The sequence below is a fragment of the Enterobacter asburiae genome (assembly GCF_007035645.1).
Classification (GTDB): domain Bacteria; phylum Pseudomonadota; class Gammaproteobacteria; order Enterobacterales; family Enterobacteriaceae; genus Enterobacter; species Enterobacter asburiae_B.
The window spans coordinates 1,149,214-1,206,628 of the sequence record NZ_AP019632.1 but is presented as its reverse complement, the minus strand read 5'-3'; the positions used below and the strand labels follow the sequence as shown (position 1 = coordinate 1,206,628).

Annotated in this window: 51 protein-coding genes and 1 pseudogene (2 of these 52 running past the window's edge); 24 read left to right on the top strand and 28 right to left on the bottom strand. The window is 57.2% G+C overall.

Translation table 11 applies throughout. The features are described 5' to 3' along the window. The 4 genes from cysK to crr form a co-directional block, all read left to right on the top strand. Positions 1-350 carry the end of a cysteine synthase A gene (cysK, locus tag FOY96_RS05710; RefSeq protein WP_014884739.1) on the top strand. Its footprint begins 622 nt before the window's first position, so only the last 350 of its 972 coding nucleotides appear in the window; the start codon falls outside the window, past its left edge; it ends in the stop codon at positions 348-350. Positions 351-667: 317 nt separating this feature from the next. Next, the gene (ptsH, locus tag FOY96_RS05700; protein ID WP_000487600.1) at positions 668-925 is read left to right on the top strand and encodes a phosphocarrier protein Hpr; all 258 of its coding nucleotides are present in this window, start codon (positions 668-670) and stop codon (positions 923-925) included. Positions 926-969: 44 nt separating this feature from the next. Beyond that, positions 970-2,697: a phosphoenolpyruvate-protein phosphotransferase PtsI gene (gene ptsI, locus FOY96_RS05695; protein ID WP_023332954.1), complete on the top strand. Its 1,728-nt coding sequence runs from the start codon at positions 970-972 to the stop codon at positions 2,695-2,697. Positions 2,698-2,737: 40 nt separating this feature from the next. Continuing rightward, a complete protein-coding gene (gene crr / locus FOY96_RS05690) occupies positions 2,738-3,247 on the top strand; it encodes a PTS glucose transporter subunit IIA (protein ID WP_003861316.1) in 510 nt (169 codons plus the stop codon). Positions 3,248-3,291: 44 nt separating this feature from the next. Here the strand turns inward: crr and pdxK are convergent, their stop codons facing one another. The 10 genes from pdxK to FOY96_RS05640 all read right to left on the bottom strand — a co-directional run bounded on the left by pdxK (position 3,292) and on the right by FOY96_RS05640 (position 11,629). Further along, positions 3,292-4,128 carry a pyridoxine/pyridoxal/pyridoxamine kinase gene (gene pdxK, locus FOY96_RS05685; RefSeq protein WP_143346631.1) on the bottom strand — a complete coding sequence of 279 codons (837 nt, stop codon included), beginning with the start codon at positions 4,126-4,128 and terminating at the stop codon, positions 3,292-3,294. Positions 4,129-4,133: 5 nt separating this feature from the next. Continuing rightward, the gene (cysM, locus tag FOY96_RS05680) at positions 4,134-5,045 is read right to left on the bottom strand and encodes a cysteine synthase CysM (protein ID WP_045355358.1); all 912 of its coding nucleotides are present in this window, start codon (positions 5,043-5,045) and stop codon (positions 4,134-4,136) included. 113 nt (positions 5,046-5,158) lie between these two features. Continuing rightward, positions 5,159-6,253 carry a sulfate/thiosulfate ABC transporter ATP-binding protein CysA gene (cysA, locus tag FOY96_RS05675; RefSeq protein WP_008501607.1) on the bottom strand — a complete coding sequence of 365 codons (1,095 nt, stop codon included), beginning with the start codon at positions 6,251-6,253 and terminating at the stop codon, positions 5,159-5,161. Then, on the bottom strand, positions 6,243-7,118 hold the full coding sequence (cysW, locus tag FOY96_RS05670; protein ID WP_023308733.1) for a sulfate/thiosulfate ABC transporter permease CysW: 876 nt from the start codon (positions 7,116-7,118) through the stop codon (positions 6,243-6,245). Before cysW ends, cysA begins: the two co-directional genes overlap by 11 nt. Next, a complete protein-coding gene (gene cysT, locus FOY96_RS05665) occupies positions 7,118-7,951 on the bottom strand; it encodes a sulfate/thiosulfate ABC transporter permease CysT (RefSeq protein WP_004123378.1) in 834 nt (277 codons plus the stop codon). Before cysT ends, cysW begins: the two co-directional genes overlap by 1 nt. Further along, the gene (locus FOY96_RS05660; protein WP_023344640.1) at positions 7,951-8,964 is read right to left on the bottom strand and encodes a sulfate ABC transporter substrate-binding protein; all 1,014 of its coding nucleotides are present in this window, start codon (positions 8,962-8,964) and stop codon (positions 7,951-7,953) included. The genes cysT and FOY96_RS05660 overlap by 1 nt, the downstream gene beginning before the upstream one ends. Before the next feature lie 172 nt (positions 8,965-9,136). After that, positions 9,137-10,036 carry a Dyp-type peroxidase gene (locus FOY96_RS05655; protein WP_143346630.1) on the bottom strand — a complete coding sequence of 300 codons (900 nt, stop codon included), beginning with the start codon at positions 10,034-10,036 and terminating at the stop codon, positions 9,137-9,139. Between the two features lie 92 nt (positions 10,037-10,128). After that, positions 10,129-10,704, bottom strand: a complete 576-nt coding sequence (locus FOY96_RS05650) for an RpoE-regulated lipoprotein (protein WP_143346629.1) — start codon at positions 10,702-10,704, stop codon at positions 10,129-10,131. 63 nt (positions 10,705-10,767) lie between these two features. Then, a complete protein-coding gene (locus FOY96_RS05645) occupies positions 10,768-11,217 on the bottom strand; it encodes a DUF2919 domain-containing protein (RefSeq protein ID WP_143346628.1) in 450 nt (149 codons plus the stop codon). Further along, on the bottom strand, positions 11,204-11,629 hold the full coding sequence (locus FOY96_RS05640) for a GNAT family acetyltransferase (protein ID WP_048974882.1): 426 nt from the start codon (positions 11,627-11,629) through the stop codon (positions 11,204-11,206). Before FOY96_RS05640 ends, FOY96_RS05645 begins: the two co-directional genes overlap by 14 nt. 212 nt (positions 11,630-11,841) lie before the next feature. Here FOY96_RS05640 and amiA point away from each other — a divergent pair, with 212 nt between their 5' ends. Both amiA and hemF read left to right on the top strand, forming a co-directional pair. After that, a complete protein-coding gene (gene amiA, locus FOY96_RS05630) occupies positions 11,842-12,717 on the top strand; it encodes an N-acetylmuramoyl-L-alanine amidase AmiA (RefSeq protein WP_023308739.1) in 876 nt (291 codons plus the stop codon). Then, positions 12,717-13,616 carry an oxygen-dependent coproporphyrinogen oxidase gene (gene hemF / locus FOY96_RS05625; RefSeq protein ID WP_039263704.1) on the top strand — a complete coding sequence of 300 codons (900 nt, stop codon included), beginning with the start codon at positions 12,717-12,719 and terminating at the stop codon, positions 13,614-13,616. The genes amiA and hemF overlap by 1 nt, the downstream gene beginning before the upstream one ends. Before the next feature lie 35 nt (positions 13,617-13,651). Here hemF and maeB read toward each other — a convergent pair. After that, positions 13,652-15,930, bottom strand: a pseudogene (gene maeB / locus FOY96_RS05620) (NADP-dependent oxaloacetate-decarboxylating malate dehydrogenase). A 289-nt stretch (positions 15,931-16,219) separates the two neighbouring features. Between maeB and tal the strand changes: the two are divergent. Both tal and tkt read left to right on the top strand, forming a co-directional pair. Further along, positions 16,220-17,170 (top strand): transaldolase, encoded by a 951-nt coding sequence (tal, locus tag FOY96_RS05615; protein WP_033146157.1) that lies wholly within the window; start codon positions 16,220-16,222, stop codon positions 17,168-17,170. Positions 17,171-17,189: 19 nt separating this feature from the next. Further along, a complete protein-coding gene (gene tkt / locus FOY96_RS05610; RefSeq protein WP_143346627.1) occupies positions 17,190-19,178 on the top strand; it encodes a transketolase in 1,989 nt (662 codons plus the stop codon). A gap of 97 nt (positions 19,179-19,275) precedes the next feature. On the opposite strand, the gene FOY96_RS05605 is transcribed toward tkt, so the two are convergent. From FOY96_RS05605 to aegA, 3 genes are all read right to left on the bottom strand, one after another. Next, positions 19,276-20,319, bottom strand: a complete 1,044-nt coding sequence (locus FOY96_RS05605; protein ID WP_143346626.1) for a DUF1176 domain-containing protein — start codon at positions 20,317-20,319, stop codon at positions 19,276-19,278. Between the two features lie 101 nt (positions 20,320-20,420). Further along, entirely contained in the window at positions 20,421-21,014 is a 594-nt protein-coding gene (gene nudK / locus FOY96_RS05600; protein WP_143346625.1) for a GDP-mannose pyrophosphatase NudK, read from the bottom strand. A gap of 66 nt (positions 21,015-21,080) precedes the next feature. Next, the gene (aegA, locus tag FOY96_RS05595) at positions 21,081-23,057 is read right to left on the bottom strand and encodes a formate-dependent uric acid utilization protein AegA (protein WP_143346624.1); all 1,977 of its coding nucleotides are present in this window, start codon (positions 23,055-23,057) and stop codon (positions 21,081-21,083) included. A gap of 152 nt (positions 23,058-23,209) precedes the next feature. Here aegA and narQ point away from each other — a divergent pair, with 152 nt between their 5' ends. Together narQ and acrD are read left to right on the top strand one after the other, a co-directional pair. Beyond that, entirely contained in the window at positions 23,210-24,904 is a 1,695-nt protein-coding gene (gene narQ, locus FOY96_RS05590) for a nitrate/nitrite two-component system sensor histidine kinase NarQ (RefSeq protein ID WP_063440637.1), read from the top strand. Between the two features lie 142 nt (positions 24,905-25,046). Beyond that, entirely contained in the window at positions 25,047-28,160 is a 3,114-nt protein-coding gene (gene acrD / locus FOY96_RS05585) for a multidrug efflux RND transporter permease AcrD (RefSeq protein WP_033146163.1), read from the top strand. Positions 28,161-28,269: 109 nt separating this feature from the next. Here acrD and ypfM read toward each other — a convergent pair whose 3' ends face one another. Beyond that, positions 28,270-28,329: a protein YpfM gene (gene ypfM, locus FOY96_RS05580; RefSeq protein WP_015572204.1), complete on the bottom strand. Its 60-nt coding sequence runs from the start codon at positions 28,327-28,329 to the stop codon at positions 28,270-28,272. A gap of 387 nt (positions 28,330-28,716) precedes the next feature. Here ypfM and FOY96_RS05575 point away from each other — a divergent pair, with 387 nt between their 5' ends. The 3 genes from FOY96_RS05575 to FOY96_RS05565 are packed head-to-tail and all read left to right on the top strand — an operon-like array spanning position 28,717 to position 30,427. Next, positions 28,717-29,067 carry an ArsC family reductase gene (locus FOY96_RS05575; RefSeq protein ID WP_033146164.1) on the top strand — a complete coding sequence of 117 codons (351 nt, stop codon included), beginning with the start codon at positions 28,717-28,719 and terminating at the stop codon, positions 29,065-29,067. Between the two features lie 10 nt (positions 29,068-29,077). Further along, positions 29,078-30,205: a succinyl-diaminopimelate desuccinylase gene (gene dapE / locus FOY96_RS05570; protein WP_039263709.1), complete on the top strand. Its 1,128-nt coding sequence runs from the start codon at positions 29,078-29,080 to the stop codon at positions 30,203-30,205. A gap of 24 nt (positions 30,206-30,229) precedes the next feature. Then, on the top strand, positions 30,230-30,427 hold the full coding sequence (locus FOY96_RS05565; protein WP_023308751.1) for a hypothetical protein: 198 nt from the start codon (positions 30,230-30,232) through the stop codon (positions 30,425-30,427). A 38-nt stretch (positions 30,428-30,465) separates the two neighbouring features. On the opposite strand, the gene ypfH is transcribed toward FOY96_RS05565, so the two are convergent. The 6 genes from ypfH to dapA form a co-directional block, all read right to left on the bottom strand. Then, the gene (gene ypfH, locus FOY96_RS05560; RefSeq protein WP_143346623.1) at positions 30,466-31,161 is read right to left on the bottom strand and encodes an esterase; all 696 of its coding nucleotides are present in this window, start codon (positions 31,159-31,161) and stop codon (positions 30,466-30,468) included. A gap of 73 nt (positions 31,162-31,234) precedes the next feature. Then, positions 31,235-33,181: a tRNA(Met) cytidine acetyltransferase TmcA gene (locus FOY96_RS05555; protein WP_143346622.1), complete on the bottom strand. Its 1,947-nt coding sequence runs from the start codon at positions 33,179-33,181 to the stop codon at positions 31,235-31,237. Continuing rightward, complete coding sequence (gene ypfJ / locus FOY96_RS05550) at positions 33,181-34,050, bottom strand: KPN_02809 family neutral zinc metallopeptidase (protein WP_033146168.1); 870 nt, start codon at positions 34,048-34,050, stop codon at positions 33,181-33,183. The genes FOY96_RS05555 and ypfJ overlap by 1 nt, the downstream gene beginning before the upstream one ends. Positions 34,051-34,170: 120 nt before the next feature. Further along, complete coding sequence (purC, locus tag FOY96_RS05545; RefSeq protein ID WP_032659350.1) at positions 34,171-34,884, bottom strand: phosphoribosylaminoimidazolesuccinocarboxamide synthase; 714 nt, start codon at positions 34,882-34,884, stop codon at positions 34,171-34,173. 109 nt (positions 34,885-34,993) lie between these two features. Continuing rightward, complete coding sequence (bamC, locus tag FOY96_RS05540; RefSeq protein ID WP_033146169.1) at positions 34,994-36,028, bottom strand: outer membrane protein assembly factor BamC; 1,035 nt, start codon at positions 36,026-36,028, stop codon at positions 34,994-34,996. Positions 36,029-36,044: 16 nt separating this feature from the next. Next, positions 36,045-36,923 (bottom strand): 4-hydroxy-tetrahydrodipicolinate synthase, encoded by an 879-nt coding sequence (gene dapA / locus FOY96_RS05535; RefSeq protein WP_033146170.1) that lies wholly within the window; start codon positions 36,921-36,923, stop codon positions 36,045-36,047. Positions 36,924-37,068: 145 nt separating this feature from the next. Between dapA and FOY96_RS05530 the strand changes: the two genes are divergently transcribed. Together FOY96_RS05530 and bcp are read left to right on the top strand one after the other, a co-directional pair. Next, positions 37,069-37,638: a glycine cleavage system transcriptional repressor gene (locus tag FOY96_RS05530; RefSeq protein WP_045888584.1), complete on the top strand. Its 570-nt coding sequence runs from the start codon at positions 37,069-37,071 to the stop codon at positions 37,636-37,638. After that, on the top strand, positions 37,638-38,108 hold the full coding sequence (bcp, locus tag FOY96_RS05525; RefSeq protein ID WP_032659360.1) for a thioredoxin-dependent thiol peroxidase: 471 nt from the start codon (positions 37,638-37,640) through the stop codon (positions 38,106-38,108). The genes FOY96_RS05530 and bcp overlap by 1 nt, the downstream gene beginning before the upstream one ends. 96 nt (positions 38,109-38,204) lie before the next feature. Here bcp and FOY96_RS05520 read toward each other — a convergent pair whose 3' ends face one another. After that, positions 38,205-39,269 (bottom strand): AI-2E family transporter, encoded by a 1,065-nt coding sequence (locus FOY96_RS05520; RefSeq protein WP_033146172.1) that lies wholly within the window; start codon positions 39,267-39,269, stop codon positions 38,205-38,207. Positions 39,270-39,490: 221 nt separating this feature from the next. Between FOY96_RS05520 and bepA the strand changes: the two genes are divergently transcribed. Together bepA and arsC are read left to right on the top strand one after the other, a co-directional pair. Next, entirely contained in the window at positions 39,491-40,954 is a 1,464-nt protein-coding gene (gene bepA, locus FOY96_RS05515; protein ID WP_143346621.1) for a beta-barrel assembly-enhancing protease, read from the top strand. 18 nt (positions 40,955-40,972) lie between these two features. Continuing rightward, positions 40,973-41,329: an arsenate reductase (glutaredoxin) gene (gene arsC / locus FOY96_RS05510; RefSeq protein ID WP_023308762.1), complete on the top strand. Its 357-nt coding sequence runs from the start codon at positions 40,973-40,975 to the stop codon at positions 41,327-41,329. Here arsC and FOY96_RS05505 read toward each other — a convergent pair. Then, positions 41,326-42,150, bottom strand: coding sequence for a helix-turn-helix domain-containing protein (locus FOY96_RS05505; protein WP_143346620.1), 825 nt, complete (start codon positions 42,148-42,150; stop codon positions 41,326-41,328). The two genes, arsC and FOY96_RS05505, sit on opposite strands and share 4 nt — an antisense overlap. A 146-nt stretch (positions 42,151-42,296) precedes the next feature. On the opposite strand from FOY96_RS05505, the gene celB reads away from it, so the two are divergent. The 3 genes from celB to FOY96_RS05490 are packed head-to-tail and all read left to right on the top strand — an operon-like array spanning position 42,297 to position 45,997. Next, a complete protein-coding gene (celB, locus tag FOY96_RS05500; RefSeq protein ID WP_143346619.1) occupies positions 42,297-43,616 on the top strand; it encodes a PTS cellobiose transporter subunit IIC in 1,320 nt (439 codons plus the stop codon). Positions 43,617-43,619: 3 nt separating this feature from the next. Then, positions 43,620-44,576: a glycosylasparaginase gene (locus FOY96_RS05495; RefSeq protein ID WP_039263716.1), complete on the top strand. Its 957-nt coding sequence runs from the start codon at positions 43,620-43,622 to the stop codon at positions 44,574-44,576. Next, positions 44,576-45,997, top strand: a complete 1,422-nt coding sequence (locus FOY96_RS05490) for a leucyl aminopeptidase family protein (protein ID WP_143347755.1) — start codon at positions 44,576-44,578, stop codon at positions 45,995-45,997. Before FOY96_RS05495 ends, FOY96_RS05490 begins: the two co-directional genes overlap by 1 nt. A gap of 89 nt (positions 45,998-46,086) precedes the next feature. Here the strand turns inward: FOY96_RS05490 and FOY96_RS05485 are convergent, their stop codons facing one another. From FOY96_RS05485 to FOY96_RS05470, 4 genes are all read right to left on the bottom strand, one after another. Beyond that, a complete protein-coding gene (locus tag FOY96_RS05485; RefSeq protein WP_211438414.1) occupies positions 46,087-46,788 on the bottom strand; it encodes a DnaA inactivator Hda in 702 nt (233 codons plus the stop codon). A gap of 96 nt (positions 46,789-46,884) precedes the next feature. Beyond that, positions 46,885-48,174, bottom strand: coding sequence for a uracil permease (gene uraA, locus FOY96_RS05480; protein ID WP_023308768.1), 1,290 nt, complete (start codon positions 48,172-48,174; stop codon positions 46,885-46,887). Positions 48,175-48,257: 83 nt separating this feature from the next. Then, positions 48,258-48,884, bottom strand: coding sequence for a uracil phosphoribosyltransferase (upp, locus tag FOY96_RS05475; protein ID WP_023308769.1), 627 nt, complete (start codon positions 48,882-48,884; stop codon positions 48,258-48,260). A 227-nt stretch (positions 48,885-49,111) separates the two neighbouring features. Next, positions 49,112-50,542 carry a 6-phospho-beta-glucosidase gene (locus tag FOY96_RS05470; protein WP_143346618.1) on the bottom strand — a complete coding sequence of 477 codons (1,431 nt, stop codon included), beginning with the start codon at positions 50,540-50,542 and terminating at the stop codon, positions 49,112-49,114. A gap of 266 nt (positions 50,543-50,808) precedes the next feature. Between FOY96_RS05470 and purM the strand changes: the two genes are divergently transcribed. From purM to ppx, 4 genes are all read left to right on the top strand, one after another. After that, a complete protein-coding gene (purM, locus tag FOY96_RS05465) occupies positions 50,809-51,846 on the top strand; it encodes a phosphoribosylformylglycinamidine cyclo-ligase (RefSeq protein WP_008501643.1) in 1,038 nt (345 codons plus the stop codon). Next, positions 51,843-52,484, top strand: coding sequence for a phosphoribosylglycinamide formyltransferase (purN, locus tag FOY96_RS05460; RefSeq protein ID WP_023308771.1), 642 nt, complete (start codon positions 51,843-51,845; stop codon positions 52,482-52,484). Before purM ends, purN begins: the two co-directional genes overlap by 4 nt. Before the next feature lie 207 nt (positions 52,485-52,691). Continuing rightward, on the top strand, positions 52,692-54,752 hold the full coding sequence (ppk1, locus tag FOY96_RS05455) for a polyphosphate kinase 1 (RefSeq protein WP_033146179.1): 2,061 nt from the start codon (positions 52,692-52,694) through the stop codon (positions 54,750-54,752). A gap of 3 nt (positions 54,753-54,755) precedes the next feature. Beyond that, entirely contained in the window at positions 54,756-56,294 is a 1,539-nt protein-coding gene (ppx, locus tag FOY96_RS05450) for an exopolyphosphatase (protein WP_023308773.1), read from the top strand. 4 nt (positions 56,295-56,298) lie between these two features. Here the strand turns inward: ppx and FOY96_RS05445 are convergent, their stop codons facing one another. Then, positions 56,299-57,415 carry the 3' end of an EAL domain-containing protein gene (locus FOY96_RS05445; protein ID WP_143346617.1) on the bottom strand. 1,124 nt of this gene lie beyond the right edge of the window, so the window shows 1,117 of its 2,241 coding nt (coding positions 1,125-2,241); its start codon lies off the right edge, out of view — the gene reads right to left on this strand; the stop codon is at positions 56,299-56,301.

Genomic DNA, 57,415 nt, shown 5'->3' with positions numbered 1-57,415 from the left:
CACCGGTTATCACCCAGGCACTGGCGGGTGAAGAGCTTAAGCCAGGCCCGCATAAAATTCAGGGTATTGGCGCAGGCTTCATTCCGGGCAACCTGGATCTGAAGCTGATCGATAAAGTGGTGACTATCACTAACGAAGAAGCCATTTCTACCGCGCGTCGCCTGATGGATGAAGAAGGCATTCTGGCGGGTATCTCTTCCGGTGCAGCCGTTGCGGCAGCGCTCAAGCTTCAGGAAGATGAAGCCTTTACCAACAAGAATATTGTGGTTATCCTTCCTTCTTCGGGCGAGCGTTACTTGAGCACCGCACTGTTTGCCGATCTGTTTACCGAAAAAGAGCTGCAACAGTAGTGCCAGCATGTTAATAACGCGTAAAAAAGCACCTTTTCAGGTGCTTTTTTGTGGCCTGCTTCAAACTTTTGCCCCTCCTGGCATTGCTTCACCCCGTTGGGTCTGGTATTTAAACCAGCAATTATTTTGATGCGTGAAATTAATCGGTGAATGAAATAGCCTTGCTGAATCGATTTTATGATTTGGTTCAAGTCTTGCTTTCGCTGCATAATGTTTAATGACGATCGAAACGTCAGCGCTAACAATACAGGCTAAAGTTCAGTCGCCAGGCTAGACTTTAGTTCCACAACACTAAACCTATAAGTTGGGGAAATACAATGTTCCAGCAAGAAGTTACCATTACCGCTCCGAACGGTCTGCACACCCGCCCTGCTGCTCAGTTTGTTAAAGAAGCAAAAGGCTTCACTTCTGAAATCACTGTGACTTCCAACGGCAAAAGCGCGAGCGCAAAAAGCCTGTTCAAACTGCAGACTCTGGGCCTGACTCAGGGCACCGTTGTCACCATCTCTGCAGAAGGTGAAGACGAGCAGAAAGCAGTTGAGCATCTGGTAAAACTGATGGCTGAGCTCGAGTAAGTTTCCGGGTTCTTTTAAATATCAGTCACAAGTAAGGTAGGGTTATGATTTCAGGCATTTTAGCATCCCCGGGTATCGCTTTCGGCAAAGCACTGCTGCTGAAAGAAGACGAGATCGTCATCGACCGGAAAAAAATTTCTGCCGACAAGGTTGATCAGGAAGTTGAACGTTTTCTGAGCGGTCGTGCCAAGGCATCTGCGCAACTGGAAGCAATCAAAACTAAAGCTGGCGAAACTTTCGGTGAAGAAAAAGAAGCCATCTTCGAAGGGCACATCATGCTGCTCGAAGATGAGGAGCTGGAGCAGGAAATCATAGCCCTGATTAAAGATAAAGGCATGACGGCCGACGCGGCTGCGCATGAAGTTATCGAAGGTCAGGCAACTGCCCTGGAAGAACTGGATGATGAATACCTGAAAGAGCGTGCGGCTGACGTACGTGACATCGGTAAGCGCCTGCTGCGCAACATCCTGGGTCTGGCCATCATCGATCTGAGCGCGATTCAGGATGAAGTTATCCTGGTTGCCGCTGACCTCACCCCGTCTGAAACCGCACAGCTGAACCTGAAAAAGGTCCTCGGTTTCATCACCGACGCGGGTGGCCGTACCTCACACACCTCTATCATGGCGCGCTCTCTGGAACTGCCTGCCATCGTGGGTACCGGTAGCGTCACCTCTCAGGTGAAAAACGGCGACTATCTGATTCTGGATGCCGTAAACAATCTGGTTTACGTCAACCCAACCAATGAAGAGATCGATAAACTGCGCGCGGTTCAGGAGCAGGTTGCGACTGAAAAAGCGGAACTCGCTAAGCTGAAAGACCTGCCAGCCATCACCCTGGACGGCCATCAGGTAGAAGTGTGCGCAAACATCGGTACCGTCCGCGACGTTGATGGCGCTGAGCGCAACGGTGCGGAAGGCGTAGGTCTCTATCGTACAGAATTCCTGTTCATGGACCGCGACGCGCTGCCAACGGAAGAAGAGCAGTTTGCTGCCTATAAAGCCGTGGCTGAAGCGTGTGGTTCTCAGGCGGTTATCGTCCGTACCATGGACATCGGCGGCGACAAAGAGCTGCCGTACATGAACTTCCCGAAAGAAGAGAACCCGTTCCTGGGCTGGCGTGCAATCCGTATCGCGATGGATCGTAAAGAGATCCTGCGTGACCAGGTTCGCGCGATCCTGCGTGCCTCTGCTTTCGGTAAACTGCGCATCATGTTCCCGATGATCATCTCTGTTGAAGAAGTGCGTGCACTGAAGAAAGAGATCGAAATCTACAAACAGGAACTGCGCGACGAAGGTAAAGCGTTTGACGAGTCAATCGAGATCGGCGTGATGGTGGAAACACCTGCGGCGGCGACCATTGCGCGTCATTTAGCCAAAGAAGTTGATTTCTTTAGTATCGGCACCAATGATTTAACGCAGTACACCCTGGCAGTTGACCGTGGTAATGATATGATTTCACATCTCTACCAGCCAATGTCACCGTCCGTACTGAACTTGATCAAGCAAGTTATTGATGCTTCTCATGCAGAAGGTAAATGGACTGGCATGTGTGGTGAGCTTGCAGGCGACGAACGTGCTACACTTCTGTTGCTGGGTATGGGTCTGGACGAATTCTCTATGAGCGCCATTTCCATCCCGCGCATTAAGAAGATTATCCGTAACACGAACTTCGAAGATGCGAAGGTGTTAGCAGAGCAGGCTCTTGCTCAACCGACAACGGACGAGTTAATGACGCTGGTTAACAAGTTCATTGAAGAAAAAACAATCTGCTAATCCACGAGATGCGGCCCAAATTACTGCTTAGGAGAAGATCATGGGTTTGTTCGATAAACTGAAATCTCTGGTTTCTGATGATAAGAAAGACTCCGGAACTATTGAGATTGTTGCTCCGCTCTCCGGCGAGATCGTCAACATCGAAGACGTGCCGGATGTAGTGTTTGCTGAGAAAATCGTTGGTGATGGCATTGCTATCAAACCAACTGGCAACAAAATGGTTGCTCCAGTTGACGGCACCATCGGTAAAATTTTTGAAACCAACCATGCGTTCTCTATCGAATCTGATAGCGGTATCGAACTGTTCGTTCACTTCGGTATCGACACCGTTGAACTGAAAGGCGAAGGCTTCAAACGTATCGCGGAAGAAGGCCAGCGTGTTAAAGTTGGCGACCCGGTAATTGAATTCGATCTGCCACTGCTGGAAGAAAAAGCCAAGTCTACCCTGACGCCGGTTGTTATCTCCAACATGGACGAAATCAAAGAACTGATCAAACTGTCTGGCAGCGTCACCGTGGGTGAAACTCCGGTTATCCGCATCAAGAAGTAATTCTTGCCGCACAGAAAAATGGCGCCTTCGGGCGCCATTTTTGTTTATGCCGGTAGGATAAGCTCGTCGTAGCCCTTCGACTGGGTATAGAGCATCACGTCAGTCACCCGATCGCCGGCCATGCGAATGGCATCGGCAACGGTTTTCCCCTCAACAATTCCGCTCACCAGCTCTGAACAGAACAGGTCGCCCGTCCCTTTCAGATCGGTTTCTACGCGCGGATGCGCGCTGACGGTCACGCCTTCATTCGTCACCAGCACCACGTGGATGTTTTCCGGTTCATCGGCCACCGGCGCGCTGGTGATAGCCACCCATTTCAGGCTATCGGAGAGCAGTCCTTGCGCCGCCGCGATGGCGCTTTCGGGCGTACGGCACGGTTTGCCGCTTAACACCTCCAGCTCATAGACGTTTGGTGTGATCCCCTGCGCCAGCGGCAGCAGGTGCTCCCGATACGCCTGCGGGATCTCGGGCTTGACGTACATACCGCTGTCGATATCGCCGATAACCGGGTCGACCAGCACCAGAAGGTCAGGATGCTGCGCTTTGACCGCCTTCAGCCATTGAGCCAGCAGGACGATCTGGCTGGCGCTGCCCATATAGCCGGTGGTGACCGCTTTAAGCTCGCGCAGGATCTCGCGCTCTTCCAGTGCCTTAAGATAGCCGCTGAACCACTCGTCGGGGATCACCCCACCATAAAACGTGTCGTAATGCGGCGTGTTGCTAAACAGTACCGTCGGCACGGCGGTGACGTTCAGCCTGTGGGTACGAATATTCGGTACCGCAATGCTGTTCCCCACGCTGCCGTAAACCACCTGCGACTGCACTGCGACAATGTCGGTTTGCTGCGCCCGGGTGTTATCCCGGAATAGAATCATCTCCATGACGCTTAAATCCCCGCCCCCTGCGAATAACTCTCTTCACCAAAGACGCCGGTAGACAGATAGCGATCGCCGCGATCGCAAATAATCGCCACTACTACCGCCCCCGGGTTTGCCTGCGCCACCCGAATCGCCCCCGCTACCGCGCCGCCCGAGCTGACGCCGCAGAAGATACCTTCGCGCACGGCCAGCTCACGCATGGTATTTTCCGCCTCGCGCTGGTGAAGATCCAGCACCTGATCCACCAGCTGCGCATTAAAGATGCCGGGCATATACTCCGCCGGCCAGCGGCGAATCCCCGGAATGCTGCTCCCCTCTTCCGGCTGGAGGCCAACGATGGTGACGGCTTTTTCCTGCTCGCGCAGAAAACGCGATACCCCGGTAATGGTGCCTGTGGTGCCCATGCTGGAGACAAAATGGGTGATACGCCCGTCGGTTTGCTGCCAGATTTCCGGGCCGGTGGTGGTGTAGTGCGCGTACGGGTTGTCCGGGTTGTTGAACTGATCCAGCAGTTTACCTTCACCGCGCCCGGCCATCTCCAGCGCTAAGTCGCGCGCGCCTTCCATTCCCTGCTCTTTGGTCACCAGAATCAGCTCGGCCCCGTAGGCACGCATCGCGGCGCGGCGCTCCTGGCTCATGTTGTCCGGCATCAGCAGCTTCATGCGGTAGCCTTTCAGCGCGGCAATCATCGCCAGGGCGATACCGGTGTTGCCGCTAGTGGCCTCAATCAGCACGTCGCCTGGCTTAATTTCTCCACGTTTTTCGGCCTGGACAATCATCGACAGCGCCGCGCGGTCTTTCACCGACCCCGCCGGGTTATTGCCTTCGAGTTTGACCCAGATTTCGCTGCCGTTGTCCGGACCCATACGCTGAAGCTTGACCAGAGGAGTGTTGCCGATGGTGTGTTCTAGTGTATTCATGATCGCTGTCCAATAAAAAGCCCGGTGGCGCTTCGCTTACCGGGCCTACAGACGTCATATTGTAGGCCGGGTAAGCGCAGCGCCACCCGGCAAAACTACGTAATCCTAACCTATCAGGCTGACTCCGCCAGAGCAATATCCTCGCGCGTCTCGATGCGCTCCTTCCCGTGATAAATACGGGCGTGCTGCAAACCAACAAACAGGCGCTCCCCCCGGTGCGGCGGCACGTCGTCGCGCATGACCACGGTCAGCGGCTCGGTATACCAGCCCAGCGGCTGTACCACCAATTGGGTGTAGTGACCTTTAGGGCTAGCTTCCAGCACCTGCACCGGCAGCGGTGAATCCAGGCTGGTTCGGCGGCTCACGTCCACTTCCCACGGACGCAGGAACAGATCGACCGGCCCCTGATGCGCGGAGGTATAGCCCAGCGGCCAGCGGTGCGCGCCAACGTGGAACTGTCCGCCGCGAATAGTGCCCTGCAGACGGTTTACCTCGCCCATAAACTCCAGCACGAAGCGGGTCGCCGGCTCACGCCAGAGCTGCTCCGGCTCGTCAACCTGCTCAATGTTGCCCTGGCTCATGACCACCACGCGATCCGCAACTTCCATCGCCTCTTCCTGATCGTGGGTCACGAAGACGCTGGTGAACTTCAGCTCTTCATGCAGCTGGCGCAGCCAGCGGCGCAGCTCTTTACGCACCTGCGCATCCAGCGCGCCGAAGGGTTCATCCAGCAGCAGAATTTGCGGCTCAACGGCCAGCGCGCGCGCCAGCGCCACGCGCTGTTTCTGCCCGCCGGACAGCTGGGCCGGGAAACGATCCGCCAGGTGAGCCAGCTGCACCATCTCCAGCAGTTTGGTCACTTTCGCCTTAATGGTTGCCGCATCCGGACGTTCGCGACGCGGCAGCACGGTCAGGCCAAACGCGATGTTGTCGAACACGGTCATGTGGCGGAACAGCGCGTAGTGCTGGAACACAAAGCCTACTTTACGATCGCGGGCGTGCAGACGGCTCACGTCGGTGCCGTGGAAGCGGATGTGCCCGCTGGTCTGATGCTCAAGCCCGGCGATAATACGCAGCAGCGTGGTTTTGCCCGAGCCGGACGGCCCCAGCAGCGCCACCATTTGTCCGGAAGGGATATCCAGCGAGATATCATTCAGCACCTGGGTGCGACCAAAAGACTTCTTAATATTGGCAATCTCAATGCTCATGATTTCCCTCCTGATGCTGACGTTTTTCCTGATTTTCTAAACGCCACTGCACCACACTCTTCAAAAACAGGGTCAAGATGGCCATCAGCGTCAGCAACGCTGCGGCAGTAAACGAGCCGATGGTGTTGTAGTCCTGCTGCAGCAGCTCAATCTGGAGCGGCAGCGACAGGGTTTCACCCCGGATGGAGCCGGAGACGACGGAAACGGCACCGAACTCACCAATCGCGCGGGCGTTGGTCAGCACCACGCCGTAAAGCAGCGCCCAGCGGATATTCGGCAGCGTCACGCGACGGAACATCTGCCAGCCGGACGCGCCCAGCAGCACCGCCGCTTCGTCTTCGTTGCTCCCCTGGCTTAACATCACCGGCACCAGCTCACGCACCACAAACGGACAGGTCACGAAGATGGTGACCAGCACCATGCCCGGCCAGGCGAACATGATCTGCAGGTTATGCTCGTCCAGCCAGCCGCCCAACGGGCCGTTGGAGCCGTAAAAGAGCAGGTACACCAGACCCGCCACCACCGGCGATACGGCGAAAGGAATGTCCAGCAGGGTCAGCAGCAGCTGACGTCCCGGGAAGTTAAAGCGGGTTACCAGCCAGGCCAGCAGGGTCCCGAACACGAGGTTCACCGGCACGGTGATCAGCGCAATCAGCACGGTCAGCCAGATGGCATGCAGCATATCCGGGTTCGCCAGGTTTTCCAGCGCGGGCATCAGCCCCTTGCTGAACGCCTGAACGAAGATATAAACCGTCGGCACGACGAGAATGAGGGCGGAAACCAGCACGCCCGCCCCAATCAGAAACCATTTACCCCAGTTGATGCGGGGTGCATCGTATCGCTTCAATTGCGTAACTTCCGCCATCAGTGACCTACCACACGTCGACCAAAGCGACTTTGCAGAGTGTTAATCGAGTACAGCAGCAGCAGCGAGGCCGCCAGGATCACCGAGGCAATCGCGCTCGCCGCCGGATAATCAAACTCCTGCAAACGGATGAAAATCATCAGCGAGGTGACTTCTGTTTTCCAGGCGATGTTCCCGGCGATAAAAATCACCGCGCCAAACTCACCGAGGCTGCGGGTAAACGACAGCGCAACGCCCGCCATCAGCGCAGGAGAGAGCTCCGGCAAAACCACCTTGCGGAAGCTCTGCCAGCGCGTGGCGCCGAGCGTTTCCGCCGCTTCTTCGTATTCCGGACCCAACTCTTCCAGCACCGGCTGCACGGTACGAACCACAAACGGGATGCTGGTAAAGGCCATCGCCACCGCGATACCGAGCCAGGTGTAGGTCACTTTGATGTCAAATTTCGCCAGCCACTCGCCGTACAGCCCGTTCACGGAGAAGAGCGACGCGAGGGTTAAGCCCGCCACCGCCGTCGGCAGCGCAAACGGCAGATCCATCAGGGCGTCAAGCAGCGTGCGACCCGGGAAGCGATAGCGGGTTAAGATCCACGCCATCAGCAGGCCAAACACGCCGTTAAAAATGGAGGCAACAAACGCCGACAGCAGCGTCACCTTGTAGGCCGCCACCACCTGCGGGTTGGTGACCACGTCCCAGTACTGCGCCCAGCTCATCTGAGCAAGCTGCATCACCAGCGCGCTGAGCGGCAACAGCAGGATCAGGCAGACGAACAGCAGGCTGGTCCCGAGGCTTAAGGTAAAGCCCGGCAGCACGCGTTTTGTCGAAACTGCAAACATTACTTATGCCCCGCCGCCAGCAGTTTGTCTAACTCACCGCCGCTGGCAAAATGCGTTTTCATCACATCAGGCCAGGAGCCGAAATGATCTTCCACGCGGAACAGCGCGGTCTGCGGGAATTTGTCTTTCAGTTTGTTCATCACGTCCGGGTTATTCACGCGATAGTAATAATCGGTAATGATGGTCTGCGCCTGCGGGCTGTACAGGTAGTTGAGGTAGGCTTTTGCCGCTTTCTCGGTACCGTTCGCCTGCACGTTTTTATCCACCCACGCCACCGGGAACTCGGCCAGGATGTTGGTTTTCGGGATAACGACCTCGAAGCCCTGCGCTTCGTACTGTTTGCGGATATTATTTACTTCCGATTCAAAGCTGATCAGAACATCGCCGAGACCGCGCTCCGCGAAGGTCGTTGTCGCCCCGCGGCCGCCGGTATCAAACACTTCGACGTTTTTCAGGAACTGGGTCATGAACTGCTCGGTTTTGGCTTTATCGTTACCGTCAGCCTTGTCCGCCGCGCCCCACGCGGCTAAATAGGTATAACGCGCGTTACCGGAAGTTTTTGGATTAGGGAAAATCAGCTTCACGTCGGAACGCACCAGGTCGCTCCAGTCGTGGATATTCTTCGGGTTGCCCTTACGCACCAGGAAGCCCATGGTGGAATAGAACGGGGAGCTGTTGTTCGGCAGTCGGCTCTGCCAGTCCGCTGGGATCAGCTTGCCTTTGTCGTGCAGGATCTGCACGTCAGTCACCTGGTTGTAAGTCACCACATCTGCTTTCAGGCCCTGCAAAATCGCCAGCGCCTGCTTGGACGATCCGGCGTGGGACTGTTTGATGGTCAGCTTGTCGCCGTTATTGTCTTTCGCCCACTGCTGTTCGAACGGTGGATTAAGGGCGGCAAACAGCTCGCGGGAGACGTCATACGAACTGTTCAACAGTTCAGTCGCCTGCGCCTGTGCCACCAGCAGTAAACCTGCCAGCGCCAGAGTTCCTTTTTTCAGTACAGTAACGGCCATTGCGCACCCTTATAAATGTGATGACTATCTTATAGTCATAATATTTATAACGGGGATGAAAGGAGTAACGGTTTTATATACCGTTTGGTGATTTAGAAGCAGAAAAGGGAATAAGGGTGAGGCCTGATGCCTTCACCCCAGCCCTCTCCCACAGGGAGAGGGAGAAAGGCCATTACAGCGCCAGCAGACACTCAACGGACGGCGCAAAGTAGTAGCCGCCGGTTACCGGTTTGGTGAAGCGCAGCATGGCGTCGCGCTTGCCGTCGGTATCGCCGAACATGCTCAGCAGCTGCTGCTCAATGTTATAGAGGCGCGCGCAGTAGGCGCAGAAGTAAAGGCCGAGCGTGCCGCTGGCGGTACCGTACGGCAGGCTCTGGCGAACAATCTTCAGCCCTTTGCCGTCTTCTTTCAGGTCAACGCGGGTCAGGTGAGAGGTAACGGGACGGTCGTCGCCGTCGATCTCTTCGTTGGCTTCTTTAGTACGACCAATCATCATTTCCTGGTCGTGCACGCTCATGCGGTTAAGCTGCTTGAGGTTGTGCTCCCAGCGCTGCACGAACACGTAGCTGCCGCCCGCGTCCACGCCGTCTTTGATTACCGCGACTTCACGACGCGTCTCTTCGCCCGCCGGGTTTTCGGTGCCGTCGACGAATCCGCTTAGATCGCGCTCTTCCACCCAGCGGAAGCCGTGAACCTCTTCCTGCACCTCAATGCTGTCGCCAAAGGCCGCTACTGCCGCCTGGGCAACGGAGAAGTTCACGTCGTGACGCAGGGAGAGAATGTGGATCAGCACGTCGTACTGGGTTGCCGGAGCCAGACCTTTGCCGTAAGGGATGAAGTCTTTCAGCTCTTCCGCCCCTTCGCCACCGCTCAGCTGACGCCAGACGTTATTGCCAAAGGCAACAACGGCGCCGAGGTGCGCTTCCGGGAATTTGGCCTGGAAGGTAGCCAGCTTATCAACAAACGCTTTACTGGCCGCACGCAGGGCATCCACGTCCCCTTTAACATTGGCTTCAATCCAAATCGCCGCGCGGCAATGTTCTGGCAAAATGCCACTCTGAACCTGAGACATCGCTCCTCCTGAAATAAAGATGCCACGTCAGCGTGGCATTGATGGCGGCTATTATACCCGGATTTCAGCGAGGCGGTTTGTTCAGGCGCAAATTACTGCTTCCAGAGTATTTTGCTCACTTTCCAGCTCCTGAGCGTGTCGTCAGACGGCATCAGACCTTCCGGGCCGCTCCAGGTTCCGGTGAAGACATAGCTGATGTGCTGGCTGCCTTCAGCCTTACATTCCACCGCGACCTTGTCGTCAGACGGCAGGCTGGTGCAGTTGCCAAAGGCCTGCTTATAAAGGTCGCTGAACGGCGTACCCACCTTCACACCGCTCGCCGTCGGAATATCTTCATCCATCACAGCGATACGGTTTACGGTGCCTTTGTCACCGTTAATCACCAGCGCCAGCTTGTCGCCTTTCAGCGCTTCGTAATAGCGAACAATATTGCCATTCTCCGTTTTCATGCCGCTGCGCAGGCGGTAATCGCTGCTGAGCGCATCCTGAATAGCGTCATGATCCAGCGACGTCGCGGCGGTAATTTTCCCCACGCCCTGCTCGGTCACTTCCGTTGATGAGCCAAACCAGTTCCACGGATACGCGGCTGACCAGTTAATGGAGGAGAGCGTCGAACAGCCGGTCAAGGCCAGCGGGAGAGCGCATAAAAGTAAACGCAGCGATTTCATTGAAACGTCCTTTCTTGTTAAATCAACGCTTGTTGGAGTGCGGCATCGGCAAAAAGTGCCGGATTAATCATCCTGATGCGCAAAACAGGCGCGAAGACGCGGGTTGGTCAGCAGCCACAGCAGGGCCACAATATCTGCAACCACCAGCGCAACGCCGGTGCCCGTCGGCGGTTCACCGTACCACCAGAGTACCGGCTGCCAGAAGAGCAGCGCAACCTGGGCGAGGATCAGCAGCCAGCGAAGCGCGCGCCAGAAACGTGGGATCGCATGCCGTCGTCCGCTGCACAAAAAAGCGACCACCGCCGGTACGCCCGGCAGTAAGCCGAGCCAGAAGGCGTCGTGATCGGGATAAAAGAGATTCAGCAGCGTGTCGCCCTGCCCGCGAGACGCGGCGGCCATCACAAACAGCACCCAGGTCCGGGCCTGGAGCAGCATAACGCACCAGAATAAAAAGGGCAGCCTGACGCGGCCCTGCGCGTCATAGTCTGCCGGATGGATCTCAGTACTCTTCATCTTCGATCAGACGCTTTCCTAAACTCAGCACGTCGGAATGCTCGTAGCCCAGACGCTCATACATGCCCAGCACCACGTCGTTATCTTCCCGTACCATGATCTGGATTTTCGGGCAGCCGCGGGCGATCAGCTTCTTCTCGAGCCGGTTCAGCAGCGCATTGGCAATGCCGCGGCCACGGTATTCCGGGTGGACGCCCAGATAATAGGCCGAGCCGCGGTGGCCGTCATAACCGCCCATGACCGTCCCCACAACCTCGCCATTGACTTCCGCGACCAGAAACAGACTGACGTCGTGATTCAACTTACGTTCGATATCCATTTCCGGATCGTTCCACGGACGCAGCAGATCGCAGCGCTCCCAAAGGGTGATCACCTCTTCGAAATCTTCCTGGCGAAAAACGCGTATCTCCATGGTATTAACCGCCTTTTCGGGTTTAAAAACAGTGATTATGGCGCGAAGCTCGCCTTTCGCCAATAACCGGGGAAAATCTCGCCAAAATTTGGCATAATGTCACTTTGTCACGTATTGAAATGAAAAGTAAAACAATTCTCAACATGGACTGTCGTAACGGGAAACACGATACGATATAACACCAGGACCCCATTTTTTAGTATTCAGGCCGCATGAGCACATTCAAACCATTAAAAGCACTCACATCGCGTCGTCAGGTTCTCAAAGCGGGGCTGGCGGCCTTAACGTTAACGGGCATCGCAAAGCAGGCTCAGGCGAAAGACGAGAGCACGCTCAAAACCAGTAACGGACACAGCAAACCGAAAACCAAAAAGCCGGGCGCGAAGCGTCTGGTAATGCTCGACCCGGGCCACGGCGGTATTGATACCGGCGCCATCGGCAAAAACGGGTCGAAAGAAAAACACGTCGTGCTGGCAATTGCAAAAAATGTGCGCGCAATTTTACGCAGCAACGGCATTGACGCCCGTCTGACGCGCTCTGGCGACACCTTTATTCCGCTGTATGACCGCGTTGAGATCGCCCACCAGCACGGTGCGGATCTGTTTATGTCGATTCACGCCGACGGCTTTACCAACCCTTCTGCGGCAGGCGCCTCGGTGTTTGCACTCTCTAACCGTGGTGCCAGTAGCGCCATGGCAAAATACCTCTCCGACCGCGAAAACCGGGCGGATGAAGTCGCCGGGAAAAAAGCCACCGACAAAGATCATCTGCTACAGCAGGTGCTGTTCGACCTCGTGCAGACGGATACGATTAAAAACAGCCTGACGCTCGGCTCGCATATTCTGAAGAAGATTAAGCCAGTGCATCGTCTGCACAGTAAAGGCACCGAGCAGGCGGCATTCGTGGTGCTGAAGTCGCCGTCCATCCCGTCCGTGCTGGTGGAAACGTCCTTTATTACCAACCCGGAAGAAGAGCGGCTCCTCGGCACCACGGCGTTTCGTCAGAAGATCGCCAACGCTATCGCCTCCGGCATTATCAGTTACTTCAACTGGTTCGATAACCAAAAAGCGCACTCCAGGAAACGTTGATGAAACCCGATGCTCAACTGGTCAAAACCTTCCTGCTGCAGCTGCAGGATGAGATCTGCCAGAAACTGGCTGCCGCAGACGGCGGTGAATTTCAGGAAGATAACTGGCAGCGCGAGGCCGGAGGCGGCGGGCGCAGCCGCGTGCTGCGAAACGGCGGCATCTTCGAACAGGCAGGCGTGAATTTTTCCCACGTTCACGGCGACGCCATGCCCGCATCTGCGACGGCGCATCGTCCTGAACTGGCGGGCCGCAGCTTCGAGGCGATGGGCGTCTCGCTGGTAGTGCACCCGCACAACCCGTTCGTGCCCACCAGCCACGCCAACGTGCGCTTTTTCATTGCGGAAAAACCAGGCGCCGACCCGGTCTGGTGGTTCGGCGGCGGTTTCGATTTAACGCCATACTACGGCTTCGAAGAAGATGCCGTGCACTGGCACACCACCGCGCGGGATCTTTGCCTACCGTTTGGCGAAGACGTCTACCCGAAATTTAAAAAGTGGTGCGATGACTACTTTTACCTGAAGCACCGCGACGAGCAGCGCGGCATCGGCGGGCTGTTCTTTGATGATCTCAACGCGCCTGATTTTGATACCGCGTTCAGCTTTATGCGCGCGGTAGGCGAAGGCTATACCGACGCCTATCTGCCGATTGTCGAGCGCCGTAAAAATACCGACTACGGCGTGCGCGAGCGCGAGTTCCAGCTTTACCGCCGCGGGCGCTACGTGGAGTTCAACCTGGTGTGGGATCGCGGGACGCTGTTCGGCCTGCAGACCGGCGGGCGCACGGAGTCGATTCTGATGTCGATGCCGCCGCTGGTACGCTGGGAGTACTGCTACGAGCCAAAAGAAGGCAGCCCGGAGGCTGCCTTGCGTGAGTTTATTCAGGTTCGGGACTGGGTGTAGCCCTTATGCCCTCTCCCTTTGGGAGAGGGTAAAAATTACAGCGGCTGCGTCTGCGCCTCAACCACCGCCAGCGCCACCATATTCACGATACGACGCACGGAGGCAATCGGCGTTAACACGTGCACCGGTTTCGCCACGCCCATCAGTACCGGCCCTACGGTCACCCCTTCAGAGCTGGAGACGCGCAGCAGGTTATAGCTGATACGCGCCGCTTCCACGTTCGGCATAATCAGAATGTTGGCCGATCCCTTCAGCGGGCTGTCCGGCATACGTTCGTTACGGATGCTTTCCACCAGCGCGGCATCGCCGTGCATTTCCCCGTCAATCATCAGCTCCGGCGCACGCTCGCGCACCAGCTCCAGCGTCTGACGCATTTTGCAGGCCGCCGCGGATTTAGACGAACCAAAGTTAGAGTGCGACAGCAGCGCCACCTTCGGCTCAATACCAAAGCGACGCACGGTCTCGGCGGCCATCACCGTGATTTCCGCTAGCTCGTCCGGGGTCGGATCGTCGTTAACGTAGGTGTCCGCAATAAAGGTGTTGCCGCTCGGCAGCAGCAGCGCGTTCATCGCCCCGGCGGTATGGACGCCGTCGCGATAGCCGAAGATCTCCTGCACCACGCTAAAGTGCTCGTGGTAATCGCCGATGGTGCCGCAGATCAGCGCGTCCGCCTCGCCGCGATGCACCATGATCGCGCCGATCACCGTCGTGTTGCTGATGACGGCCTTCTGCGCCTGTTCCTGGGTGATCCCCCGGCGCTTCATGATCGCGTAGTATTCGCTCCAGTACTCTTTGAAGCGCGGATCGGATTGTTGTTAACGATCTCGAAGTCGACGCCCGGCTTAATCTGCAGGCCCAGCTTCTGGATACGCATTTCAATCACGCTCGGACGACCAATCAGGATCGGCTTCGCCAGGCCTAAGGTGATCAGCTCCTGGGTGGCGTGCAGCACGCGCGCCTCTTCCCCTTCCGCCAGCACCACGCGCTTCGCGTCGGCGCGGGCCTGAGAGAAGATCGGCTTCATGAACAGGTTCGTTTTATAGACAAACTCGGTGAGCTTATCGACGTAAGCGTCGAAATCGTGAATCGGACGCGTCGCCACGCCGGAGTCCATCGCCGCTTTGGCCACCGCTGGGGCAATCTTAACAATCAGACGCGGGTCGAACGGTTTTGGAATGATGTAGTCCGGACCAAAGCTCAGATCCTGATCGCCGTACGCGGACGCAACCACTTCGCTCTGCTCGGCGTGGGCCAGCTCCGCGATGGCGTGAACGGCGGCAAGCTTCATCTCTTCGTTGATCGCCGTTGCGCCGACGTCCAGCGCGCCGCGGAAGATGAACGGGAAGCAGAGCACGTTGTTGACCTGGTTAGGGTAGTCCGAACGGCCGGTACAGATAATGGCGTCTTCACGCACCGCTTTCGCCAGCGGCGGCAGGATTTCCGGCTCAGGGTTCGCCAGGGCCAGGATCATTGGCGCACGCGCCATCTTCTTCACCATCTCCTGGGTCAACACTTTCGGACCGGAGCAGCCGAGGAAGATATCCGCGCCGTCAATCACGTCGTCCAGGGTGCGCTTACCGTCGTCGTCGACCGCGTACGCCGCTTTGGTTTCCGCCATGTTCGGCTCGCGGTCTTTATAGATAACGCCCTTGGAGTCGCAGACCACAATGTTGTGTTTCTGCATACCCAGCGCCACCAGCAGGTTCATACAGGCGATGGCCGCGGCGCCTGCGCCAGAGACCACCATGCGCACGTCGGAGAGATTTTTCTCTACCACGCGCAGGCCGTTCAGAATCGCGGCGGTGCTGATAATCGCGGTGCCGTGCTGGTCATCATGGAACACGGGAATGTTCATACGCTCGCGCAGCTTCTGCTCGATATAGAAACATTCCGGCGCTTTAATGTCTTCCAGGTTGATCCCGCCGAAGGTCGGCTCCAGCGCGGCCACCACGTTGATGAATTTGTCAGGATCGAGTTCATCCACCTCGATATCGAACACGTCGATACCGGCGAATTTCTTGAACAGCACCCCCTTCCCTTCCATCACCGGCTTACCGGCCAGCGCGCCGATGTTGCCCAGCCCCAGCACCGCCGTGCCGTTAGAGATCACGGCGACAAGGTTGCCGCGCGCGGTATATTTGTAGGCCGCCAGCGGGTCTTTTTCGATTTCCAGACACGGGGCTGCGACGCCCGGCGAATAGGCCAGCGCCAGATCGCGCTGGGTTGCCAGCGGCTTGGTTGGGGAGACCTGGATTTTGCCCGGGACAGGGAACTCGTGAAAATCGAGGGCACTCTGTTTCAACTGCTCATCCATCTTATTTTTCCTTTCACGTATCGGTCAAAAGGGTGACGTAAGCGATCCTGATGCACACCCTGGTGTGCCGCCTAGTATCGCCTCAGGCCGCCTCCTAAACTTTGAAGGCAGCCAAACTCTCACCATCACACATTAAAAATTGTTATCAATTTATAACAGCCATGTTACCCGTCTCAAAAGCAATGCCTCCCCCGTCTGCTATGCTTTTTTGTTAAGTCCATCATGATTTTTCCAGAAGTGTGAACTAACGCACTCATCTAACTCTTTTATTTCCAAGGAGTAATTATTTATGAACCAGCTAGACGGCATCAAAAAATTCACCACCGTGGTTGCAGACAGCGGCGATATCGAGTCAATTCGCCACTATCAGCCGGAGGACGCGACCACTAACCCTTCGCTACTGCTCAAAGCTGCAGGGCTTGCCCATTTTAGCCATCTGATTGATGACGCCATTGCCTACGGTAAACAGCGCGGGAAAACGCAGGAGCAGCAGGTCGCCGAAGCCAGCGACAAGCTGGCGGTTAATTTTGGTGCGGAAATTCTTAAAAGCATCCCGGGCCGCGTCTCGACCGAAGTCGACGCCCGCCTCTCGTTCGATAAAGAAAAGAGCATTAATAAGGCGCGTCGCCTGGTGGAACTGTACGAGGAGCAGGGGATCGATAAATCACGCATTCTGATCAAGCTGGCGTCCACCTGGGAAGGCATCCGAGCGGCTGAGGTGTTGGAAAAAGAGGGCATCCACTGCAACCTGACCCTACTGTTCTCGTTTGCCCAGGCGCGCGCCTGCGCTGAAGCGGGCGTGTTCCTCGTCTCGCCGTTTGTCGGGCGCATCTACGACTGGTATCAGGCGAAACAGCCGATGGATCCGTACGTGGTGGATGAGGATCCGGGCGTGAAATCGGTCCGTAATATCTACGACTACTACAAACAGCACCGCTACGAAACTATCGTGATGGGGGCCAGCTTCCGGCGTACCGAGCAGATCCTCGCCCTGGCAGGCTGCGACCGTCTGACCATCTCCCCTAACCTGCTCCAGGAGCTACAGGACAAAGAAGAAACGGTGATCCGCAAGCTGGTGCCGACCTCCACCGTTCTGCCAAAACCGAAAGCCATGACCGAAGCGGAATTCCGCTGGGAGCACAATCAGGACGCCATGGCCGTGGAAAAACTGGCGGACGGCATCCGCCAGTTCGCCGTCGACCAGCGCAAACTTGAAGATCTTCTCGCCGCCAAACTTTAACCTTGCCACGGAGTGAACTATGTCCCGTAAAGAGCTAGCCAATGCCATTCGCGCCCTCAGCATGGATGCCGTGCAAAAAGCCAATTCCGGCCACCCCGGCGCGCCGATGGGCATGGCTGATATTGCCGAAGTGCTGTGGAACGACTTTCTGAAGCACAACCCCAATGACCCGACCTGGTACGATCGCGACCGCTTTATTCTCTCCAACGGTCACGCCTCAATGCTGCTCTACAGCCTGCTGCACCTTTCCGGCTACGATCTGCCGCTTGAGGAGCTGAAAAACTTCCGCCAGCTGCACTCCAAAACGCCGGGGCACCCGGAAATTGGCTATACCCCGGGGGTGGAAACGACGACCGGACCACTCGGTCAGGGGCTGGCCAATGCGGTCGGGCTGGCGATTGCCGAACGCACGCTGGCGGCACAGTTTAACCAGCCGGACCACGAGATTGTCGACCACTACACCTACGTGTTTATGGGCGACGGCTGCCTGATGGAGGGGATTTCACATGAGGTCTGCTCCCTGGCGGGCACGCTGGGGCTCGGCAAACTGATTGGCTTCTACGATCACAACGGCATCTCCATCGACGGGGAGACCGAAGGCTGGTTTACCGACGACACGGCAAAACGCTTTGAAGCCTACCACTGGCACGTGGTGCACGAGATCGATGGCCATGACCCTGAAGCGGTGAAAAAAGCGATTCAGGAAGCGCAGAGCGTGAAGGATAAACCGTCCCTGATTATCTGCCGCACGGTGATCGGCTTCGGCTCGCCGAACAAGGCGGGCAAAGAAGAGGCGCACGGCGCGGCGCTGGGCGAGGAGGAAGTCGCGCTGACCCGGCAAAAGCTGGGGTGGAAACATCCACCGTTTGAGATCCCGAAAGAGATCTACAGAGCCTGGGATGCCCGTGAGACGGGTGAAAAGGCCCAGCAGGCCTGGAACGAGAAGTTTGCCGCCTACAAAAAAGCGCACCCGGATCTCGCCGCCGAGTTTTCCCGCCGCATGAGCGGTGGCCTGCCGGAGGACTGGGACGATAGAACCCAGGCGCTGATTGAAAACCTGCAGTCCAACCCGGCGAAAATCGCCACCCGCAAGGCGTCGCAAAATACCCTGAACGCAATCGGCCCTCTTCTGCCCGAACTGCTCGGCGGCTCGGCGGATCTGGCGCCCAGTAACCTGACTATCTGGTCGGGCTCAAAATCGCTGAAAGAGGACATTGCCGGGAACTACATCCACTACGGCGTGCGCGAGTTTGGGATGACCGCCATTGCCAACGGCATCGCCCATCACGGCGGGTTTGTTCCGTACACCGCCACCTTCCTGATGTTCGTCGAGTACGCCCGTAACGCGGCGCGCATGGCGGCCTTAATGAAGGCGCGGCAGATTATGGTTTACACCCATGACTCCATCGGACTCGGGGAAGACGGGCCTACGCACCAGGCGGTTGAACAGCTGGCAAGCCTGCGCCTGACGCCCAACTTCAGCACCTGGCGCCCGTGCGATCAGGTCGAAGCGGCGGTAGGCTGGAAGCTGGCGGTAGAACGCCACAATGGCCCAACGGCATTAATTCTGTCACGCCAGAACCTGGCGCAGATTGAGCGAACCCCGGAGCAGGTGAAAAACATCGCCCGCGGCGGCTACATCCTGAAGGACAGCGGCGGCAAGCCGGACGTGATCCTGATTGCGACCGGCTCCGAGGTGGAAATCACGGTGAAAGCGGCGGAGAAACTGACTGCCGAAGGACACGCGGTGCGCGTGGTGTCCCTGCCCTCAACGGACATTTTCGACGCCCAGGACGAGGCGTACCGGGAATCGGTCCTGCCGTCCAGCGTCGCGGCTCGCGTGGCGGTGGAAGCCGGTATTGCCGACTACTGGTACAAGTATGTCGGGCTCAAAGGGGCGATTGTCGGCATGCGAGGCTACGGCGAGTCCGCCCCTGCCGACAAGCTGTTCCCGTACTTCGGCTTTACCGTTGAGAACGTGGTGGAGAAGGCGCTGAGCGTGATCTAGTGGGGTCTGCGTTGCCGGGTGGCGGCTACGCCTTACCCGGCCTACTAAAACCGCCAAACCGTAGGCCGGGTAAGCAACAGCGCCACCCGGCATAAAACTACCGCGTGATCCACAGCGTGGGCCAGGCATCTGGCCCGTTCCAGTTGTCGCAGCTGGGCTCCTCGGCGTAGCGCACCAGGCGGAAGCGCTGGCCGTCAAAACGCCAGCGCGTCTGGATCCCGCAATCACCCAAACCGCGCCCCAGCGCGAGCGTTGTCAGCTCGCGCGTCTTTTCATCGAAGCTGGCGTTCATCAACTCCATTTCGCTCCCGTCGCCTGATGGCGTAAACGGCAGACGCAGCCTGACGCTGCGCGCGGTGAACGGTTTTTTACGCGATACCAGCCACGCCAGATCGACCGTGTTATAGGCCCCCGCCTCGCAGCTGACGATCAGCAGCGCTTTGTCATCGGTTAACGCGGTGACGCGCACTTCCCGACGGTTAGGATCCAGCGAGCACTGGCTTGCGTTCATCCGCCCGGTACCATAGTCCAGCAGGTCGTTCAGTTCGGCGTGGGAGAGCGGCGTCGGGGTCGGGTTGACGACCGCCACCTTTTTAAGGGCAGGAGCAGGCGGAACGCTTAACGGCGGATCGTCACCTTTCTTGATCCACGCGGTTTCACTGCCGACGCGCTTTTGCTGCGCATCAATGAACAGCAGCGCGGCCTTAAGCCCGGTCAGTGAAATAACCTGCTTACCGTCGCGCAGGGTCAGGGCCTTCCCTTCCTGGATGTTTTTCAGAAAGGCGGTGATGGTAGCCGCATCGTCCGTTTTAAGATGCCAGGGCGTGAGCTGCCAGCGCTGTTTGTCCAGCTTCAGGGGAACGTTATCCAGCAGCAGCCGGGGGGCAATCTCTGGCTCTTTTACCGAGGGCGTATCAAGGCCGCCGAGATCGATACGCAGCGTGGCGTCCGTTTTCGCCCCGGCGCTACGGGTGAGCGTCATGACCAGACCACGGTGTTCACCCGTGTTGCGTGCGAGGCAAAAATTCTGGTTATTGCAGGTTACCTGCCAGTCGGAGAAGGCTTGCTGGGCAGGTGCAGCCCGCACCTGCGGCGCGAGGAGCACACAAAACAGGTAAAACAAAAAGACGCTGTAGCGCATGAATGACACAATCCCGGAACGAAAACGCTTAACTGGGCAGTATCTTCGTGTTCCCGCCGGGGTTGCTCAATCGGATTTATCAGATATACCCGAAAAACAGGCTATATCCGTTCGAAAGTGGTGTTCATCAGCCCGGTTGTCTGTAAATACTGCAGTAATATCACCGCTTTACCATCCCTGATTTCGCCTGAACGCACCATCTCCACCGCCCAGGCAAAAGGAAGCTCCAGCACTTCGATATCTTCATCCTCCACGCCACCGCCCCGGTGAGTGCGCTGCGCGTCGCTGTATTCCGCAATGAAGAAATGCACAATTTCCGTTACGCCGCCCGGCGACATAAACAGCTCGAAGACCTTTTTGACCTCGCCCACTTCGAAGCCGGTCTCTTCCACGGCCTCTTTGCGGATACAAACTTCCGGCTCATCATCATCGAGCAGGCCCGCGCAGGTTTCAATCAGACGTCCGTCAGGGTTGCCATTAACCCATGTCGCCACCCTGAACTGACGGATCAGCACCACGCTCTGCTTTTCACGGTTATAGAGCAGAATGGTTGCCCCGTTGCCACGGTCGTAAACCTCGCGTTTGTGGCGGATCACCTCACCGTTGTTACGTGTAAGATCATAGGTGATGTTACGCAGGACAAAGTAGTTTTCAGAGAGAATTTTGTCTTTGATAACGTCAATTTTCAAGGTCATACGGGCTCCACAACACAATGAGTCGTCTTATACTACGCCGTGAATCCCGCTTTGTCGCCCGCCGGTTTAATGATGATTTGGCGCGTTAACCCCAAGCCAGTCGAGTATCCCCTGCGCCGCATGACGCCCTTCCGCCATTGCGGTCACCACCAGATCCGCGCCGCGTACCGCATCGCCCCCGGCGAAGATCTGTGGGTTAGTCGTCTGGTAACGGTAGCGGCTCTCGACGGAGGCAACGATCCGCCCCCGGTCATCCGTTTCGACACCCTGCGCCTGCAGCCACGGCATCGCGTGCGGGTTAAAACCAAACGCCATGATGACCGCATCTGCCGCCATCACGAACTCGCTGCCCGCCACGGGAACCGGTCGACGCCGTCCCTGCGCGTCCGGTTCACCGAGCTCGGTACGCAGCATTCGGATACCGTTGACCTTACCGTTCGGATCCAGCGTCAGCTCAACCGGCTGGACGTTAAATTCAAACGCCGCGCCCTCTTCTCGGGCGTTCTTCACCTCTTTCTTCGAGCCCGGCATATTGGCCTCATCCCGACGATAGGCGCAGGTCACCTTTGCCGCGCCGTGGCGTAACGCGGTGCGGACGCAGTCCATCGCGGTATCGCCCCCGCCAAGCACCACCACGTTTAAGCCATGGGTGTCGATAAACGGTTCGCTGGCCGTCGACTCCAGCCCCATAACGTGTCGAGTGTTGCCCATCAGGAAAGGCAGCGCGTCATAGACCCCAGGCGCGTCCTCGTGCGGGATACTCGCCTTCATCGAGCGGTAGGTTCCCACGCCAATAAACAGGGCGTCATACTCGTTCTTTAACTGCGACATCGACACGTCCTGGCCCACCTCGCAGTTCAGCTCGAAGCGGATCCCCATCGCGGTAAATATCTCTCTGCGCCGCGCGAGCAGCGATTTGTCCAGCTTGAATGCCGGGATGCCAAAGGTCAGCAATCCGCCAATTTCCGGATGCCGGTCATAGACCGTCACACTCGCGCCGCTGCGCGCCAGCACGTCGGCGCACGCCAGCCCGGCGGGCCCCGCGCCGACGATCGCAACACGTTTACCTGTCGGCGTGACGGCGGACATATCCGGCCGCCAGCCCATCACCAGCGCCCGATCGGAGATATAGCGCTCGATGTTACCGATGGTCACGGATCCCGCCTCTTCACGTATTGTGCAGGCACCTTCGCATAATCGGTCCTGCGGACAGACGCGGCCGGTAATTTCAGGTAAACAGTTGGTCTGATGTGAAAGCTCGACCGCGCCGGCGATATCCCCCGCGTTGATACGCTCGATCCACTGCGGGATGTGGTTATGCAGCGGGCAGGTCCATTCGCAAATGCTGTGCTCGCCGCATTTCAGGCAGCGCGACGCCTCGCGGGCGGCCTGCTCGTCCCGGAACGGCAGGTAAATTTCGTTAAAATGGCCCACGCGTTCTGCGGCAGCCAGCTTGTCGGGCTCGCCGCGTGGCGGGGTTGTTTGCATCTGATGCAGTTTGGTGCGCGAAGCGTCCTCTCTGACGGCTTCCGCATGCCAGGGCTGCGCTTCCAGGCAGGCCGTGCGCTGGCGGCGCGATTTCGCCAGAGTATCAAGGACAGCAGGCGTCGCCAGTGAGAGGACATCTGCCGGGCAATTTTCGATACAGGCCGGGCCGTGTGGCCGCGTCAGACAGAGATCGCATTTATTCGCCGAGGCCTTCACGCCGCCGCTGTCGAGCGGGGTGACGATAATCTCCATCGTGCCAAACGGGCAGGCCACCACGCAGGCCTTACAGCCGATGCATTTTTGTTGATTCACCTGTACGCTGTCATCGCATTTGCTGATGGCGCCGTTCGGACAGCTTTGCGCGCAGGGCGCATTTTCACAGTGATGGCAGGTGACGGGACTACTCTTCTCGCCGGCTCGCAGGACCGTAATGCGGGGATGAAAATGGCGCTCGCTCAGGACGTGCTGCTCATCGTTGTGCGCCATCACGCAGGCCACTTCGCAGGCACGACACCCGATGCACTGCTGGCTGTTAGCCATAATAAAACGATTCATAACCACACCTGTTTTTGGTTCAATAACCTTATTCTTTGTATGAATATGGTATTTACGCATCACGGCGCGATCGGGCAATGTTCAAATGCCCGGAATGCCGAATTATTTACAGTGAACCTGTAGCAGATCAATTTTATTCAGAGAGCCGTTCTGTGACCGTTAAACGACCCGTTTCCGGAAGCCTTGCCTGGGCCTTCTTTTCGATAATTGCCTTATCGGTGCTGACCAGTACCGTCGCGCTGCTGACGCTAGCCAGCAGCCAGCGTGACGCCGAAGCCATTAATATCGCGGGTTCGCTGCGCATGCAGAGCTATCGTCTGGGCTACGAGATGCAGCGCAACAGCCATGCCCTTGCCGCGCATCGCGACAGCTGGCAACGGACGCTGAGCGCGCCTGCCCTGCAGAAGCTGAACCGCTGGTACGTCCCGGACAATGTTAAAGCGCGCTACCAGCAGCTGCACGTAGCCTGGCTGGAGATGGATGCGCGCATCGCCCGCGGCGACAGCGCGTGGTATCAAACCCACATTGAGGATTTTGTCGGCCGCATTGATGCCTTTGTGCTCGCCCTCCAGCACTACACCGAACATAAAATCCAGACGGTGACCCTGCTCTCGCTGGCGGGCGCTCTCGGGATCCTGCTGCTGACGCTGTTTACGCTGCGACGCATCCGTCGCCAGGTGGTGTTGCCGCTTAACAATCTGGTGGCGGCCAGCGAACGGGTTGAGCGAGGGGAATTTGCAACCCCGGCGCCCGATACCGCCCTGCCGAACGAGCTGGGCCAACTCTCCCGCGCCTTCAACCACATGTCCGCCGAGCTGGCTACGCTCTACCGTTCGCTCGAAGCCTCGGTCGCGGAAAAGACTCGGCATCTGCATGAAGCCCACCAGCAGCTCGACATGCTGTTCAAATGCTCTCAGGCGCTGAATACCGGCCAGATAGACAGCCACTGCTTCCGGCATATCCTGCAGATTGTCCATGACTATACGCAGATGAATTATCTCGAACTGCGCACCAGCGACGACTGGCGGCTGTCTGAAGGGACGGAGTCACATGGCATTCCTCTGCAGCACCTGCCGGTACTGATGCAGGACACCCTTTACGGCGAGCTGCGCTGGCAAAGCGAGACGGACAGCGTTCCCCTTCCGCTGATGAGAAGCGTGGCGACCATGCTCGGGCGCGGGCTGTACTTTAACCAGGCGCAAAAACATTACCAGCAGCTGCTGCTGATGGAAGAGCGCGCCACCATTGCACGCGAGCTGCACGATTCGCTGGCGCAGGTGCTGTCGTATCTGCGCATTCAGCTTGCGCTACTCAAACGCGCCGTGCCCGAGGAAAATACCCCGGCGCAGACCATCATCACCGACTTCTCCCGCGAGCTGAACAATGCCTGGCAGCAGCTTCGCGAGCTGCTTACCACCTTCCGCCTGACGCTCAACCACGCGAACTTACCCGCGGCGCTGCAGGAGTCCCTCGACGTCCTGCAGAGCCAGACGCAGGCGAAGCTGCATCTCGACTGCCGCCTCTCCTCGCTGGCGCTGGACGCGCAAAAGCAGGTGCATTTGCTGCAGATCGTGCGTGAGGCCGTGCTGAACGCCATTAAGCACGCGCAGGCCAGCGAGATCACCGTCAGCTGCGTGACCGCCGTGGACGGTACGCACAGCGTCAGCATACGCGATAACGGCATCGGGATTGGCGAAGCCAGCGAGCCGCCGGGACACTACGGCCTGAACATTATGCGCGAACGCGCGCAACGGCTCGGCGGGATGCTGCACTTCTCGCAGCCGCAAAACGGCGGCACGCTGGTCAGCGTGACGTTCCCGGCGCCCACGCCGTTAACGGGTAAATAACGGTAAAGAGGGAAGCGCAGGGAAAAGCGCATGATAATTTACATTATCTCCTTTATTTCTCCACGTTTGACCTGGGCCTTACCGCTAAAGTTATGCGGGCAATAAACAATAATGACGTGCAGCAAAACGAGGTCACTCTTTCATGGCGAATTTTTTCATCGATCGCCCCATTTTTGCCTGGGTGCTTGCCATCCTGTTGTGTCTGACAGGTGTCCTGGCGATTACTTCACTGCCTGTTGAGCAATACCCCGATCTGGCACCGCCTAACGTGCGCGTAACAGCAAACTACCCCGGCGCTTCCGCACAAACGCTGGAAAACACCGTGACGCAGGTTATCGAGCAGAACATGACGGGTCTGGATAACCTGATGTACATGTCCTCGCAAAGTAGCGCCACGGGCCAGGCGACGGTTACCCTGAGCTTTAAGGCGGGCACCGACCCGGACGAAGCGGTGCAGCAGGTGCAAAACCAGCTGCAGTCGGCCATGCGCAAGCTGCCCCAGGCGGTGCAGAATCAGGGCGTGACCGTGCGTAAAACCGGTGATACCAACATTTTGACCATCGCGTTTGTCTCGACAGATGGCTCGATGGATAAACAGGACATTGCGGACTACGTCGCCAGTAATATTCAGGATCCCATCAGCCGTATCAACGGCGTCGGGGATATCGACGCCTATGGCTCACAATACTCTATGCGCATCTGGCTCGATCCCAACAAGCTGAACAGCGTCCAGATGACGGCAACCGACGTGACGAATGCCATCAAGGCCCAGAACGCCCAGATTGCGGTGGGGCAGCTGGGGGGAACGCCGTCCGTCGATAAGCAGGCCCTGAACGCCACCATTAATTCGCAATCCCTGCTGCAGACGCCGGACCAGTTCCGCAACATCACCCTGCGCGTGAATCAGGATGGGTCGGAAGTGCGTCTGGGCGATGTCGCCACGGTGGAAATGGGGGCGGAAAAATATGACTACCTGAGCCGCTTTAACGGCAATCAGGCCTCCGGTCTGGGGATAAAGCTTGCCTCCGGCGCAAACGAAATGGCCACGGCGAAACTGGTGCTGGACCGTCTGGACGAGCTTTCACAGTATTTCCCGCACGGGCTGGAGTACAAAGTCGCCTACGAAACCACCTCCTTCGTTAAAGCGTCGATCGAGGACGTGGTGAAGACCCTGCTGGAAGCCATCGCACTGGTATTCCTGGTGATGTACCTGTTCCTGCAAAACTTCCGCGCGACGCTGATCCCAACCATTGCCGTCCCCGTGGTGCTGCTGGGGACCTTTGCGGTGCTGTACGCGTTCGGGTACAGCATTAACACCCTGACGATGTTTGCAATGGTGCTGGCGATTGGCCTTCTGGTGGATGATGCCATCGTGGTGGTTGAAAACGTCGAACGCATCATGAGCGAAGAAGGACTCTCGCCGCGCCAGGCGACGCGCAAATCCATGGGGCAAATTCAGGGGGCGCTGGTCGGTATCGCGATGGTGCTGTCGGCCGTCTTTATCCCGATGGCCTTCTTTGGCGGCACCACCGGGGCGATTTACCGTCAGTTCTCAATAACCATCGTCTCGGCGATGGTGCTCTCCGTGCTGGTGGCGCTGATCCTCACCCCTGCGCTGTGCGCCACCATTCTGAAACCGCTGCACAAAGGGGAGCAGCACGGGCAAAAAGGGTTCTTCGGCTGGTTTAACCGGATGTTCAACCGCAATGCCGCGCGGTATGAATCTGCCGTCGGTGGCGTGCTCCATCGCAGCCTGCGCTGGATGATGATTTACGTTGTGCTGCTGGGCGGCATGGTCTGGCTGTTTATGCATCTCCCCACCTCGTTCCTGCCTATGGAAGACCGGGGCATGTTCACCACCTCGGTGCAGCTCCCGAGCGGCGCAACGCAGCAGCAGACGCTGAAAGTGGTCCAGAAAGTGGAGCAGTACTTCTTCACCAAAGAGAAAGATAACGTTGTGTCGGTCTTCTCCACCGTGGGCTCTGGCCCGGGCGGAAACGGGCAGAACGTCGCCCGCATGTTCGTCCGCCTGAAGGACTGGGACGAGCGCGATACCCGAACGGGAACGTCATTTGCCATTATTGAACGTGCGACCAAAGCTTTTGCGCATATTAAAGAGGCGCGCGTCTTCGCCAGCAGCCCGCCGGCGATAAGCGGTCTGGGCAGTTCCGCCGGGTTTGATATGGAGCTGCAGGATCACGCCGGTGCGGGCCACACGGCGCTGATGGCGGCACGCGATAAGCTGTTAGCGCTGGCGGGCAACGATCCTGGCCTGACCCGCGTCCGCCATAACGGTCTTGACGACAGCCCGCAGCTCCAGGTGGATATCGATCAGCGTAAGGCGCAGGCGCTGGGCGTCTCGATCAACGATATCAACGACACCCTGCAAACGGCGTGGGGCTCAAGCTATGTGAATGACTTTATGGATCGCGGCCGCGTGAAAAAAGTGTATGTCCAGTCCGCCGCGCCGTTCCGCATGCTGCCGGATGATATAAACCGCTGGTTTGTCAGGAATAACGCTGGCGGCATGGTGCCGTTCTCCGCGTTTGCCACCTCGCACTGGGAGAGCGGTTCGCCGCGTCTGGAGCGCTATAACGGCTACTCTGCGGTTGAAATCGTCGGGGAAGCTGCGCCGGGCGTCAGTACCGGTACCGCTATGGATACCATGGAAAAACTGGTCCAGCAGCTGCCCGCCGGTTTTGGTCTGGAGTGGACGGCCATGTCCTACCAGGAGCGTCTCTCCGGGGCACAAGCTCCCGCGCTTTACGCGCTCTCTCTGCTGGTGGTCTTCCTCTGCCTAGCCGCACTGTATGAAAGCTGGTCGGTACCGTTCTCGGTCATGCTGGTCGTGCCGCTTGGCGTCATCGGTGCGCTGCTGGCGACCTGGATGCGCGGCCTCGAGAACGATGTTTACTTCCAGGTGGGTCTGCTCACCGTGATTGGGCTATCGGCGAAAAACGCCATTCTGATCGTTGAATTTGCCAACGAGATGAATGCCAAAGGCCACGAGCTGATGGCCGCCACGCTGCACGCCTGCCGTCAGCGCTTACGCCCGATCCTGATGACGTCGCTGGCGTTTGTCTTTGGCGTACTGCCGATGGCAACCAGTACGGGTGCAGGCTCCAGCAGCCAGCATGCCGTCGGGACGGGAGTGATGGGCGGCATGATTTCGGCAACCATCCTGGCCATTTACTTCGTGCCGTTGTTCTTTGTGCTGGTGCGTCGTCGCTTCCCGCTAAAGGAACGGGCTGAGTAAGTGATTGAAATAAAAAAAGGCGGCTTTATCGGCCGCCTTTTTATTGTGTGATTAATTCACACTATGGTTATTTTACTTATTTTAGTGCTCTTGCAATTCTTACTGAATGTCATTTACGAAGCATGCCTTCGATAAAATCTTTCCAGTTCCCCAGTTCACGTTCAATCATAACACCCTCTCTTATTATTATGCGCATTCTACAAAAACGGACCATCATTGTGAAGACTATTTAACCAATTGCTGTGATTGTACCCCACGTCCTGCGGGGATTTATGATAAATATGAACGGAGAGGCCTCAATTTTTTGTGACGGCTAGCAATATTTTGAAATAACCCTCCGAACGGGTGAGTTTTATTTTACCCGCTGAGTTTATTCGAAATTCAAACTTTATGGACATCTATGCTTAAAGGGTGAAAGAATATTCAGCGTACAGATGTGAGTTGAATTAAGAAGACGCGTAAATCCAGACGATTCCTGAATGTGTTATATTCCACTTAAGGATATATCTTCGAATTTACTGAACATTTAATCATCATTAGGTCAAAAGGATTCACTATGGTTGTGATGTACGGCATTAAAAATTGCGACACCATAAAAAAAGCCCGTCGCTGGCTGGAAGCAAACGGCGTGGAGTACCGTTTCCACGATTACCGAGCCGACGGGCTTGATGCAGAATTTCTGCATAGCGCGATCGGCGAACTGGGGTGGGAAGCCCTGCTGAACACGCGCGGCACCACCTGGCGTAAGCTGGACGAATCTCTGCGCGCCAGCATCAACAACGCCGACAGCGCGGCAAAACTGATGCTCGACATGCCGGCAATTATCAAACGCCCATTGCTCTGCGCGCCAGGGCAGCCTATGCTGCTGGGTTTCAGTGAAACCCTTTATTCCGACTTTTTTCGTTGAGGTGTAGTTTATGTCATGCCCGGTCATTGAGCTGACTCAGCAGCTTATTCGCCGTCCTTCCCTTAGCCCGGACGACGCAGGTTGTCAGGCACTTATGATTGAGCGCCTGCGTGCCATCGGTTTTACCGTTGAACGCATGGATTTTGGCGATACCCAGAACTTCTGGGCGTGGCGCGGACAGGGCGAAACGCTGGCCTTTGCCGGGCATACTGACGTCGTTCCCGCCGGTGACGCGGATCGCTGGATTAACCCGCCGTTTGAGCCGACCATCCGCGACGGCATGCTGTTTGGTCGCGGCGCGGCAGACATGAAAGGCTCCCTGGCGGCGATGGTCGTGGCGGCAGAGCGCTTTGTGGCTCAGCATCCAAACCACAAAAACCGTCTGGCGTTTTTAATCACCTCCGACGAAGAAGCCAGCGCCCATAACGGTACCGTGAAGGTCGTTGAAGCGCTGATGGCGCGTAACGAGCGTCTCGACTACTGTCTGGTCGGTGAGCCGTCCAGTACCGAAGTGGTGGGTGATGTCGTCAAAAACGGGCGCCGCGGCTCGCTGACCTGTAACCTGACCATTCACGGCGTTCAGGGGCACGTGGCTTACCCGCATCTGGCCGATAACCCGGTCCATCGCGCTGCGCCGATGCTGAGCGAGCTGGTGGGCATCGAGTGGGATAAAGGCAACGAATTCTTCCCGCCGACCAGCATGCAGATTGCGAACGTCAAGGCCGGGACCGGCAGCAACAACGTGATCCCGGGCGATTACTTCGTCCAGTTCAACTTCCGCTTCAGCACCGAACTGACCGATGAGATGATCAAGGCGCGCGTTATCGCGCTGCTGGAAAAATATCACCTGCGCTACACCGTGGAGTGGTGGCTTTCCGGCCAGCCGTTCCTGACGCAGCGCGGTAAGCTGGTGGATGCGGTGGTGAACGCCATCGAGCACTATAATGAAATTAAGCCACAGCTGCTGACAACGGGTGGCACCTCAGACGGACGCTTTATCGCCCGTATGGGCGCCCAGGTTGTCGAACTGGGTCCAGTGAACGCAACCATTCATAAAATCAATGAGTGTGTCAATGCGGCAGATTTGCAACTGCTGGCCCGTATGTATCAACGTATTATGGAGCAACTCGTCGCCTGACGAACGCTCTGAGAGGAATAGCGAATGGATTGGCTTTCAAAGTACTGGTGGATTCTGGTGTTAGTTTTTCTGGTTGGCGTACTGCTTAACGTAATTAAAGATCTTAAGCGCGTTGACCATAAAAAATTTCTCGCCAATAAACCGGATCTTCCCCCGCACCGTGATTTTAACGACAAGTGGGACGATGACGACGACTGGCCGAACAAGGACCAGAAGAAGTAATCGTTAAGTTTCCCCTCTCCCCGGGAGAGGGGGAAACCTCACATAAACTCTACAATATCATCGTTATCCGGCTTACCGCCGCTGAGCGCTTCATCAAAGTAGTGCTTCGGTACGGTATAGCGCAAACGATCGAGCGCGAACTGCATGCTACGGTCGTCAATCGCGTGGCCCAGATCGTCCACGATATCCAGCGTCACGTCCCCACCTTCGCGAATCAGCGCTTCCTGGGCGGCAACCGCATGCGAGAGCTCAATCACCCGATCTTCACCACCGTGGATCAGATGGATCGTGGTTTGCGTGGTCGCGCTTGTCGGTAACGTCGCAAAGCGGCCGTTAAACGCGATGACGCGTGACGCCAGACCCGGCTGCGCTTTTACGCTTTCCAGCGACATGATTGACCCCTGCGAGAAGCCAATCAGCGCGGTCGCGTCAGCACCCACGCCGCTCTGCTGCTGCCAGTAGCGGACGATGTCGATAAAGCTGGGCATGATGGCGTCGATGCGAGCCTGACGATTCTCTTCCGTCACGCCCTGAACAGAGAACCACTGGCGTCCGTTCGGACCACATGGCTCTGCGCCACCGATGCTGACAATCAATGCTTCCGGAAAAACGGGCGCAAACCAGCTGCCAATCTGACCCATATTGACGGCATTATCGCCAACGCCATGAAACAGAAGCAGTAACTGTTTAGCCGGTTTGTCAGGGCTTTGAACAACAAAATGGTCGTGTTTCATGGTGGTCTCCTTAATAGATGACCTGGATTCTACGCCTCCGGACGTGAATGACCATGCCACTTTACTGAAGAAGTCATTGAAAAAATTGCCATTGCAAAATATCTTCTTTCAGCTGCTGGCAGCGCGGATAGTCAAGACTTTCAATCGCTTGCGCGGTTTCATTCCGCAACGTTGCCAGCAAGGCTTTTCGCCCGACGTCTTCCGTTTTTCCGTCCATTTTCCCGCGCAGGGCCGGAAGCGGCATGTCCACGGTTAACAACAGCCGCGTCAGTGCGGCAACCGAGGTTGAAAACGCCCGATGAGCAAAAGCAAACCCCGCCAGCTCCAGCCAGTCGTCATTATTAAGGGTAGCTTCCCAGCCGTCTTCCACGGGGATCTTTTCACCGTTCCAGGCCGATAGCACCCGCGCATCGCGCTTCAGACGCCGCTGCGCCTGCTCGCACAGCTGACGCCCGGCCTCGCTCTGCGGCAGCAAGGCCATCGCGGTGAAGCAGCCGCTGCTGGCTTCACGATGGCTGCCCATCCGCACCAGCTCAAACCCACATTGCTGCCAGAAACGCCACAGCTCATCGGTATAACCAAAGCTCACCGACAGATAGTCTTCGCCGCTGGCGCCGCGAACAAGCGCCTGGCCAATCCCTTCCCGCTGACGGTGAGGATGTACGGCAATGCGGGTCACCCGTCGTCCTCTGAGCGTCGCCGCCAGCGGAGAGCCGCCGTGCGCCGCAAGAGACTGCGCCACCAGGTTACCGCGCGGACGCCGGTATCCTGCCCACACGGCGCGGCTAAGCTCAGGGGAGAGCCCGCCCTCCTCCACCAGCCAGAGCGCCCCGGCGATAACCGGATTCGTTTCGGCAACGGCAAACTGCTGCCCGGGCGCGTCCATCATGCGGCGTAAATCGAGCGGCGAGGTACGATAATGCGCCGCGCAGAGAAGCTCGTATACGCCCGCTGCAAGCGCCGGGCGGCTTTCCCATGCCGTCGGCGTCAGGGACGTTAAACGCACCTCCCCTTCCGGACGACGGTCGATCAGCGTATCGTCAAACAGCAGCGCGCTGGCAACAACCCGCTCAAGCGGGCAGCCCGCCGCCCAGCGTACCGGTGTAGATAAGCTGTAGCGCTGCAGCCCGGCAAACCGACCGCAGAATTTAAGCAAGAATCCCCGGCCCGTCCCCTCATATCCCTGCACCGTGGTGGTCAACAGCACGCGAGGGAAACGGGCAACTAGCTTTTCAAGCAGAGGTCCGGGGATCGCAGCGGCTTCATCGACAATTAGCCAGTCAGCCTGGTATGAAGAGGCAAGCAGCGCGTCCGGGGCCATAAAATGAAAACGCTCTCCGGCAAAGCGGGCGATGATATCCGTCGCCCCCTTCGACGGTGCGGTAACCACGGCGCTGCCGGCAATGCGGTTCAGCAGCATTCCCGCCAGGGCTGATTTTCCTCGCCCGCGCGCGGCGGTGACGGCCACGATGCCCTCCGGCATCCCCAGCAGCACATCCAGGATCTCAGCCTGCTCGCGCTGCGGGGCGCCGCTGGCAGGCTGCCAGTCTGGCGCGTCGGGTAAAGGCGGAAGGGATAACCCGCAGCCCTGAAGCCAGACAATCGCGTCGGGATCGGCGGCAATCGTCCGGCAGAAATGGTGGACAAAATGCGGCGTGGCTATCGCTTCGGCGCTGTCGCTCCAGCGCAGTGAATCGCTGTCAGGCAACCCGGGCCACGCATCGAGCGGCGGAACCCGCAGCACCAGAAGGCTTCCGGCGCTCAGCGTTCCGCTCAGGGCGGCAAATGCGGCGACATCAAACCCGGCGCTGGCGTCAAAAACGGCGTGCCGGTACTCGCGTCCCAGCAGGCCGCCGATGGCTTTTGAAGGGTGTTCGTCAAGCCTTACCCAGTCTCCGGGCAAGGCGTCACGCAGGGTCAGCGCCTGGGTTAACGTCCACTGCGCCTCACCGCTGAGCACCACCAGCCGACGATGGCCTGTGCGCTCAAGCTCGCTTATCAGCTGTTCAAACTGCAACATTACATCGCTTTGCCGAAGGTATTACACTGCGCCGGATCGCCGCTGTCGAAGCCGCGTTTGAACCAGCTATAGCGCTGCTGTGAAGTACCGTGAGTGAAGCTGTCCGGCACGACGCGCCCCTGGCTTTGCTGCTGAAGACGGTCGTCACCGATAGCCTGAGCGGCATTTAACGCCTCTTCAAGATCGCCGGATTCCAGCACGCCCTGCTGCTGCATGCTGTGGCCCCAGACGCCCGCGAAGCAGTCCGCCTGCAGCTCCATTTTAACGGAAAGGCGGTTCACGTCAGCCTGAGACGCATTTTGCTGGAGCTGGCGCACTTTGGGCTCAATCCCCAGCAGCTTTTGCACGTGATGACCGACTTCATGCGCGATCACGTAGCCCTGGGCAAAATCACCGTCAGCGCCAAGCTTGCGTTTCATGTCATCGTAAAAAGAGAGATCGATATAGACGGTGCCGTCTGCCGGGCAGTAGAACGGCCCCATCACAGATTGCCCGGTACCGCATCCGGTGCGGGTTGCCCCCCGGTACATCACCAGTTTCGGCTGCTGGTAGGTACGCCCCATCTTCTCAAATAGCTGACCCCAGGTGTCTTCTGTTGTGGCGAGAATAACGGAGGTAAATTTGGCCGCTTCATCTTCATTCGGGCTGATGGAGCGCTGAGAATGCTCCTGCTGCTGCAGCGGCTGACCGGTCATCAACCCGGTGAGGTCAACGCCGTAATATCCCGCAACCAGCACGACAATCAGCAGGATTATCCCGCCCTTGCCGCTGGGTAACCGGAAGCCTGGTCCTCCCATTGAAGGACCGCCGCCGCCATCACTGCGTCTGTCTTCTACATTGTCACTTTCACGACGCCCTTGCCAGCGCATAACCACCTCGAACTATTCCATTTATAATAGCTATGATCGTAGGCGGTTAACGGCAAGATTACCATAGGAAACAAAGGTAAGACGCCAAAGGATGGGAACATCCTTTGGCAAGTGAGGGAGTTAGTCGAGCTTAACGCCTAAACGGTGAGCAACCGCTTCGTACGCTTCAATCAGGCCACCCAGGCTCTGACGGAAACGGTCTTTGTCCATTTTATCCAGGGTTTCTTTATCCCACAGGCGGCTACCGTCTGGTGAGAACTCATCGCCCAGCACCACTTCGCCTTTGAACAGACCAAACTCCAGCTTGAAGTCGACGAGGATCAGGCCCGCGTCATCAAACAGTTTTTTCAGCACGTCGTTGGCTTTGTAGGTCAGCTCTTTCATGCGCGCCAGGTTCTCCTGGTTCACCCAGCCGAAGGTTTCGCAGTAGGATTCGTTGACCATCGGGTCGTGCATGGCATCGTTTTTCAGGAACAGGTCGAACAGCGGTGGATTCAGTTCGATACCTTCTTCAATGCCCAGACGCTTCACCAGGGAGCCCGCCGCACGGTTACGAATAACGCACTCAACCGGAACCATATCCAGTTTTTTCACCAGACATTCCGTATCGGACAGCAACGCTTCCATCTGGGTCGGGATGCCCGCTTCGGCCAGTTTGGTCATAATGAAGTGGTTGAACTTGTTGTTCACCATGCCTTTACGATCGAACTGCTCAATGCGTGCGCCATCCCCTGCTGACGTATCATTGCGGAACTCGAGCACCAACAGATCCGGGTTTTCCGTGCTGTATACGGTCTTCGCTTTGCCACGATACAACTCAGCTTGCTTCTGCATCTTCATTACTCCTGGTGTGATGATTTGTGTTCAAAACTGGGGATATTATGCCACGCACACGTTTGCGTAGCACTAAAATAAAAAGGGCTGGATTCACCAGCCCTCGTATTTATTTGCTGAATGCTGCCTGGAAGACAGCGACCAGCGCATCGTTCTGCGACTGGGTCAGCGTATGACCTTTTGGATCGATAAACTGCAGACTGCTGCGGTTATCAAGGTCGCCTACCTGAATCTTGTAGTCACCGGAGGCAAGCTGAGGATCTTTCGCGCCCAGTTCCTGCCATGCGCTGTCGGAGAGCGGCTTATACGTTGCCGTCATGCTGCCGGTTGAACGCGTGCTGTCGGTCACTTTCATGCCCACTTTTTCCAGTGTCGCTGGCAGACGCTGCCAGGTCTGGTTAAACGGTGCACGCACCACCAGCATTGGCAGGCCGGTATCATCCGCACCGCTTTGCACATCGAAGGTCGCGCCGTTGCGGCTCTGCGCGGCGTTGGCGGCATCGGTAGCGGTCTTATCCAGACCCGCGGCAATCACGTTCAGCATTTCGGTGCTGTAACGCTGCAGGGACGCGGCATCCGCAACCGGTTTACCCGCCTGCTCCAGGTTCAACAGCTTAACGTTAACCGCCTGCTGGTAACCCTGTGGTTTAACGGAGACTTGATAACGACCGCGATACTGCTGGTCTTCATCCAGGCGGTTCCATTCGATCCAGTCGGTGGTTAACGTCTGGCTGGCGTCATCGCGTTTATCGATGGTGTAGTTCTTCGACTGAATGACGCTGACAACCTGCGGCCACAGCGTGCTACCGCGCGCGCTCTCAACCATCAGAGACGCCGTATCACCGGTGAACTGGGTACGCGCCCCGCTGACCAGCGCCAGAGGCTGTGCTGGCGGACGAATATCAAGCGCTTTACCGACCAGGCCGCTGCCGTTGGTCACGGGAATATTATAATCGCCGTTCTGAATCGGCAGGATCATACCAGCCGGTGCGTGAAGTTCAGCAAGCGGGGTCGCATCCAGATAGGATTCATCACCGCTCACCTGGCGCTTGTAGCGCGAATCTGAACTACAGGCAGCGAGCAGCATAACAAGCGAAACACTCGCAACCTTCGCCAGGCGCGACTTCTGTACTGAATAAGCCATCAAATCTCCCTAAACTCTACAGCAAACCGGCATGCTTCAGCGCCGCCCTGACGATGTCACGACCGTGGTCGGTAATCGGTGTCATTGGCAGACGCAGCGTATCGGTTGCTACAAGCCCCAACTCCTTACATGCCCATTTCACTGGGATCGGATTGGGTTCGACAAATAATTTATTGTGCAGCGGCATCAGACGCTGATTAATGACGCGCGCTTCATCAAAGTGACCGGCTGCGGCCAGTTTGCACATTTCAGCCATATCGCGCGCCGCAACGTTTGACGTTACGGAGATCACGCCATGACCACCGAGCTGCATAAAGTCCAGCGCGGTCGCATCATCACCACTCAACAGGATAAAGTCGTCTGAAACCAGCTCTTTGATCTGATGAACGCGGCTTAAGTTCCCTGTCGCCTCTTTAATACCGATAATATTTTTTACTTCCGAGAGACGACCAACGGTTTCCGGCAGCATATCGCAACCGGTACGGGACGGCACATTATACAGAATTTGTGGCAAGTCAGTATGTTCAGCGATGGCTTTGAAGTGCTGGAACAAACCTTCCTGAGTAGGACGGTTGTAATAAGGGGTCACCGTCAGACAGCCCACGATGCCGCTGTCGTTAAAACGTTTGGTCAGGCTGATAGCTTCTGCGGTTGCATTAGCCCCTGTCCCCGCGATGACCGGAATACGTCCGTCCGCCAGTTCCAGGGTCAGCATCACCACATCGCCGTGCTCGTCGTGGCTCAGCGTTGCGGATTCACCGGTAGTCCCTACCGAAACGATCGCCGAGGTTCCGTTGGCGACATGGTAATCAATGAGCTTCTTCATGCTTGACCGGCAGACATTACCTTTTTCATCCATCGGTGTAACAAGCGCGACAATACTTCCCGTGAACATGAGCCATCCTCTGTGCGAACAAGAGCCTCAATGTTACGTTTGGAACTGTAATAAAAGCAAGCGACCTGAGGCTCGCAGGCGGTTGTATGCATGTTTTTTTTATGCTTTCCTTAGGAAGACTTAACCATGCAAAGGAAGAACAGGTTTGACAACCTCATCACAACATTACCTGGTTATCACTGCGCTGGGTGCCGACAGGCCGGGTATCGTGAACACCATCACCCGTCACGTAAGCAGCTGCGGCTGTAATATCGAAGACAGCCGTCTGGCGATGCTTGGCGAAGAGTTCACATTTATTATGTTGCTTTCCGGGACATGGAACGCCATTACGTTGATTGAATCGACCCTGCCGCTGAAGGGGGCCGAACTGGATTTGCTGATTGTCATGAAGCGCACCACCGCGCGTCCGCGTCCGGCACTGCCTTCTACCGTCTGGGTGCAGGTTGAAGTGCCTGATTCACCGCATCTGATTGAGCGTTTCACCGCGCTTTTTGACAATCATCAGATGAATATTGCCGAACTGGTTTCCCGTACGCAGACAAGCGATGACCAGGGTCTTCCGGTGTTGTTTATTCAAATTACCGCGCACAGCCCTGCCTCACAGGATGCGTCAAATATCGAGCAAGCGTTCAAAGCCCTCTGTACAGAATTAAACGCGCAGGGCAGTATAAGCGTCGTCAATTATTCGCAGCACGAACAGGATGGAGTTGAGTAATGAACCCACTGAAAGCCGGTGACATCGCACCGAAATTTAGCTTACCGGATCAAGACGGCGAGCAAGTAAATTTGACCGACTTCCAGGGACAGCGTGTTCTGGTCTATTTCTACCCGAAAGCCATGACCCCCGGCTGCACCGTACAGGCCTGCGGCTTACGCGACAACATGGACGAGTTGAAAAAAGTCGGTGTGGAAGTGCTGGGTATCAGCACGGATAAACCAGAAAAGCTGTCACGATTTGCTGAAAAAGAGCTGCTGAACTTCACGCTGCTTTCTGATGAAGATCATCAGGTGTGCGAGCAGTTCGGCGTCTGGGGCGAGAAGACGTTTATGGGTAAAACCTACGACGGCATTCACCGCATCAGCTTCCTGATTGACGCTGACGGTAAAGTTGAACATGTGTTTGACGACTTCAAAACCAGCAACCACCACGACGTGGTGTTGAACTGGCTGAAAGCAAGCGCCTGATAAACAGCAAAACGGCAACCCAGGTTGCCGTTTTTAATGTTTTCCCCCTCTCCTCGCGGGAGAGGGTCAGAGTGAGGGCATCAGGCCGCACAAAAACTACTTCTCTTCCACCGCCGGCACATCCGGCCACGCGTGGACCACGGCCTTAATCAGCGTCGCCAGCGGAATCGCAAAGAACACGCCCCAGAATCCCCACAGCCCGCCGAAAATCACCACGGACAAGATAATCACCAGCGGATGCAGGTTCACCGCTTCGGAGAACAGCACCGGTACCAGCAGGTTACCGTCCAGGCCCTGAATAATCAGGTACACCGCAAAGCAGCTCCAGAACTCTGTCCCCAGCCCAAACTGGAACAGCGCGACCCCAACAACCGGAATGGTCACCACAAACGCGCCGATGTACGGAATCAGGACCGACAGCCCCACCAGCACCGCCAGCAGCAGCGAGTAGTTCAGGCCGAAAATCAGGAAGCCAATCCAGGTGGCGACCCCCACGACAATCATCTCCAGCACCTTGCCGCGAATGTAGTTGGTGATCTGCTGGTTCATCTCTTCCCAGACCTGCCCTGCCAGCCCGCGGTTGCGCGGCAGAATACGGCGCACGGCGTTGAGCATCTGATCTTTATCTTTCACCAGGAAGAAGACCATCAGCGGCACGAGCACAAGGTAAACCGCCAGCGTCAGCAGTCCGACCAGCGAGGCCAGAGAGTACTTCACTACCGAATCGCCCATCGTCATGATGCGGGCGCGCATATTTTCGGCCATCGCGTCAATAATCCCGGCATCCATCAGGGCCGGGTAACGGCGCGGCAGCGTGGCGGCAAAATCAGAGAGTTTATTCAACATGCCGGGCATATCGCGGATCAGGTTAATTCCCTGCTGCCAGGCGACCGGCATTACCACAAAGGCCATTAGCAGCAGGATGCCGACAAACAGCACCAGCACAATGCTGGTCGCCCACCGGCGGGAACAGCCGATGTGTTCCAGGCGCGCCGTCGGCCACTCCAGCAGGTACGCCAGCACAATCGCCACCAGCAGGGGAGCGAGCAGGCCGCTGAAGAAGAACAGAATACCGAACCCGGCAACCAGAATAACCAACAAAGCAATCGCTTCCGGGTCGCTGAACCGACGCCGGTACCACTGCATTAACATTTCGAGCATACAACCCTTCCCTGAATCGAATGGCGGGAGTGAGACGGTGAATTGTATCTAACTGTCACAAAAAAGACTTTCGCTTTTTGTATCCCGATCGCAATCCGCAAAAGCCTGATGAATGGGATTTTCTTCATGCTGTAACACGGCTACACTCGCAGAGCAGCAGAGATGAACGTTATGCCGGTTCATCGGTCAAATTAGCACATCCAACATACAGGACAGTGGTTATGTTCAGGCAGTTGAGAAAAACACTGGTTGCAGCACTGATTGCCGCGGTGACGGTCGGTCAGGTGTTGCCCGCTTTTGCTGACTCGTCCGATTCATTGCCGGACATGGGCACCACAGCAGGAAGCACGCTCTCTATTGGACAAGAGATGCAAATGGGGGATTACTATGTTCGCCAGCTGCGCGGCAGCGCCCCGCTGATCAACGACCCTTTGCTGGTACAGTACATTAACGGGCTGGGGATGCGCCTGGTTTCGCACGCCGACTCGGTAAAAACGCCCTTCCACTTCTATTTAATTAATAACGACGAAATCAACGCCTTCGCCTTCTTTGGCGGAAACGTGGTGCTGCACTCGGCGTTATTCCGTTATTCCGACAACGAAAGCCAGCTGGCCTCGGTAATGGCGCACGAAATTTCGCACGTCACCCAGCGCCACCTGGCGCGCGCCATGGAAGACCAGAAACGTAACGCCCCCCTCACCTGGGTGGGCGCGCTGGGCTCCATTCTGCTGGCGATGGCCAGCCCGCAGGCCGGGATGGCGGCCCTGACCGGTACGCTGGCGGGAACGCGCCAGGGGATGATCAGCTTTACCCAGCAAAACGAACAGGAAGCGGACCGCATCGGGATTCAGGTGCTGCAGCGTTCGGGCTTTGACCCGCAGGCCATGCCGAGCTTCCTGGAAAAACTGCTCGATCAGGCGCGTTACTCTTCCCGTCCACCGGAAATTCTGTTGACCCACCCGCTGCCGGAAAGCCGCCTGTCGGACGCGCGTAACCGTGCCAACCAGATGCGTCCGGTGGTGGTCCAGTCTTCGCAGGATTTCTACATGGCGAAGGTGAGAACGCTGGGGATGTACAATTCCGGGCGTAACCAGCTCACCAGCGACCTGCTGGATACCCTGGCGAAAGGCAACGTGCGTGAGAAAAACGCCGCGCAGTATGGTCAGGCGCTCCAGGCGATGGAAGCCAGCAAATACGACGAGGCGCGCAAAGCGCTGCAACCGCTTCTGGCTGCAGACCCGAACAACCCGTGGTACCTCGATCTGTCGACGGATATCGATCTGGGCCAGAAGAAAACGGCCGATGCGATTAACCGTCTGAAGGGGGCGAAAGACGTCCGTACCAACCCGGTGCTGCAGCTTAACCTGGCGAACGCTTACTTACAGGGCGGTCAGCCTGGCGAAGCGGCGACCATTCTGAACCGCTATACCTTTAACAATAAAGACGATCAAAACGGCTGGGATCTGCTCGCTCAGGCGGAAGCCCAGCTCGGCAACCGCGATCAGGAGCTGGCGGCGCGTGCCGAAGGTTTTGCCCTGGTGGGCCGCCTCGATCAGGCGATTTCCACGCTCAGCAGCGCCAGCGCGCAGGTCAAGCTCGGCAGCCTCCAGCAGGCCCGTTACGACGCGCGTATCGATCAGCTGCGCGGCCTGCAGCAGCGCTTTAAGCCGTACGAAAAGATGTAATAAAGGAGAATTCACGTCATGACAGACGCCGTAAAAATTTATCACAACCCTCGCTGCTCCAAGAGCCGCGATACCCTGAGTCTGCTGAAGTCTAACGGCGTTGAGCCGGAAGTGGTGCTGTACCTCGACACCCCACCTGACGCGCAAACCCTCCGCCAGCTGCTGCACATGCTGGGAATGGGCAGTGCAAGAGAGCTGATGCGCCAGAAAGAAGATCTGTATAAGTCGCTTAACCTGGATGACAGCCGCCTCACCGAGGCTGAGCTGATCCAGGCGATGGTTGAAAATCCAAAGCTGATTGAGCGCCCGATAGTGGTGGCGAACGGCCAGGCGCGCATTGGACGCCCGCCGGAAGACGTGCTCGAGATCCTCTAGTCCTTATGCCGCAGCGCTTCCAGAAAGGCCTGCGGCGTACTCTCTCCCAGCTTTTTCTGCGCTTTTCCCCGGTTGTAAAATTCGCACAGCTGGATCAACAGCTCGCCTGCCGGCTCACTGTTCAGACGTGGGATGATTTCACATAGCGGTAGATCAACCTGAACGGCGCGGTATTGCTGTGGATGCGCTGTCACGGTGGTACTACGCTCCTCAAGCTTCACCTCGAAGCCAAAAGTCTCAACAGATTGAATATCCATCGGACAGGCTGCCAGCGCGTCATTCGTCCAGTGGGCCAGCAGCTGCGGAGAAATGCCCGCGTACAGCCGGGCGTAGCACCAGCCGCTCACGGGTTCACGCGCGCAGAGCAGATGCTGTTCCCCGCCATCGTCCATATGCAGCGACAGAGGCTGATGATGTAACAGGAGTTTTTGCGGCACGATACCTGCCTTCAGCGCCTTTTTTCCCTGCAACGTCGCGCCCTTCTGCCTTACCGAAGCCGGTTTGAGATAGCGGTTCAGGGTCGCGCGGGATACGGCGATCCCGAGTTCGCTATTGACCATCTGCAGCAGTTCGTCCAGCGGGGCGCCAGTGATATCCCGCAGGACATTGACCAGCGCAACCTGCTCCTGTCTCAATGCTTTGTGTATCACTTTTGGCGTCGTGTGATTATCCGAAACCTGCTCGCGGTTGCGCCAGCGCCTGACGGTAGTGACCGAAATACCCAGCTCGGTAGCCAGCTCCCTGTCGCTTTTATCTGACTGCTGTAGATAGCGACGGATGCGCGGCGTCGTGGTGGCATTAGCATGCAGTTTAATTTCCATCGCAGGATCCTCTGAACCAATCTTATGAGATTTATATTACATCAGCGATTGCTTTGTGACCGATTTCACCTTTCGCTCGCCGCGCTTCACTGATAATCCTAAGACATAACACAAACAACACCCCTCAATCTTGTACGGAGTTCACAATGAACAATGTTCTGGGATTTCTTGAAGCAAAACTGATGCCGCTGGCGGCCAAAACGGCTCAGCAGCGTCATCTCGGGGCCATTCGTGGCGCCTACGTGTCATTCATGCCATTTATCATCGTCGGCTCTATTCTGCTGGTGATCTCGTCGTTCCCGAATCAAGCCTATCAGCAGTTTATGTCTCAGGCCTTTGGTGAGAGCTGGAGCGCCATCATTGAAATCCCGTTCAACGCGGTGTTCTCCACCATGTCGCTGTTCATCAGCTTCCTGGTGGCCTTCCGCCTGGCGGAACACTACGGTGAAGACCGCATCTCCTGCGGTATCCTGGCGCTGGTCGCCTTTCTCATCCTGACGCCCTTTATCAAAGTGGCGGAAAACGGCGGTATTACCGTCATTCCGGTGGAGTGGATTGGCAGCAAAGGGCTGTTCGTGGCGATGATCGGTTCCCTGCTGTGGACGGAACTGTTCTGCTGGCTCAAGCGCAAAAAACTGGTGATCAAAATGCCGGACGGCGTGCCTCCGGCGGTGCAGGAGTCGTTCGCCGCGCTGATCCCGGCCCTGCTGGTGATGATTCTGGTGCTCGGTATCCGCATCGTGTTTGAAAACACCCACTACAACACCATCCACCAGTTTATTTACGAAGTGGTTGCCACGCCGGTGCGCCACTACGGCACCTCTTACTTTGGCGCGCTGATGACGGTGTTCAGCATCACCATTCTGTGGTCAGTGGGCATTAACTCCGGCTCGATGATCAACGGCATCATTCGCCCGCTGTGGATGGAGAACCAGACCGACAACATCGCCGCGATTCAGGCAGGCACGACGCCGCCGCACATTATCACCGAACAGTTTTTTGACATGATCTGGATGGGCGGCGCAGGGGCCACGCTGTCGCTGGTGATTGCGATGCTGATTTTCGCCCGCAGCAAAAACATGTGTGAAGTGGCGCGCCTCGGCGCCGGGGCATCGGTGTTTAACATCAACGAACCGATCCTGTTTGGCCTGCCGGTGATCATGAACCCGATCATGCTTATCCCGTTCAACCTGGTGCCGCTGGTGCTGGTCACCGTGCAGTATGTAGCGATGAAGATTGGCGCGGTTGCCGTCACCACCGGGGTGTTTATTCCCTGGACGCTGCCGCCCGTTATCAGCGGCTTTATCGTTACCGGACACCTGAGCGGCAGCGTCATGCAGCTTATCAACCTGCTGATTGGCGCCATGCTGTACCTGCCTTTTATGCGTATCGTGGACAAACAGTACCGCGCGGCGGAAATGGCCACCGTTACGCAAACCGACACCACCCTTGCAAAACAGGAGTAAAGCATGTGGGGAATTATCGCGACCTGGAGAATGGCGCTTGAAGGCGTTACGGAGTCTGCGTCTGCGCTGGCTGCGGGTAAACCGGTCTCTGCAGCGGTGGTGGATGCCGTCGCCGCCGTCGAAGACTTTCCGTTTTATAAATCCGTCGGCTACGGCGGGCTGCCCACCGAAAATGGCGAAGTGGAGCTGGACGCCGCCTACATGGACGGCGATACGCTGGCGTTTGGTGCCGTGGGCAACCTGGTGGATATCGCCAACCCGGTGCGCGTGGCGCATGCGTTAAGCCGCCAGCGCTACAACAGCCTGCTGGTCGGCCAGGGCGCGCGGGAATGGGCGCTGAGCCAGGGCTTTGCCGACAAAACTATGCTCACTGACCGCGCCATGCAGCACTACCGCAAACGCTGCCGCGAAACGCTGGATAAGGGCTTAAGCCCTTACGACGGGCATGACACCGTCGGCATTATCGGCCTTGATAAACAAGGGTCAATGAGCGTCGCCACCTCCACCAGCGGCCTGTTCATGAAAAAACGCGGTCGACTCGGGGATTCACCCATTATTGGTTCCGGCTTTTACTGCGACAGTGAAACCGGCGCGGCCACCGCAACGGGCGTCGGTGAAGATCTGATGAAAGGCTGCACCAGCTACGAAATTGTCCGCCGCATGGCGCAGGGTATGACGCCCCAGCAGGCGGCGGATTCGGTGGTGTTCGAGCTGGAAGATAAGCTGATGTCGCGCTTTGGCCGCGCGGGCGATCTTTCCGTGGTGTGCATGAACAACAGGGGCGAATTCGGGGCCGCCACCAACATCAAAACCTTCTCGTTTGTGGTGGCGACGGCTCGCCAGCCCCTCACCGTTTTTCGTACCGAACGCCTGCGGGAGAAAACGCATTATTACGCCGTAGACGATGAATGGATGCAGGCCTACGCCGCGCGGATCCGCGCGCCGATTGAGGAGTCATGATGATCACGTATCAGTTTATCACCGCGCTTTCTGACGCGGCTCCGCAAAGCCATTTGATTGCGTCCGCCTCCTGTACGCATTTGCCCGAAACAGCGCTGGTCGCGGAAATGCGCGAGTCTGCCAGCATCGCTGACACCCGCTTTGGCTGCGCCCCGTTTGCCCGGATCACTCTGCTGCCGGAAGCCCTCTGGCAGGATAGCCTGACCGAAGGATTGCTGACGGCGCTGCGCCCGCTGCTGGCCTCGCCCGTCAGCCCCGGGCTGATACTGGACGTTACTGCTATCGACGATGTGGTGCTGGCGCAGGTGCTGCGTTTTCTCTTTAATCAGGCGCACAGGCTAAGCGACCTGAAGCTGAAGAAAACGGATGAATCGGCGGTGCGCCTTACGCACATCACCGCCCTCTGCCTGCCGGAACAGCAGGCAAAACTGGAGGGTGTCTTCCGCCAGCAGCAGGCCATCGCCCGCGGCATGGTCGCGGCGCGACGTCTGGCGGATATGCCGTCCGACCGATGCACGCCGCAGTTTGTGGTGGAAGAGGCGCAAAGGCTCTGTGCCGCCTTCCCCGCCCTGCGCTGCGAAGTGCTAAACGAAAAGGCTATTGCTGAGCAGGGTCTGGGGCTGCTGCACGCCGTTGGCAAAGGGGCGACCTGTCCGCCGCGCCTGCTGGCGATCCATTATGACGGCGTCAACGACGGCCCGGTGCGCTGCTATGTGGGAAAAGGCATAACCTTTGATACCGGCGGCCTGTGGCTGAAGGAAGGCGCGGGCATGTACACCATGAAATACGACATGTGCGGTGCGGCTAACGTGCTGGGCCTGATGCTGACCGTCGCAGAGCTGGCGCTGCCCGTGCGCATCATGGGCGTGCTGGCGCTGGCGGAAAACGCCATTGGCCCGGACGCCATGCAGCCCGGAACGGTGGCGACGGCCTGCAACGGCACCACGGTTGAAATCAACAACACCGATGCCGAAGGCCGGCTGGTGCTGGCGGACGCCATCGCCTGGGCCAGCCAGCGCCATCCGCAGGCGCGCTATATTATTGATATGGCGACCTTAACCGGTGCGGTCGTCAAAGCGCTTGGGTATGAATTGAGCGGATTAATGACGCAGAATGAACCGCTGCGTGCGGCGCTGACGCTGGCGGGTAAGCAGAGTGGCGATGAAGTATGGTCCCTGCCGCTGGATGCGCGGCTGAAAAAACAGACCGACAGCGCCATCGCCGATCTGTGCAACACGCCGACCAACAATGCGGCAATCAGCGCGTCGGCGGCGTGGCTGCTGCACCACTTTTGCCCGCCGACTATTCCGTGGGCGCATCTGGATATCAGCGGTACGGCGCTGTGGCGAGAGAGCGGCAGGAGCGTGGCATCGGGAAGACCGATCCCGATGCTGGTGGAACACCTGATGGGAGATCTTTAGCCGGGTGGCGGCTACGCCTTACCCGGCCTACAAAGGGCGGCAGGTTTTCGTAGGCCCGGTAAGGCGCAGCCGCCACCGGGCGAACAAACTCAAAGCTTGAGAATATCTTTCACAAACGGAATGGTCAGCTTGCGCTGGGCGGTAATGGAGGCGCGATCGAGCTGATCGAGCGTGTCAAACAGCGTGCGCATTTCACGATCCAGACGCTTGAGCAGGAAGCGCCCCACGTCCTCCGGCAGCTCAAACCCGCGCTGCTTTGCGCGCAGCTGTAACGCCTGAAGCTTATCTTCATCCGACAGCGGCTGGAGCTTGTAGATTTGCCCCCAGTCCAGACGAGACGCCAGATCCGGCAGCCCCAGATTGAGCTGTCTCGGCGGACGATCGCCGGTGATCAGCAGCCGGGTTTTGCCCGACTCAAGAATGCGGTTGTAGAGGTTAAAGATCGCCATTTCCCACGGCTCGTCCCCCGCCACGCATTCGATATTATCGATGCAGACCAGCGAGAGATGTTCCATTCCCTCCAGCACCTCAGGCACGAACCAGGTACGTTTATCCAGCGGCACGTAGCCTACCGCATCACCGCGCGCCGAAAGCTCCGCGCAGGCGGCATGCAGCAGATGGCTGCGCCCCGCGCCTTCGCGTGACCAGATATAGATGTATCCGCTGTGATCCTGGCGCAGCACGTTTTGCAGTGCAGCCAGTAAAGAGGGGTTATCACCCGGCCAGAAACTCGCGAAAGTTTCGTCGTCAGGGAGATAGAGTGGCAGAGAGAGCTGTGCCGGTCCGTTCAGAAATACCTCAACCAGAGATCCTACGTAAAATCGGAATGGAGTTTAACACGGAACCTGCAAGGAGAGAACCGGGCGATCCCTCGCCCGGTAATACGATCAATGTGACGCTTTTTCGCTGTCGTCCGCGTCGAGAATTTCTTCTTCCGGGCGGATGACCGAGATCAGCTTGAAGATCAGGCTCAGGCCCACGCCGACGATGGTCGCCAGCGCCATGCCCTTCAGCTCGGCCGCACCAATGTGCACCTTCGCGCCGCTCACGCCGATGATCAGGATAACGGAGGTCAGGATCAGGTTTTGCGCCTTGCTGTAATCCACTTTGGATTCAATCAGCACGCGAATACCGGAGGCGCCGATCACGCCGTACAGCAGCAGAGAAACGCCGCCCATTACCGGCACCGGAATGATCTGAATCGCTGCCGCCAGTTTACCGACGCAGGAGAGCAGAATGGCGATAATCGCCGCGCCGCCGATAACCCAGGTACTGTAGACGCGGGTAATCGCCATCACGCCGATGTTCTCACCGTAAGTGGTGTTTGGCGTCGAGCCGAAGAAACCGGAGATGATGGTGGAGAAACCGTTCGCAAACATGGAGCGGTGCAGACCCGGGTCGCGGATTAAATCGCGCTTAACGATGTTCGCCGTCACCACCAGGTGGCCGACGTGCTCCGCAATCACCACCAGCGCCGCAGGCAGAATGGTGAAAATAGCAAACCATTCGAAGCGTGGCGTATAGAAGGTTGGCAGCGCAAACCAGTGGGCCTGAGCGATCGGGGTGGTGTCCACCACGCCCATCGCGAAGGAGAGCGCATAGCCCGCCAGCACGCCGATCAGGATAGGGATAATCGCCATGAAGCCGCGGAACAGCACGGAGCCAAACACCGTCACGCCCAGCGTTACCAGCGAGATGATAATGGTTTTGGAATCCGGTGACTGGCCGTCAGCAGGCAGCAGACCGGCCATATTCGCCGCGACGCCCGCCAGCTCAAGACCGATGACCGCAACGATGGCGCCCATCGCCGCAGGCGGGAACATCACGTCCAGCCAGCCGGTACCGGCTTTCTTCACAATGAAGGACACCACGCAGAACAGGACGCCACACATGATAAAGCCGCCCAGCGCGACTTCATAACCCAGCGGCAGCAGCAGCAACACCGGCGAGATAAAGGCGAAGCTCGACCCGAGATACGCCGGGATTTTGCCTTTACAGATAAAGAGGTACAGCAGCGTACCAATGCCGTTGAACAGCAGCACGGTGGCCGGGTTAATGTGGAACAGGATTGGCACCAGCACGGTTGCGCCAAACATGGCGAACAGGTGCTGCAAACTAAGCGGGATAGTCTGTAAAAGCGGCGGTCTTTCACTCACCCCGATAGCACGGCGCGTCATAGTGTTTTCCTCTGTGTAGTATTGTTGGTGTTTTATTCAAAAAAAAGCCGACTATCAAAGTCGGCTTATTTATCGTTATTCGATTATTTCGTACCAAAGATCTTATCGCCGGCATCGCCGAGCCCCGGGATGATGTACCCGTGCTCGTTCAGGCCCTGGTCGATAGAGGCGGTATACAGCTCAACGTCCGGGTGCGCTTTTTCCAGCGCCGCGATCCCTTCCGGCGCCGCAACCAGTACCAGCACCTTAATGCTGTTACAGCCCGCGTTTTTCAGCAGGTCGATGGTGGCGATCATAGAGCCACCGGTCGCGAGCATTGGGTCAACCACCAGCGCCATACGCTCGTCGATGTTAGAGACCAGCTTCTGGAAGTAAGGAACCGGCTCAAGGGTTTCTTCGTTACGGTAGATACCCACCACGCTGATACGCGCGCTTGGCACGTGCTCCAGCACGCCTTCCATCATGCCGAGACCGGCACGCAGGATTGGCACCACGGTAATTTTCTTACCTTTGATCTGCTCAACCTGCACCGGGCCGTTCCAGCCTTCGATGGTGACTTTTTCTGTTTCCAGATCAGAGGTCGCTTCGTAAGTCAGCAGGCTGCCGACTTCAGATGCCAGTTCGCGAAAACGCTTCGTGCTGATGTCATGCTCACGCATCAGGCCCAACTTGTGTTTAACGAGTGGGTGTTTCACTTCCACAATCTTCATTCTCTTTCTCCTCTGAGGTGGCGTCCGCAAAAAAATCGCGGGATTATACCGCTTTTTTCGGATTAGGCCATACCCATGTTGCTTGACGTGTATCAAGCAAAGTGATTTAGAGACAAAAAAACCGGAGGCGAGACTCCGGCTTGGGTGCGGGGTTCTGCCCGGTGGCGCTGCGCTTACGCGGGCCTACGTGTAGTGTAGGTCGGGTAAGCGTTAGCGCCACCCGACAATTACAGGTTCTCGCCGTTGCTCGCAATCACCTGCTTATACCAGTCGAACGATTTTTTCTTACTGCGGTTCAGCGTGCCGTTTCCTTCATTGTCTTTATCCACAAAGATAAAGCCGTAGCGTTTTTTCATTTCGCCCGTACCGGCAGACACCAGGTCGATGCAGCCCCACGGGGTGTAGCCCATCAGCTCCACGCCATCTTCCACCACCGCTTTTTTCATCTCGCGGATATGGGCGGCCAGATAATCAATACGGTACTGGTCGTTCACCGTGCCGTCGCTCTCCTGCACGTCGATCGCGCCAAAGCCGTTCTCAACGATAAACAGCGGCAGCTGGTAGTGATCCCAGAACCAGTTCAGGGAGTAACGCAGCCCGACCGGGTCAATCTGCCAGCCCCAGTCGGATTTCTGCACGTACGGGTTAGAGACCAGGCTCTTGCTTTCGTCGTAATCCAGCTGCGGGTTGTCCGCCGTCGCCTTGGTGGCGAAGGACATGTAGTAGCTGAAGCCGATGTAATCGACGCAGCCCTGCGTCAGCGCGGCTTTATCTTCTTCGGTGATATCCAGCGCGAAACCGCGACGTTCGAAGTAGTTGAGCAGGTGCTGCGGGTACTTGCCGCGCACGTGCACGTCGGTGAACCAGTAGCGGCGGTGCATGGCGTTCATCGCCATCATCATATCGTCCGGCGCGCAGGTCAGCGGGTAGATAGGACACATGGCAATCATGCAGCCAATCTGCAGCGACGGGTTAATCTCTCGCCCCGCCTTCACCGCCAGGGCGCTGGCCACCAGCTCATAGTGCGCCGCCTGGAACATCACCGGCTCGCGGTCTTCACCCGGCGCGTACTTCAGCCCGGAGTTCGTGAACGGCGCAAAGTCTTCGTGGAAGTTAGCCTGGTTGTTGATCTCGTTGAAGGTCATCCAGTACTTCACCTTATGCTGGTAGCGCTGGAACACCACTTTTGCAAAACGAACGAAGAAGTCGATCAGCTTACGGTTGCGCCAGCCGCCGTATTCCGTAACCAGATGGAAAGGCATCTCGAAGTGAGACAGGGTGATAACCGGCTCGATGCCGTACTTCAGGCATTCGTCGAACAGATCGTCATAGAATTTCAGGCCAGCCTCGTTAGGCTCAAGCTCGTCACCTTTCGGGAAGATCCGCGTCCAGGCAATAGAGGTACGGAAGCATTTGAACCCCATCTCGGCAAAGAGTCTGATGTCTTCTTTATAGCGGTGGTAGAAATCGATGGCTTCATGGTTAGGATAATTTTTCCCCTCCAGCACGCCGTTGGTGATTTCACGCGGCACGCCGTGCGCCCCCGCGGTCATCACATCGGCGACGCTCACGCCCTTGCAGCCCTCTTTCCAGCCGCCTTCCAGCTGGTGCGCCGCAACGGCCCCGCCCCACAGAAAATCTGCTTTAAATCCCGACATTCGCTTTCCCTCATTCTGCGTTATTTTCTGCAAAAACAATTACAGAAACCGGTTTCAGTTCGATGATGTGCAAAGGGAATAATCGTTGCAAGCAGTTCTCAGAAACCGGTTTCATTTTCGTGAACAGAGTCAAGTTTGGCTGCATTCACGAGGTACATAGAAAAAAAGATCCCCACGTCCAGAATAGGCTCGCAAACGTTTGCCTGGACTGTTAGAATTGCGCCGATTTTTCTTACTAGCTATGCAATCGCGTGGGGATTTAAGCCGTGACCAACAAAACTTCTCTCAGCTACAAAGATGCCGGTGTTGATATTGACGCAGGTAATGCGCTGGTTGACCGAATCAAAGGTGTGGTGAAAAAAACCCGCCGCCCGGAAGTGATGGGTGGTCTGGGTGGCTTCGGCGCACTGTGCGCGCTGCCGCAAAAATATCGTGAACCTGTTCTGGTCTCGGGTACTGACGGTGTAGGCACTAAACTGCGCCTGGCGATGGATTTAAAACGTCACGACACGATCGGTATCGATCTGGTCGCGATGTGCGTGAATGACCTGGTGGTACAGGGCGCAGAGCCGCTGTTCTTCCTCGATTACTACGCAACCGGCAAACTGGACGTGGATACCGCTGCCAGCGTGATTAACGGTATCGCCGAAGGCTGCCTGCAGTCCGGCTGTGCGCTGGTCGGTGGTGAAACCGCAGAAATGCCGGGCATGTATCACGGCGAAGATTATGACGTCGCGGGCTTCTGCGTCGGCGTAGTAGAAAAATCAGAAATTATCGACGGCAGCAAAGTGGCCGATGGCGATGTGCTGATCGCGCTCGCCTCCAGCGGCCCGCACTCCAACGGCTACTCCCTGGTGCGTAAAATCCTCGAAGTGAGCGGCTGTGATCCGCTGACCACCGAGCTGGACGGTAAACCGCTGGCTGACCATCTGCTGGCGCCGACCCGCATCTACGTGAAAAACGTGCTTGAGCTTATCGAGAACGTCGACGTTCACGCTATCGCTCACCTGACCGGCGGCGGCTTCTGGGAAAACATCCCGCGCGTCCTGCCGGACAACACCCAGGCGGTGATCGACGAATCCTCATGGCAGTGGCCAGCCGTGTTTAACTGGCTGCAGACCGCAGGCAACGTGAGCTCTCACGAAATGTACCGCACCTTTAACTGCGGCGTGGGCATGGTTATCGCCCTGCCGGCAAGCGAAGCGGATAAAGCGGTTAAGCTGCTGACTGAAAAAGGTGAAAACGCGTGGAAAATCGGTACGATTAAAGCTTCCGATTCCGAACAGCGTGTGGTCATTGAATGAAAAACATCGTGGTGCTCATTTCCGGCAACGGAAGCAATTTGCAGGCCATCATAGACGCCTGCAAGCAGAAGAAAATCAATGGCACCATTCGGGCAGTTTTCAGCAACAAGGCCGACGCGTTCGGCCTTGAGCGTGCGCGGGAAGCGAACATTCCCGCGCACGCGCTGGAAGCCAGCCAGTTCGCCGGGCGTGAAGCCTTTGACCGCGAGCTGGTGCATGAGATTGATGCCTACGCGCCGGACGTGGTCGTGCTGGCGGGCTATATGCGTATTCTGAGCCCGGCCTTCGTCGAACACTTCGCTGGTCGTCTGCTGAATATCCACCCTTCCCTGCTGCCGAAATATCCCGGCCTGCACACCCATCGTCAGGTTCTGGAAAACGGCGATGAGGAGCACGGCACCTCCGTGCATTTCGTTACCGACGAGCTGGACGGCGGCCCGGTGATCCTGCAGGCGAAAGTTCCGGTCTTTGACGGCGACAGCGAAGAAGACGTGACCGAACGCGTGCAGACCCAGGAACACGCCATTTACCCGCTGGTGGTCAGCTGGTTTGTCGACGGGCGTCTCGAGATGCGCGACGGCGCAGCCTGGCTGGACGGCGTGAAGTTACCCCCGCAGGGTTATGCGGCGGAAGAGTAGTTTGTTACGTCGGGTGGCGCTGCTGCGCTTACCCGACCTGTTCATTGCATTACCCGATATTCCCTTCTCCAACCTTCTAAAATCCCCAACAAAAAAAATAACTGTCATACTTTTCTGGCACTGTTGGACATATCGTGGAAATGCTCGCCATAATAAGGACGAGACGGATTTACCACGTCCTGTGATTGAACTGGAGTGTGAGCTGTAATGGGTCAGGAAAAGTTATATATCGAGAAAGAGCTAAGCTGGTTAGCATTCAACGAACGTGTACTCCAGGAAGCGGCAGACAAAAGTAACCCGCTTATCGAGCGCATGCGTTTTTTGGGCATTTATTCCAACAACCTGGATGAGTTCTACAAGGTTCGCTTTGCCGAGCTGAAAAGACGCATCATCATCAGCGAAGAACAGGGCTTAAACTCGCACTCGCGGCATCTGCTGGGCAAAATCCAGTCCCGCGTGCTGAAAGCCGATCAGGAATTTGACGGCCTGTATAACGAACTGCTGCTGGAGATGGCGCGCAATCAAATCTTCCTGATTAACGAACGCCAGCTTTCCGTTAACCAGCAAAACTGGCTGCGCCACTACTTCAAACACTATCTGCGCCAGCACATTACCCCGATTCTGATCAACCGCGAAACCGATCTGGTGCAGTTCCTGAAAGATGACTACACCTACCTGGCGGTGGAAATTATTCGCGGTGAGTCTATCCGTTACGCGCTGCTGGAGATCCCGTCCGACAAGGTGCCACGCTTTGTGAACCTGCCGCCGGAAACCCCGCGCCGACGCAAGCCAATGATCCTGCTGGATAACATCCTGCGCTACTGCCTGGACGACATCTTTAAAGGCTTCTTCGATTACGATGCGTTAAACGCCTACTCGATGAAGATGACCCGTGACGCCGAATATGACCTGGTGCACGAGATGGAAGCCAGCCTGATGGAGCTGATGTCCTCCAGCCTCAAACAGCGCCTGACGGCCGAGCCGGTGCGCTTTGTTTATCAGCGCGATATGCCGGACGCCATGGTGGAGATGCTGCGCGAGAAGCTGACCATTTCGCGCTATGACTCCATCGTGCCGGGTGGCCGCTACCACAACTTTAAAGACTTTATTGGCTTCCCAAACGTCGGCAAAGCCAATCTGGTGAACAAGCCGCTGCCGCGCCTGCGCCATCTGTGGTTTGATAAATTCCGCAACGGGTTCGACGCCATTCGCGAACGCGATGTCCTGCTCTACTATCCGTACCACACGTTCGAGCACGTGCTGGAACTGCTGCGTCAGGCCTCTTTCGACCCGAGCGTCCTGGCGATCAAAATCAACATCTACCGCGTGGCAAAAGATTCCCGCATCATCGATGCGATGATCCATGCGGCGCACAACGCCAAAAAAGTCACCGTGGTGGTTGAGCTGCAGGCGCGCTTCGACGAAGAGGCAAATATTCACTGGGCGCGCCGTCTGACGGAAGCGGGCGTACACGTTATCTTCTCCGCGCCGGGGCTGAAAATTCACGCCAAGCTGTTCCTGATCTCCCGCAAAGAGGGTGACGATGTTGTGCGTTATGCCCACATCGGTACCGGGAACTTTAACGAGAAAACGGCGCGAATTTATACCGACTACTCGCTCTTAACCGCCGACGCCCGCATCACTAACGAAGTGCGCCGGGTCTTTAACTTTATCGAAAACCCGTACCGTCCGGTGAGCTTTGACTATCTGCTGGTCTCGCCGCAGAACTCGCGCCGCCTGCTGTACGATATGATCGATAAAGAGATCGCCAATGCCCAGAAAGGGCTGTCGTCCGGCATCACGCTGAAGCTTAACAACCTGGTCGACAAAGGGCTGGTGGACAGGCTGTACGCGGCATCCAGCTCCGGCGTGCCGGTTAACCTGCTGATCCGCGGCATGTGCTCGCTGATCCCGGAACTGGAAGGCATCAGCGACAATATTCGCGTGATCAGCATTGTTGACCGTTACCTGGAACACGATCGGATCTATATTTTTGATAATGCGGGTGATAAACAGGTCTATCTCTCTTCGGCAGACTGGATGACGCGCAATATTGACTACCGTATTGAAGTCGCGGCACCGCTGCTGGATCCGCGACTGAAGCAGCAGATCCTCGACATCATCGAGATTCTGTTCAGCGATACCGTGAAAGCACGCTATATCGACAAAGAACTCAGTAACCGCTATGTACCGCGCGGCAACCGCCGCAAAGTGCGGTCGCAACTGGCGATTTACGACTATATCAAATCACTCGAGCAACCCGATTAACCTATGCCGATAAATGATAAGACCCCACGCCCGCAGGAATTCGCCGCGGTCGACCTTGGCTCTAACAGTTTCCACATGGTCATCGCCCGTGAGGTGGATGGCGCGCTGCAGATCATCGGTCGTCTGAAGCAGCGCGTACACCTGGCGGATGGTCTTGATGAACGCAGCATGCTCAGCGAAGAGGCGATGGAGCGCGGGTTAAACTGCCTGTCGCTGTTTGCTGAACGCCTGCAGGGCTTCTCGCCCTCCAGCGTGTGCATCGTGGGCACTCACACCCTGCGCCAGGCCCTGAACGCCCCGGAGTTCCTCAAGCGGGCCGAAAAAGTGATCCCCTACCCGATTGAGATCATCTCCGGCAACGAGGAAGCGCGTCTGATTTTCATGGGCGTCGAGCACACCCAGCCGGAAAAAGGGCGCAAGCTGGTTATCGATATCGGCGGTGGCTCTACGGAGCTGGTGATCGGCGAAGACTTTGAGCCGCGCCTGGTGGAAAGCCGCCGAATGGGCTGCGTCAGCTTCGCGCAGATGTATTTCCCGGGCGGCACCATCACCCGCGAGAACTTCCAGCGCGCGCGTATGGCGGCTGTCCAGAAGCTGGAAAACCTGGCCTGGCAGTACCGTATTCAGGGCTGGAACGTGGCGCTGGGCGCGTCGGGCACCATCAAGGCGGCGCATGAAGTGCTGCTGGCGATGGGTGAAAAAGACGGGTTTATCACGCCCGAACGCCTGACGTTGCTGACCGAAGAAGTGCTGAAGCATAAAAGTTTTGACGCCTTAAGCCTGCCGGGTCTTTCCGACGAGCGTAAAGCGGTATTCGTGCCGGGGCTGGCTATTCTCTGCGGCGTGTTTGATGCCCTCGCCATAAAAGAGCTGCGTCTGTCGGACGGCGCGCTGCGTGAAGGCGTGCTGTATGAGATGGAAGGCCGCTTCCGCCATCAGGATATTCGCAGCCGCACCGCGCAAAGTCTCGCCAATCAATACAACATCGACCGTGAACAGGCGAAGCGCGTGCTGGACACCACGGTGCAGATGTACGAACAGTGGCAGGAGCAGAATCCGAAGCTCGCGCACCCGCAGCTTGCCGCGCTGTTGAAATGGGCCGCGATGCTGCACGAGGTGGGGCTGAACATCAACCACAGCGGGATGCACCGCCATTCGGCCTACATTCTGCAAAACAGCGATCTGCCTGGCTTCAACCAGGAGCAGCAAACCATGATGGCGACCCTGGTGCGTTATCACCGCAAGGCCATCAAGCTCGACGACCTGCCGCGCTTTACGCTGTTCAAGAAAAAACAGTTTCTGCCGCTTATTCAGCTGCTGCGTCTGGGCGTGCTGCTCAATAACCAGCGTCAGGCCACCACCACGCCGCCTACGCTGAAGCTTAAAACCGACGACCATCACTGGACGCTGAGCTTCCCGCACGACTGGTTCAGCCAGAACGCGCTGGTCCTGCTGGACCTGGAAAAAGAGCAGCAGTACTGGGAAGCGGTCACCGGCTGGCTGCTCAAAATTGAAGAAGAGAGCGCCGACGTCGCCGCGTAACGGCTCAGGCGTCCGCGGTGGACGCCTCTGCTTCCAGCAGTGACTCAAGCGGTGCCGGTCTGCCAATCAGATAACCCTGCACATAATCGATGCCTAGCGCCTGAACCGCGCTACGTATCTCTTCGCTTTCGACATACTCCGCTACCACCAGCATCTTTTTCATGCGCGCCAGATGGCAGATAGACGCCACAATCTGATAATCCAGGCTGTTGTTGACGATATTGCGAATAAAGCTGCCGTCAATCTTGAGAATATCCGCGTCCACGCTTTTCAGCCGCGCATAGCTCGCATAGCCGGTGCCAAAATCATCAATTGCAATACGTACCCCCATTTTCTGCAGCTGCCGGAGGATGTGTAGCGCCTGCTCCGCATTGCAAAAGGTGCTGCACTCCGTCACTTCAAAGATTAGCTGCCACGGCTCAATGGCGTATTTCGCCAGCAGGCGACTCACCTCAAGCGGAAACTGCACCCGACACACGGTCGACGGGGCAAGATTAATGGCAAAGCGCTGGCCGGGCAGTCTTTCGCGATGCGCGGCGAGAAAGCGCAGGGTGTGCTCGAGCACCCATAAATCTACCCGCGAGGAGAGACCAAACTCCTGCGCGACGGGCAGGAACTGGTCGGGGGAAATCAATAGCCCGTTTATATCCGGCATTCGGAGCAGGACTTCGTGATAGCAATCGCCACGCATGCCGCAAACGGGTTGAACCAGCAGGGCGAATTCGTCGTTATCGAGCGCCTTTTGCAGGCGGCTCATCATCGCAACTTTATCCTTCAGGCTGCGCTGCAAATGGACGGCCCCACGCTGCTGAAGGTTTTCCGGATGGTTGGAGGAGAGCGACAGGTCGGCAACCACGCCCAGCTCGCCCAGCACCAGATAAAGATGGTTAACCGGGGACCGGACATAGCAATAGCTCACGCCCACCTGCGGCTGCAGCGGCATGCCGTCCCAGACAAAGCGGAACTGCTTGATGTGCTCGTCCAGGGCCTCAATCCGCTGCTGGTGCGATTCCGCGTTAAGCCGTACCGCCAGGTCATACCCGGTCAGGTGATACACCAGCTCATTGGGCTGGAGAATGCCATTCACCCACTGCGCCAGCTGCTGTTTGTACTGAATGCGC

Bases quoted from the DNA above. Each gene is read 5' to 3' on its own strand.
- aegA (WP_143346624.1), bottom strand. From the start codon at position 23,057: ATGAATCGTTTTATTATGGCTAACAGCCAGCAGTGCATCGGGTGTCGT.
- FOY96_RS05565 (WP_023308751.1), top strand. From the start codon at position 30,230: ATGGATTGGCTTTCAAAGTACTGGTGGATTCTGGTGTTAGTTTTTCTG.
- cysW (WP_023308733.1), bottom strand. From the start codon at position 7,118: ATGGCGGAAGTTACGCAATTGAAGCGATACGATGCACCCCGCATCAAC.
- nudK (WP_143346625.1), bottom strand. From the start codon at position 21,014: ATGACCTTGAAAATTGACGTTATCAAAGACAAAATTCTCTCTGAAAAC.
- tal (WP_033146157.1), top strand. From the start codon at position 16,220: ATGAACCAGCTAGACGGCATCAAAAAATTCACCACCGTGGTTGCAGAC.
- FOY96_RS05495 (WP_039263716.1), top strand. From the start codon at position 43,620: ATGTGGGGAATTATCGCGACCTGGAGAATGGCGCTTGAAGGCGTTACG.
- ypfH (WP_143346623.1), bottom strand. From the start codon at position 31,161: ATGAAACACGACCATTTTGTTGTTCAAAGCCCTGACAAACCGGCTAAA.
- FOY96_RS05520 (WP_033146172.1), bottom strand. From the start codon at position 39,269: ATGCTCGAAATGTTAATGCAGTGGTACCGGCGTCGGTTCAGCGACCCG.
- ppk1 (WP_033146179.1), top strand. From the start codon at position 52,692: ATGGGTCAGGAAAAGTTATATATCGAGAAAGAGCTAAGCTGGTTAGCA.
- ppx (WP_023308773.1), top strand. From the start codon at position 54,756: ATGCCGATAAATGATAAGACCCCACGCCCGCAGGAATTCGCCGCGGTC.
- cysM (WP_045355358.1), bottom strand. From the start codon at position 5,045: ATGAATACACTAGAACACACCATCGGCAACACTCCTCTGGTCAAGCTT.
- FOY96_RS05640 (WP_048974882.1), bottom strand. From the start codon at position 11,629: ATGGAGATACGCGTTTTTCGCCAGGAAGATTTCGAAGAGGTGATCACC.
- ptsH (WP_000487600.1), top strand. From the start codon at position 668: ATGTTCCAGCAAGAAGTTACCATTACCGCTCCGAACGGTCTGCACACC.
- amiA (WP_023308739.1), top strand. From the start codon at position 11,842: ATGAGCACATTCAAACCATTAAAAGCACTCACATCGCGTCGTCAGGTT.
- purN (WP_023308771.1), top strand. From the start codon at position 51,843: ATGAAAAACATCGTGGTGCTCATTTCCGGCAACGGAAGCAATTTGCAG.
- purC (WP_032659350.1), bottom strand. From the start codon at position 34,884: ATGCAGAAGCAAGCTGAGTTGTATCGTGGCAAAGCGAAGACCGTATAC.
- dapE (WP_039263709.1), top strand. From the start codon at position 29,078: ATGTCATGCCCGGTCATTGAGCTGACTCAGCAGCTTATTCGCCGTCCT.
- celB (WP_143346619.1), top strand. From the start codon at position 42,297: ATGAACAATGTTCTGGGATTTCTTGAAGCAAAACTGATGCCGCTGGCG.
- FOY96_RS05505 (WP_143346620.1), bottom strand. From the start codon at position 42,150: ATGGAAATTAAACTGCATGCTAATGCCACCACGACGCCGCGCATCCGT.
- bepA (WP_143346621.1), top strand. From the start codon at position 39,491: ATGTTCAGGCAGTTGAGAAAAACACTGGTTGCAGCACTGATTGCCGCG.
- FOY96_RS05650 (WP_143346629.1), bottom strand. From the start codon at position 10,704: ATGAAATCGCTGCGTTTACTTTTATGCGCTCTCCCGCTGGCCTTGACC.
- acrD (WP_033146163.1), top strand. From the start codon at position 25,047: ATGGCGAATTTTTTCATCGATCGCCCCATTTTTGCCTGGGTGCTTGCC.
- pdxK (WP_143346631.1), bottom strand. From the start codon at position 4,128: ATGGAGATGATTCTATTCCGGGATAACACCCGGGCGCAGCAAACCGAC.
- ypfJ (WP_033146168.1), bottom strand. From the start codon at position 34,050: ATGCGCTGGCAAGGGCGTCGTGAAAGTGACAATGTAGAAGACAGACGC.
- cysT (WP_004123378.1), bottom strand. From the start codon at position 7,951: ATGTTTGCAGTTTCGACAAAACGCGTGCTGCCGGGCTTTACCTTAAGC.
- FOY96_RS05645 (WP_143346628.1), bottom strand. From the start codon at position 11,217: ATGAAGAGTACTGAGATCCATCCGGCAGACTATGACGCGCAGGGCCGC.
- hemF (WP_039263704.1), top strand. From the start codon at position 12,717: ATGAAACCCGATGCTCAACTGGTCAAAACCTTCCTGCTGCAGCTGCAG.
- uraA (WP_023308768.1), bottom strand. From the start codon at position 48,174: ATGACGCGCCGTGCTATCGGGGTGAGTGAAAGACCGCCGCTTTTACAG.
- FOY96_RS05490 (WP_143347755.1), top strand. From the start codon at position 44,576: ATGATCACGTATCAGTTTATCACCGCGCTTTCTGACGCGGCTCCGCAA.
- cysA (WP_008501607.1), bottom strand. From the start codon at position 6,253: ATGAGCATTGAGATTGCCAATATTAAGAAGTCTTTTGGTCGCACCCAG.
- FOY96_RS05605 (WP_143346626.1), bottom strand. From the start codon at position 20,319: ATGCGCTACAGCGTCTTTTTGTTTTACCTGTTTTGTGTGCTCCTCGCG.
- FOY96_RS05655 (WP_143346630.1), bottom strand. From the start codon at position 10,036: ATGTCTCAGGTTCAGAGTGGCATTTTGCCAGAACATTGCCGCGCGGCG.
- arsC (WP_023308762.1), top strand. From the start codon at position 40,973: ATGACAGACGCCGTAAAAATTTATCACAACCCTCGCTGCTCCAAGAGC.
- bamC (WP_033146169.1), bottom strand. From the start codon at position 36,028: ATGGCTTATTCAGTACAGAAGTCGCGCCTGGCGAAGGTTGCGAGTGTT.
- FOY96_RS05470 (WP_143346618.1), bottom strand. From the start codon at position 50,542: ATGTCGGGATTTAAAGCAGATTTTCTGTGGGGCGGGGCCGTTGCGGCG.
- tkt (WP_143346627.1), top strand. From the start codon at position 17,190: ATGTCCCGTAAAGAGCTAGCCAATGCCATTCGCGCCCTCAGCATGGAT.
- FOY96_RS05660 (WP_023344640.1), bottom strand. From the start codon at position 8,964: ATGGCCGTTACTGTACTGAAAAAAGGAACTCTGGCGCTGGCAGGTTTA.
- bcp (WP_032659360.1), top strand. From the start codon at position 37,638: ATGAACCCACTGAAAGCCGGTGACATCGCACCGAAATTTAGCTTACCG.
- crr (WP_003861316.1), top strand. From the start codon at position 2,738: ATGGGTTTGTTCGATAAACTGAAATCTCTGGTTTCTGATGATAAGAAA.
- FOY96_RS05575 (WP_033146164.1), top strand. From the start codon at position 28,717: ATGGTTGTGATGTACGGCATTAAAAATTGCGACACCATAAAAAAAGCC.
- upp (WP_023308769.1), bottom strand. From the start codon at position 48,884: ATGAAGATTGTGGAAGTGAAACACCCACTCGTTAAACACAAGTTGGGC.
- FOY96_RS05555 (WP_143346622.1), bottom strand. From the start codon at position 33,181: ATGTTGCAGTTTGAACAGCTGATAAGCGAGCTTGAGCGCACAGGCCAT.
- dapA (WP_033146170.1), bottom strand. From the start codon at position 36,923: ATGTTCACGGGAAGTATTGTCGCGCTTGTTACACCGATGGATGAAAAA.
- ptsI (WP_023332954.1), top strand. From the start codon at position 970: ATGATTTCAGGCATTTTAGCATCCCCGGGTATCGCTTTCGGCAAAGCA.